We start from the raw sequence: 57,072 nt of genomic DNA, 5'->3' as shown, positions 1-57,072 counted from the left end.
ATAAAGCTGGCGAGTATGCGGATCAGGGGCGACATGTTGCAGATTCCTGGGGGAGAACAATGACCGTCAGGCTAGAGTGAATTGACTTTCTTTAAAAATGAATAATAGTGAGCTACTTGTTCTGTTTTGGAGAAGCTCGTGGAGTTCAGCCAGTTACGTATTTTCCAGGCTGTGGCCGAAGAGGGGTCTATTACCCGGGCAGCTGAGCGTTTGCACCGGGTACCCTCCAATCTGTCGACCCGGCTCAAGCAGCTGGAAGAGCAGTTGGGTGTCGAACTGTTTATGCGTGAACGTCAGCGCTTGCAGTTGTCCCCGGCAGGGCAGGTGCTGCTGGACTACAGTGCGCGCCTGTTTGCCCTGCACGATGAGGCGCTGGGCGCCGTGCAAGGTGGGGTGCCTGCGGGCAAGTTCACCCTGGGCACCATGTACAGCACAGCGGCGATCCATTTGCCGAGCCTGTTGGCCCGCTATCACCGTACTTATCCGGCAGTAAATCTGCATGTGCAATCGGCGCCCAGCGGTGAGTTGCTTGAGGGGCTGCTGACCGGGCGCCTGGACGCAGCGCTGGTGGACGGCCCGCTGGAGCTGGCAGGGCTGGACGGGGTGGAGTTTTGTGAGGAACGCCTGGTGTTGATCAGTGATCTGGATCATCCGCCGATTACCCGCGCCCAGGAGGTGCAGGGGCGTGAAGTGTTTACCTTCCGCCAGGGCTGTTCTTACCGAGCCCGGCTTGAAGCCTGGTACGTCAGTGATCGGGCGGCAATGGGGCGGGTGATGGAGATCGAATCCTATCAAGGTATGTTGGCGTGCGTGGCAGCAGGGTCGGGGGTGGCATTGATGCCGGCCTCGATGCTGGCCAGCTTGCCGGGGCGTGAAAATGTGCGCATACACCCCTTGAAACAACCTTTTGCCAGTACGACGACCTGGTTGATGTGGCGAAAAGGCATGACGGGCGCCAACCTGAATGCCTGGATAGAGCTGCAGCAGGCTCGTTCGCTGCAAAATACCGATTTATCGCTGCAACTTTCCCCAATGGCCTGAATCCGATGTATGACTGGCTTAGCCTAAAGTTCATTGACCTTAAGCAAGCATCTTGTAGGAGTTAGGACTATTATCTGTACGAAGCGACCACTGAATTCCCGTCGCCAGAGTGACCCCAAGGGGGATATATGAAAGACAAACTGCAAACTTGGCTCCATGACCTGGGCGTAGCGCTTGGTCTGATCGAGCCGCCAATGCAACCTGTGCCAATCCCTGTCGAGGATCCGCGCCGCCGCCCGCAACGTCGCCGCTAAGGGCACTTGTTCAAGGCCGCTGGCCTGGCCTGTAGCGTCCCTTGCCAGGTGCAAGGGCCTGCGGCCTGCAACACAGAAAAGGGCAGTGGCCACTGCCCCCTCTCCTAATTGGGCTTATCAGCCCATGCTGAAGCGCACGCTGTAATTTAGCGGTGCTTCGTCTGTTTTTTCCGTAACCTGGGCTTCGCACTTCACATCCTCGACACCGGTAGAGTTAGCACTGGCTGCCCGGGTTGAGTGGAGTGTTGGTGTGAATGTGCCAAATGACTGGGTAACCTTCAACGCCGTGGAAAAGGTGCATTCCCGATTGCCATTGCTATAAGCAATGACTTCGCGCAGGGTTGCCGGGGTTTTGCGCGGGTAAGCAAAGTTGGTTTTGTAGTTTGCCTCATAGGCATGCTCGCTATAGGGGGCGACATCAAAGAAGCCGGGAGCGGCCAAGGACAAGTCCCAGCCGGAACGCTTGAGCGTGAGTGGCCCCGAGGTGTTGTTGACGATTTCGAAGGTCAGTGTGGTGACATCGGCTTTAGCGGTGGTGCCGGCGCCGGCCAGGGTAATGGCCACTGCGGCAGTGGCCAGATACGTGTGGAAGTGGGTCATGGTATCAAGTCCATTTAATCAGTCAGGGTTGCATGAAGTGATGCGGCAACATCCTCTGTGGCCGCTTTTCAAGCGTAGTCGGGCTGATTAATGGGCCGGGAGCGACACGTCGCTGAGTGGGCTGGGTATTGGCGTTGCGGGTTGTATGAAAGGGGTAGGGGGAGCGGGTACAACCTGCAACGTTGTACCCGCTGAAGAAAACCCTGATCACGCCACGCTGGCTACCACCGCAGGGCGTCGATCCAGCAGGCTGACCAGCACAAAACTGACCAGCGCCACAGCCAGGCTGTAGTAGATCGGCGTGTTGGCATCCAGGCCATCCTTGATCATGAACGCCAGTGCAGTGACAAACCCCAGGCTCATGCTGGTAATGGCGCCCGCCGTGGTGGCGCGCTTCCAGAAAATCGCCCCGATCAATGGCACCAGCATGCCGCCCACCAGCAGGTTGTAAGCGAGGGTCAGGGCGCTGATTACATCAGACACCACCAGGGCAATGCCCAGCACGGCAATGCCCGTGAGCAGGGTGAACAGGCGGTTGATCCGCAGACTCGACTGCTTGCCGCCGCGCAGCCTTGGCAACAGGTCTTCGGTCAGTACCGTGGAGGCCGCGAGCAAGCCGGCACTGGCGGTGGACATCATGGCTGCCAGCGCTGCGGCAATCACCAGCCCGCGAATACCGTCAGGCAGCGACACCTTGACGATGGCGGCGAAGGCATTGTTGACGTTGTCCAGGTCCGGGATCAGCACATGGGCGGCCATGCCGATCAGGGCGCAGGTCAGGCCGTAGAGAATGCAGTAAAACCCGGCGAAGGTGCCGGCATATTTGGCCACTTTCGCGGTTTTTGCGGTGAACACCCGTTGCCAGATGTCCTGGCCGATCAGGATGCCAAAGAAGTAGATCATGAAGTAGGTGATGATCGTGTCCCAGCCGATGCTGGTGAAGCTGAAGTTCGACGCGGGCAACTTGCTCACCAGTTCGTCCCAACCACCAACGCGGTACAGGCAGATGGGCAACAGGACGAACATCAGGCCGACCGTCTTGATTACGAATTGCACGATGTCGGTCAGGGTCAGCGACCACATGCCGCCCACGGTGGAGTACACCACCACCACGCCACCGCCGAGCAATACCGAGATCCAGAAGGGCAGGCCGAACAGCACTTCCAGTACGGTGCCGATGGCCAGGATCGAGGTCACGCCGATCATCAGTGCGTAGGCCAGCATGATCACCGCGCTGGCCTGACGGGCCATCGGGTTGTAGCGCTTTTCCAGCACCTGGGTGACGGTGAAAATTTTCAGCTTGAGCAGCGGCTTGGCCAGGAACAGGTTTAGCGCAATGATCCCGCAGCCCAGGGCGGCGCACAGCCAGAAGCCGGAAATCCCGTGTACATAACCCAGGCGCACGGTGCCGACGGTGGACGCGCCGCCCAGTACCGTTGCGGCCATCGTGCCCATATACAGCGTAGGGCCCAGGTTGCGCCCGGCAACCAGATAGTCTTCGTGGGTTTTGGCCTTGCGCATGCCGTAGTAGCCGAGCACCAGCATTGCCGCTGCGTAGATAAGGACGACCAGTAGATCTAGAGCCATGATGGCGAATCTCCGATTATTTTTTTTATGGATGCGGCTAAAGCACGGTGGCTGGGTGCCATAAGCGCAGGGCTTGCTGGCACCGCAAAGATGTCCTTATCGGTGTACAACACCGGGTAATACACAGAGCATTTCGTAGAGCAGGTTGGCGCCCAGCAGCGAGGTGTTGCCGGTGGTGTCGTAGGGCGGCGAGACTTCTACCAGATCGCAGCCGACCAGGTCGAGGCCCTGGCAACCGCGGATCACTTCCATCGCCTGGATGGTGGTCAGGCCGCCGATTTCCGGGGTGCCGGTGCCGGGTGCCCAGGCCGGGTCGATACCGTCGATATCAAAGCTCAGGTACACCGGGCCGTTGCCGACTTTTTCGCGCACTTCGGCCATCAGTGGGGCCAGGGATTTGTGCCAGCACTCTTCAGCCTGCACCACGCGAAAGCCCTGCTTGCGGCTCCAGTTGAAGTCTTCGGCGGTATAGCCCTGGGCGCGCAGGCCGATTTGCACCACGCGGTCGCAGTCCAGCAGGCCTTCTTCCACGGCGCGGCGGAAGGTGGTGCCGTGGGCGATTTTTTCGCCAAACATGTGGTCGTTTACATCGGCGTGGGCATCGATATGCACCAGGCCGACCTTGCCGTGCTTTTTGTGGATGGCGCGCAGGATCGGCAGGGTGATGGTGTGGTCGCCGCCCAGGGTCATGGGGATGACGTTGTGTTCGAGGATTTCGTCGTAGGCCTCCTCGATGATGCGTACCGCGTCGAGCAGGTTGAAGGTGTTGATCGCCACATCGCCGATATCGGCCACTGACAATGAATCAAACGGCGCGGCGCCGGTGGCCATGTTGTAGGGGCGGATCATCACCGATTCGGCGCGGATCTCGCGGGGGCCGAAGCGGGTGCCGGCGCGCAGCGAAGTGCCGATGTCCAGGGGCACGCCGACAAATGCGGCGTCCAGGCCAGCGGCCGATTGCAGGTGCGGCAGGCGCATCATGGTGGCGATGCCGGCGAAGCGCGGCATTTCATTACCGCCCAGTGGTTGATGAAGAATTTTGTCCACGGGTAAGGCCTCGTCGTTTTGTAGGAGTTATGGCGCTCGATTCTGCGAAAGGTGTGAGGCGGGAAGAATCGCTGCGGGCAAATACTTAGTTCAGGTTTTTCTAAACTAATGGCGGTAGACTTTGATCCTTCATCATTGCCTGTGGAAGCGGGCTTGCTCGCGAATGCATCACCGCGCAGCAGGCCGAAACCCGGGCGCCTGTAGCGCGAGCAAGCCCGCTCCCACGGTGGAAAGTGAGTTATTGATGGCCAACGCTTTACCCGATCTGAAACTATTGCGAATCTTTGCCAGCGTGGTCAGGCATCAGGGGTTCGCCAATGCCCAGCAGGCGCTCAACCTCTCGACCTCGGCCATCAGCACCTACATGAGCCAGCTCGAAGCCAATCTGGGACTGGTGCTGTGCCATCGCGGTCGCGGCGGGTTCAGCCTGAACAGCAAGGGCGAGCTGTTCCACCAGGAAACCCTGCGCCTGCTGGGCGAACTGGAAGGTTTCGAGCAATACGCGGCAGCGCTCAAGGGCGAACTGCGCGGCACCCTGAACCTGGGCGTGATCGACTCCACGGTCAATGACAAGGCCTTGCCCTTCGCCGAGGCCATTGGCGCCTACAGCCAGGAACACCCGGCGGTGCACCTGCATTTATCGGTGATGAGCCCCTACGAATTGCAACTCGGGGTGCAGGACAACCGCCTGGACCTGGCCATCGGGGCGTTTTCCACGCGCATGAGCGGGCTGGTCTACCAGCCGTTGTACCGTGAGCAGCACTGGCTGTACTGCAGCACGCGCCACCCTCTGTTCAGCGAGCGGCGTATCCCCGGGCCGGTGATTACCCAGCAGCGGATGGTCGGGCGCGGCTACTGGAGCCAGGCCGAGCTGGCGCGCCACGGCTTCAAGCACAGCGCGGCAACGGTGGACAGCATGGAGGCGCAGCTGATCCTGGTGCTGTCCGGCGCCTATATCGGCTACTTGCCCGAGCATTACGCCGAACCCTGGGTGGAGAAGGGCGACCTGCGCGTGTTGCTGCCGGCAACATTTGGCTACCAGGCGCCGTTCTCGATGATCGTGCGCCGTGGCCGCAGCCGCGAACCCTTGATCCAGACTTTTCGCGATCTGCTCAAAGCACAGCTTCATAAACCTTGAACGAGCCTGTTTACCCTATGTCCAGAGCCCAATGCCCACGTTGCATGCGCCCACAATCCCACTGCTTGTGCGAGCTGATCCCGCAAGTTGATAGCCGCACCCGGGTGTTGCTGCTACAGCACCCCAGCGAGGTCAGCCATGCGCTCAATACTGCACGGCTGGCAGCTCTGGGGCTGACCAATGCGCAATTGGTGGTGGGCGAGGTGTTCGAAGATTTGGCGACCTTGCTCAACCCCCCGGGGTATCGGGCGCGGTTGCTGTTCCCGGGTGACGATGCGCAATTGATCGAGGCTGACACTGATGGCGATCAACAGCTGCCGATGCTGTTGGTGGTGCCTGACGGCACCTGGCGCAAGGCGCGCAAGTTGCTGCACCTTAATCCGCTGCTGGCGCAACTGCCGAGGGTGACGTTGCCCGAGGGGGCGGTGTCACGTTACCGGTTGCGCAAGGCGCCGGGGCCGGGGGCCCTGTCTACTTTGGAAGCTATTGTGCAGGCGCTGGAAATTCTGGAGCCGGCTACCTTGTTTACGCCGCTGCTGCGTCCGTTTGAGGCGTTGATCGAAGGGCAGATCGAGGCGATGGGCGCCGAGACCTATCTGAAAAATCACGGGGACAAGTCGTAACCTGTGGGAGCGGGCTTGCTCGCGATGCGGGCGGCGGGGTATGGCAGGAATACCGAGTTGATGCGATCGCGAGCGAGCCCGCTCCCACAAGGGTTCTAGGGTTTTTCGAGGGTTTTTTGCCGCAGGATGTAAATGCTCACCAGCACCGCGCTGGTCAGCATAAAGCCCCTGGCCCACGGCAGGGGCACCAGGTAGCAGGACACGCCAATGCTCAGCCACATCAGGCCAATGGCGTAGACCTTGCCCTTGAGCGGGATGCCATTACCGTCGAGATAATCCCGAATCCACGGCCCGAGCCGCGGGTGCTCGACCAGCCAGTGATAAAAGCGCGGCGAACTGCGCGCAAAGCAGGCGGCAGCCAATAGCAGAAAGGGGGTTGTAGGCAGGACAGGCAGGAAAATCCCGATCACCCCCAGCGCTACGCTCAGCCAGCCGATGGCAAACAGAACGTAGCGCAGCAACCGCGGGCGGTTGCCGAGAGAGGGCTGAACCACTAAAGGATCAGTGGTGACGCGGCTTGAGGATTGCCGGCTTCTCGTCCGGTGCCTGGCACAGCAGGTACAGGGCGGTCAACGCTTCCGGGATCTGAACGATCATGTCGTCCATCAGGTTGTGATCCTTGGCGATATCTTCGAATTCAGGCTGGTCGTCGAACAGGCCCGAACCCACCATGATGGGCAGGAGCATTTCGCTGACTTCTTCTTCTGCGGTTTCGAACCAGGCGGCTTCGCGCATGAATACGCCTTCCATAAAGCCGACACACCAGCCGCGCAGGTCGGAATCGTCCGGCTCGTCACCCAGGTCCAGATCACAGGGCAGTTCGAACTCTTCGTCCGATGCCAGCTGGCGGGCGATATGGGCCTTGAGCTGGATCAGCGTGCCTTCGATTTCGGCGCGCTGGGCGTCGTCCTTGTAATGCGGGGCTTCGGAGAAGATCGCGTCGATCCATTCGCGCTCAGGGACTTCCTCTGAGCAGATGGACAGGGCAGTCAGATAGCCGTGGGTGGCCACGTAGTCCAGCGCCTCGTCATGCAGCTCGTCGGCGTCGAGGAAGGCTTGCAGGCGGGTTAGTTGCTCAGCGAAGGACATTAAGTGTTACCTAGTAAATAAACGATAGTGAATTCTAGGCTTTCTTGAGCTTCCAAGCCAGTCGCAGGGCACATTTGCCAGCAGTTCCCGGTTATCGGTGTTGCAATTACACAGCCCGCAGCAGTGGAACCCTCGGGTATACTGCCGCGTTTTGTGATGCCCTGCGGTAAATGTAGCGCACCGTTGGCCTGTGCCCGAGCTTTTCAAAGGGCTTGTGGCCGCGGCGGATCGTGCTGGCGCAGGGGTGTTTCGGCGATTTCTGGAGTTTCTATGCTCGAACAGGCTCAACGCGTACTCAAGGACATCTTCGGCTACGACAGTTTCCGTGGCCGACAGGGTGACATTATTGAGCGCGTGGCCAGTGGTGGCGACGCCCTGGTGCTGATGCCCACTGGCGGCGGCAAGTCCCTGTGCTTCCAGGTGCCGGCATTGCTGCGCGATGGCCTGGCGGTGGTGGTATCGCCACTGATCGCCCTGATGGACGACCAAGTTGCGACCCTCGAGGAGCTCGGGGTTGCTGCCGCGGCGTTGAACTCGACCCTCAGTGCCGAGCAGCAGCGCGATCTGGCCAACCGCATCAAGCGCGGTGAAGTCAAAATGCTCTACCTGGCGCCGGAGCGTCTGGTGCAACCGCGCATGATGGCGTTTTTGCAGAGCCTGGACATCGCCCTGTTTGCCATCGACGAAGCTCACTGCGTCTCGCAGTGGGGCCATGACTTCCGCCCGGAATACCTGCAACTGGGCCAGTTGGCCGAAGTGTTTCCCAATGTGCCGCGGATTGCCCTGACGGCCACGGCCGACAAGCGCACCCGCGAAGAAATCGTCACTCGCCTGCATTTGCAGAATGCCGAGCGCTTTTTGTCGAGCTTCGACCGGCCCAACATTTTTTACCGCATCGTACCCAAGGAGCAGCCGCGCAAGCAGCTGTTGGCGTTCTTGTCGGAGCGACGCAGCGACGCAGGCATCGTGTATTGCCTGTCGCGTAAAAAAGTCGATGAAGTGGCGCAGTTCCTGTGCGACCAGGGCTTCCCGGCCTTGCCGTATCACGCCGGCCTGCCCAGCGACACCCGGGCTGCCAACCAGAAGCGCTTCCTCAACGAGGAAGGCCTGATCATGGTGGCCACCATCGCGTTCGGCATGGGCATCGACAAGTCCAACGTGCGCTTCGTTGCGCATCTGGACTTGCCCAAGTCCCTTGAGGCGTATTACCAGGAAACCGGCCGCGCAGGCCGTGATGGCCTGCCGGCGGATGCCTGGATGGCCTACGGCCTGCAAGACGTGGTGATGCTCAAGCAAATGCTGCAGAACTCCGAAGGCGACGAACGCCACAAACGTCTGGAGCACCACAAGCTCGACGCGATGTTGTCGTTATGTGAAGAAACCCGCTGCCGCCGTCAGACCTTGCTCGCCTACTTCGATGAAGAGATGCCGCAACCTTGTGGGCATTGCGACAACTGCGTGGACGGCGTGCAAACCTGGGACGCCACGGAGCCTGCGCGCCAGGCGCTGTCGGCAATTTATCGTACCGGCCAGCGTTACGGCACCGGGCACTTGATCGACGTATTGCTGGGCCGCGAAAACGAAAAGGTCCGCAGCTTTGGCCATCAGCATCTGTCCGTTTTTGGTGTGGGCAAAGCCCGCGCCGAAGGCGAGTGGCGCACCCTGTTCCGCCAATTGGTGGCGCGTGGCCTGGCTGACATCGATATCGAAGGCTACGGCGGCCTGCGCCTGAGCGACAGTTGCCGGCCGTTGCTGCGCGGCGAAGTGACCCTGGAACTGCGCCGCGAACTCAAGCCGCAAACTTCGGTCAAGAGCAGCTCCGCCAGCCCGGCCAGCCAGCTGGTGCGTGGCGAGGAGCGCGAGCAGTGGGAAGCCCTGCGGGCCCTGCGGCGCAAACTGGCCGAAGAGCATGGCGTGCCGCCTTACGTCATCTTCCCCGACTCCACCTTGCTCGAAATGCTGCGCAGCCAACCGACCTCGATGGCCGAGATGGCCCGGGTTAGCGGTGTGGGCGCTCGCAAGCTGGAGCGTTACGGCGAGGCGTTCCTCGAAGTGCTGGGCGGGCAGGCCGAAACCCCGAAAGTGGTGGCCGATATCCGTCACGAGCTGATCAGCCTGGCCCGCGCCGGCATGACCCCGTTGCAGATCAGCGGGCAATTGCAGTGCTCGGAAAAGAACGTCTACACCATGCTGGCCGAAGCCATCGGTCGCCAGGAGCTGTCACTGGAACAAGCGCTGGACTTGCCCGAAGAACTGATGGAAGAAGTACAGGATGCCTTCCTCGATGGTGAAGGCGAGCTGCCGAGCGTGGCCAGCATCGCTGAACAGTTCAAGGGCCGCGTACCTGAAGGTGTGCTGTATTGCGTGCGTGCGGCGCTGCAATCGGAGTTTGAAATCTAATTCGGTAACGAATGATTGACTTATAGGTCTTGCCTATGAGCAAGCGGCATGCTTAGCTGACTAATAATTAGTTTCCCTCTATTTTCAGTCTAATCATTGAGTTTTTTATGCCGTTAACCGATCAACACCGTTTTGGTATGCAACTGGCCCAAATGTCTCGCGGGTGGCGTGCCGAGCTGGATCGTCGTCTTGCCGGCCTGGGGTTGTCCCAGGCTCGCTGGCTGGTGCTGTTGCATCTGGCCCGTTTTGACGAGGCGCCTACGCAGCGTGAGCTGGCGCAAAGCGTTGGTGTTGAAGGGCCGACCCTGGCCCGCCTGCTCGACAGCCTTGAGGCCCAAGGCCTGGTGCAGCGTCATTCGGTGGTCGAAGATCGGCGCGCCAAAAAGATCGTGCTGAGTGATTCCGCCCGCCCCCTGATTGAACAGATCGAAGCCATTGCTACCGCGTTGCGCCAGGAGCTGTTCGTGGGCATCGACGAAGAAGAAGCGCGCATTTGCCTGCGCGTTCACAAGCGCATTCTGGATAACCTCGAAAAGAACTGAGCCTGACCTTTGTGGGAGCGGGCTTGCTCGCGATGCTGACAGCGCGGTCTTTGCCAAGATCGCAGTGATGCCATCGCGAGCAAGCCCGCTCCCACAGTCATTTGGTTTGCAGCCATCAGAACGTCTGCCCCAGGTTCAGGTACAGCGCTTTCTGGTCATCATCGTTGAAGCCATAGCTGAAGTTCAGCGGGCCCAGCGGGGTGTCGAAGCCGATAAAAATGCTCGCCGCATTGATATAGCCGCTGTCGAACTCGTTGTCGTTGTTCCATGCCCGCCCGCGTTCCAGCGAAGCGCCGGCATATAGCGGGAAGTCAAACGGCAGGTACGAGCGCGGGGTCAGGCGCCGGTAGTAAACGGCGCGCATCAGGCTGATGTTCTGCCCCGAAATCGCGTCTTCCCGGAACCCCGACAACTGTCGTGCGCCGCCCAGCAGGAAGCTCGATGTCACCACATTGGCCGTGTCCAGCGTGCGCCCGTAGCGCCCGCCCAGGATCCAGGTGTCGGGGCCCGAACTCAGGGCCTTGTCCAGTTTGAATTCCCATTGACGATAGCGCTCGTCCGAGCCCAGCCCCGGTTCGAACTGACGCACGCTCAGGGCGATGTCCTCGCCCGAGTGGGGGAAGTACACATTGTCCAGCGAGTCGAACGAGTATTTGATGTCGTAGAAGCCTTCGTTGAAGCTGGTACTTGGCAGGTTCTGATCGCCAATTCTTACATTGGCCTCACCCCAGGCTTCGCCAACGCCTACGCGAATCTCACCACTGTTACCGATTTGACGACCAAAATTGAGGCCAAAACCGTAACGTTCCAGGCGGTATTCGGCAATCGGGTCGTTATCGAGTATGGCTTCCACGTTTTGTGAGCGGGCATTGATATAAGGGGCGACGAAGTAGCGCGAGCCGGCATCCAGTGGTTGGTAAAACTCGCTGTACAGCTCTTGCTTGTCGCCCAGTTGCACCCGCGTCAACCACTCGGCGCCCAGCTGGTTGATGCCGTTGATGCGATAACTGGCGCCGATGTTGAATGCGCTGTCGCCGCGCATGTCATCCGACAGGTTGAGCCCCAGGCGCAGGTAGTCGGTGCCGCTGCGCTTGCCCCGGGCGCTGATCACCAGCGTGCGCTCCTGGCCTTTGTGTACCACGCGGTATTGCACCTGGTCGAAGTAGTCCAGGCCGTACAGGGTGCCCATGTCCCGTTGCAGGCGGCCCAGGTCCAGGGGCTCGCCGACGGGTTGGCGAATGTAGTAGCGGATCACTGAATCGCCGATTTTCGAGTCGTTTTCGATCTTGATCGCGGTAATCACCGGGGTGCGCTCTTCGGCGGTGCGGGCTTCGGCCAACTGCACATCCGTGGGCTGGCGCAGGGCGGCCAGGCGTTTTTCCAGCACTTGGGTGGCCCGGTAGCCGGCATTGATGATGTCGAGTGAGCGGCCAAAATCGGTCGCGCCATAACTGGCCAGGGCGGGCTGGATCAGGATGTCATCGGGCTTCAGGGATGCCAGCTGCACTTCGGAGTTGCTGCGGGTCATCAGGGTGATGGACTGGTTGAGGATGTCGAACACGGTATTGAGTTGTTTGCGCCCGCGCAGCGGGGTACCGATGTCCACGACAATGACCATGTCGACGCCCATTTCTCGGGCCACATCCACCGGGATATTGTCGACCATGCCACCATCCACCAGGAGCTGGCCGTTGATTTCCACCGGGGCGAATACCGCCGGGATCGACATGCTGGCGCGGATCACCTGGGGCAAATGACCCTTGCGGAACACCACTTTTTCGCCGTTGACGATATCGGTGGCCACGGCGCGGAACGGGATCGGCAGTTTGTCGAAGTCACGCACGTCGCTGCTGTGGGCCAGCAGGCTTTCGAGCAGCAAGGCCAGATTCTGGCCCTGAATCACGCCCAATGGCAGGCCCAGGCTGCCATCGTCGCGGAAACTGAGCTTTTGCTTGACCAAAAAGTCGCGGTCATCCTGCTTGCGCCGAAAGGGTACGTCTTCGCGCTCCGGGGCATCGGACAGGGCTTCTTTCCAGTCGATGCCCAGGGCGAGCTTTTCCAGCTCGTCGATCTTGTAGCCGGAGGCATACAGGCCGCCGATCACCGCGCCCATACTGGTGCCGGCGATGGCATCGATATGAATGCCTTGCTCCTCCAGGGCCTTGAGCACGCCGACGTGGGCCAGGCCACGCGCCGCGCCGCCGGACAACACCAGGCCGACCTTGGGCCGCGCCGCTTCGGCGGCAAACAGCATCAAAGGGCAAAGACACAGGAGCAAACAACTGAGCAGGCGGCGCATCATGAATCTCTGGGCAAGCGAGAAAGGCGGCTATTATAGCGGCGCCTTCCTTTCATGAGCCTTTGAAATCATGTCGCCCGATAAACCCGAAATTGTCATCACCTACTGCACCCAGTGCCAGTGGCTGCTGCGCGCTGCCTGGCTGGCGCAAGAACTGCTCAGTACCTTTGCCGACGACCTGGGCCGGGTCGCGCTGGAGCCGGGCACCGGCGGGGTGTTTCGCATCACCTGCAACGGCGTACAGATCTGGGAGCGCAAGGCTGACGGCGGCTTTCCCGAAGCCAAGGTACTCAAGCAGCGGGTGCGCGACCAGATCGACCCGCAGCGCGACCTGGGGCACAACGACCGGGTTCAGTGAGCAGCGGCGTCCAGTGCGGTTTTGCCGGGTGCCGGGCCGCTGGCCATGCGGCTCGACACCACAATGGCGACGATAATCAGCACCCCGCCCAGCAGCATGCGCAGCGAAGGGGTTTCGTGGAACAGCAGCCACGCCAGGGTGATGCCGTAGACCGGCTCCAGGGCAAACACCACCGCCGCGGTGCGCGCCTTGATCACCGCCAGGCTGGCGACAAACAGGCTGTGGGCCACCCCGGTGCAGAACACCCCGAGCAGACCGATCCAGAGCCAGTCCATCGGGCGAACCTCGCTCAGCCCCGGGCCGGCAAACGGCAGCAGGCACACTGCAACCACTGCGTTTTGCCACATGGCCGCCTGCACGGCGGGCATCCGCCCCGAGTTGGCCCGGTTGTTCAGCGACAGCAGCGAAAACAGCAGCCCCGAGCCCACCGCCCACAGCAGCCCTTCGGTGGCCTGGCTGGCCAGATCAAAACTCGGGGTGACCAGGATCAGCCCGACGCTGACCAGTACCACCAGAATGACTTCGTTGAGGCGAATGCGCTCGCGAAAAATCAGTCCCTCCAGAATCACCGTGAACGCCGGGAAACTGGCAAAGCCCAGGGTGGCGATCGCGACGCCGGCGATTTTTACCGAGACAAAAAAACTCACCCAGTGCCCGGCCAGCAGCAAGCCGCTTAACAGCAGGTTGCGGGCATCGCGCAGGGTCAGCCGGTGCCAGCCGCCGCGGTTGGCCAGCCCGGCGAAGCACAACAGGGCCAGCACCGCAAAAGCGGCGCGGCCAAATACGATGATTGAGGCTGACGCAGCGGCAAGTTTGCCGAACACGCCAGTGAGGCCAAACATCAAGGCGCCAATATGCAGGGCGCCCAGGGCAGTACGCGGAGTCATCGCAATCCTTGGGTCAATACGGGCAAGGCATGCAGTCTATGGGGTGCAAGGTACGGCTGTCTGTCGCGGGGCTGGCGCTAATTGTCGCCAGGCTCGCGGCGCAGCCGCGAAGGCGAGGCACCGAACTCGCGCAGCATGGCAGCGGCAAACGCGCTTTGCGAACTGTAGCCAACGCGGCTGGCGATTTCACCGATGGGCAAGGCGCTGTGGCGCAACAGCGTCAGGGCACTGCGAAGGCGCCGTTGGCGGATGTAGTCCATCGGCGTTTGCCCACATTCGCTGATAAACCGGCTGTGCAGGCGGGCGCAGGACAAACCGGCAATCTGCGCCAGATCCGCGACCTGCAGCGGGTAGGCAGCGTTCTGCTCGATATAGGCATCGAGGGCAGCGTAGGGCAGGCGGCGGGGTTGGGCCTGCTCAGGGTTGAGGCTATTGAGGCTGGCCAGCAGCAGGATCGCCCCTTGGCGGGCAATCAACGGATCGGTCACCGGGCTGGTCGCCAGCCAGTTGACCAGTTGGTGCTGCTGCGGGTCGAGGGGCAGATGGCCGGCGGTATCGAGCAAGCGGCGGCTGGCATCGGCGTGCGCGCCCAATGACTGCCCCAGCCAGTTGTCACCGGGTACATCCAGTACCAGGCAATGGCTGCCCCGTGGGCTGCCGCAGGTGTGGTGGGCGCCTGCGGGCACCACCATCAACTGTTGCTGGCGCAACAGGCTGGGCCGGCCCTCGACTTCGAAATCCAGCTGGCCCGACAGGCTGATCACCACCTGCGCATGTTCATGGCTATGGGCAATCAGGTCGTGGCGGTAATGGCGCAGAGACAGGATTTGGTCCATGACTCTCTCTATTTGTGTGACGGGATCAGTGCCGCCAGAATGCAGGAATGCACAGTACAAACACGGTAATGATCTCCAGCCGGCCGAGCAACATGCCCAGGGACAAAATCCATTTGGCCGCATCCGGCAGGCTGGCGAAATTGCCGGACGGCCCGATGGTCTCGCCCAGCCCCGGGCCTACGCCGGACACCGTGCTGGCCGCGCCGGTGAGGGCGGTCATCCAGTCCAGCCCCAGCAGCGACAGGGCCAGGGCGATCACACAGATGGTGATGGCGAAGAAGAACGAAAAGGTCAGGATCGAACGTACGATTTCTTCGTCGAGGCGGTGGCCGTTGTACTTTTGCTTGATCACCGCCCGGGGGTGGATTAGCTGATTAAGGTTGGCCTTGAGCAGGATATAGGCAACCTGGAAGCGGAAGATCTTGATCCCGCCTGCGGTCGAGCCCGAACAGCCGCCAATGAAACCCAGATAGAAAAACAGCATCAGTGAGAAATTGCCCCACAGGCTGTAGTCCCCCAGGGCGAAACCTGTGGTCGTTACCACCGAGGTCACGTTCAGCGCCACATGGCGAAAGGCATCCCACCACGGCATGTTGGTGGTCCACCACAGCCAGATGCTGAGTACAAACCAGGTCACCACCAGCAAACCGAGCAAGCCCTGCACCTGCTGATCCTTGATCAGGGCTTTGCGATGACCGCGCAGGGTGGCCACATACAGGGTAAACGGCAGGCTGCCCATGATCATCACGGCGATTGCCACCCAGTGCACCGCCGGTTGCGACCACTTGGCCAGCGACTGGTCGGAGGTCGAGAACCCGCCGGTGGAAATGGCCGACATCGCGTGGTTGATCGCGTCAAACACACTCATGCCCGCCCACCAGAACGCCAGGCTGCCAAGGATGGTGATGCCCACATAAGTGGCGACAATCAGGCGGGCCACCATGTGCGAGCGCGGCATGACTTTTTCGGAGCGGTCAGAAGACTCGGTCTGGAACAGGCGCATGCCGCCGATGCGCAGCAACGGCAAGATCGCCACCGCCATACCGATAAAGCCGATGCCGCCCAGCCAGTGCAGCATCGAACGCCACATCAGGATGCCGGGGGACATGGTGTCCAGCCCGCTGAGCACGGTGGAGCCGGTGGCGGTAATGCCGGACATACTTTCGAAAAAAGAGTCGGTGTAGCTGATGTGCTGGGTTAGCAGAAACGGCAGGGCGGCGAAGATGCACACCACCACCCAGCTGGACACGGTGAGCAGGTACATGTCCCGGGGGCGCAGGTGTACCTGCTCGGGGCGACCCGGGATGACCAGCGCCAGGCCGGCGACAAAGGTGATCAGGCTGGCCCACAAAAAGGACGGCAGGTCGCCCAGATGGTCGTAAATCACCAGGGTCAACATGGGCACGGCCATGCTGATCGCGAGCGTAATCAGGAAGATGCCGATGATAAAACCGATGATGCGTAAGGTCGGCAACGCCATGAAGTCAGCTCGGGGATGAAAGAGGGGCGCCATTCTACCTGTGGTCCGGGTTATGTAAACCGCCAGGTCTTCGGGAGATACCGTTAGAATAGCTGCACATTTTCTTCAGGAGGTGGCCAATGGAGGCTCTCGACGCTTTGCTCAACCGTGTTTCTGCCCCGCGCTTGCTTGATCCGGCGCCTACGGCTGAGCAACGTGAAGTACTTTTCGCCGCCGCCTTGCGTGCGCCGGACCACGGCCAGTTGCGTCCTTACCGGTTTTTGACGGTTGAAGGCGACGCGCGCAACCAGTTGGGCGAAATCCTCGCCGAGGCCGTGCAGGCCCAGGGTGGCGAAGTAACCCAGGCAGCCCTGGACAAGGCCCGGGCCATGCCTTTGCGTGCCCCGTTAGTGGTGGTGGTGATTGCCCGCTTGCAGGAGCACTTCAAAGTGCCCAAGTCCGAGCAACTGATTACGGCGGGCTGCGCGGCCCATGCCATTGAGCTGGCGGCTTATGCCCAGGGCATTGGTGCGGTGTGGCGCACCGGCGAGTTGTCATATGCGCCGCATGTGGCCAAGGGGTTGGGGCTGGGTGAGGGCGAGGAAGTGGTGGCGTTTCTGTATTTGGGCACGCCGCAGAACGAATTGCGCGTTGCAGGCAAGGTCGACAGCGCCGGGTTTGTGCAGGCGTGGTCGGTCAAGTAATCCCGGATATCGAAACCTGTGGGAGCGGGCTTGCTCGCGAGGGCATCACCGCGGTCATCCAGACAAACCGCGTCGCCTGCATCGCGAGCAAGCCCGCTCCCACAACAGCAGCGCAAACGCCGCATCAGATTTACAGGTTGCCATTGGGCTCCAGCGGCAACTCCAGGGTGGCAACAAACCCGCCCTGCGGGTGATTGCCCAGCAGCAGCCGGCCGCCGTGGCGCTCTGCCGCGCGGCGGGCAATGGCCAGTCCCAGTCCGTGCCCGGCCGCTGTCTGGCCCGGTGCGCGGAAAAACGGCTCGCCCAGTTGCGCCAGGTACTCCTCGGCAACCCCGGGGCCGTGGTCGCGGACCTTGATGGTGATGTGTTCGCCTTCGCGCACCGCGCTCAGCTCAATCGGTTCACCCGCCGGGTTGAAACGCTGCGCGTTGCGCAACAGGTTGTCTACGGCGCGCTCGATCATCGTCGGCCAACCATTGAGGCTCAACCCCGGTTCGGCTTGCAGGAGCACGGCCTGCTCGGGAGCCGCCAGCGAGGCGTCTTTTTGCACGGTGTTGAGCAACGCATTGAGATCGACCTGCTCGGCGCTGGCCTGGTCGGCATCGACCCGGGCCAGGGCCAGGATCTCGCTGATCAGCGACTCCAGCCGGTCGCACTCGCGGGTCAGGCGCGGCCACAGCTTCTCACGCTCTTCGGGGCCGGCGCGTTCAGCCAGGGCCAGGGCAATCTTGAGGCGGGCCAGGGGCGAGCGCAGTTCGTGGGACACATCGCGCAGTAACTGGCGCTGGCTGCCGATCAAGCTTTGCAGGCGCGCGCCCATGCGGTTGAAGTCGGTGGCCAGCACGCCAAATTCATCCCTTCTCGACGCCAATCGCGCCAGGCTGTTCTGCTGATAGGTGGTTTGCCCCAGGTCATGCACTGCCACCCGCAGGCGCTTGAGCGGGCGGGTGATGGACAGCGTGACCAGCAGGCTGAACAGGGTCAGCACCACCAGTGCAATCCCCAGCGCGCTCAGTGGCCAGATCAGGCTCTGGCGGTGCCAGGCCTCCAGCTCGGGGTTAGGGATGCGGTAAATCAGCAGGTAGGTTTCGGCGGTTTTCGGGCTGGTGTATTCGACCGTCAGGCGGCGCCACGGCAGGTCCTGCTGGCCGGGTTGCTGACGGGCTTCCCAGGCGGCGGCGCGGCGCGGGAAGGTGCCGCGTACCAGCGGGTCGCCACTTTCATTGAGCACTTGTACATCGATGTGATAGCGGCGCTTGCGCCGCTCAAGGAAGTCTTGCGCCGCATCGGCGCCCTGGGTTTCGTAGCGTTCGGTCCACTGTTGCGCCAGATTGGCGATGCCGGGGTGGCGGCTGAGGATCCAGGCGTCCTGATTGAGCATGTGCCCCAGCAGGATGGACAACCCTGCGACCAGGGCAATCGCCAGCCAGAAACTGGCCAGAATGCGCCAAAACAGTGATCGCACGGGAATTCCTCATCATCAATTGATTAAAACGCGCAAAGCCCAACGGCGTTAACCGTTGGGCCTGGTGGGTGCGCAGATTATTGCGCTTTTGGCGCTTGCTGTGCTTTCCACTCCTTGAACTCTTTCATCTCGGCTTGACGCTCGACGCGTTTCTTTTGCATCTCGTCGAAGCGTTTTTGCTGATCAGGCTTGAGCAAGGCGCGGATATCGCTCTGGGTTTTGTCGTGCTTGGCCTTCATCTCGTCTTTCAGCGCTTTCTGGTCGGCGGCTGGCAGTTTTTCCAGGTATTTTTCGACCAGTTGCTTGCGATCATGCATTTGCTCGCCCATCAGCTTGCCGATCTGCTGGCGCTGCTCGCGGGTGAGGTCCAGCTGGCTGTAAGGGGCGTCGCCGCGACCGTGGTGTTCACCGCCGTGACGTGGGCCCATCTGGCCGTCACCACCAGGCATGGCCATTGCGACGGTTGGCAGTGCTGCAGCAAACATCAAAGCAATAAGAGTCTTACGCATGGTGTGTCTCCTTTGAATTTGGATTCCGGTAATTCCGGATGCGCCCAGTTTAGGGAGATCAAGGTCAACCGCTGTCAACCGTGGGTAAAGCTTTGGTAAAGACGGTTTGGCCGGGGATTTACATAAGGTGACTGCCCTGGCACTCATCCCAACCCTCTCTCGGAGGGAGAGGGTGCTTTTTTCAGGCGCTGTAGAAATACCCGCGGCTGCGCAATGCCACGATGCGCGGGCTGCCATCGGGGTGGGGGCCGATTTTCTTGCGCAGGTTGCTAATGTGCATGTCCAGGCTGCGGTCGTACAGGGTCAGCTTGCGGCCCAGGGCGATCTGCGCCAGCTCCTGTTTGTCCAGCGGCTCGCCGGGCTGGCGCAGCAGGGCTTCGAGGATGCGGCTTTCGGAAACGGTCAGGGTGATGTCGCGCTGGTCGATGGTGACCACGCCGCGCATCGGGCTGAAGCACAGGTCGCCCAGCTCCATCTGGCTGGACACGGCCGCCGGGTGGCTGCGGCGCAGCACGGCGCGCAGGCGGGCGGTCAGTTCGCGGGGGTCGCAAGGCTTGGCCAGATAGTCATCGGCGCCCAGCTCCAGGCCCAGGATGCGGTCCAGCGGTTCGCCACGCGCCGACAGCATCAGCACCGGCAGGTCGGGGTGGTCGTTGCGCAGTTGCTTGAGCAGCTCAAGGCCGCTGCCATCGGGAAGCATGACATCCAGCACCACGGCATCCGGGCTGGACTCGCTCAGCGCCTTGCGGGCGCTGGAACCATCGTGGCAAGCGCGAACCTGAAAGCCTTCCTGGCTCAGCCAACTGACCAGCAGCTCACACAGCTCCTGGTCATCATCTATCAGTAACAGGTCGCTCATGGCTTACTCGATTTGACCGGTGCCGACGCTGTGTGCGCCGGCCACCGGTAAAGATACAGGTTACGGCAGGACTTGCTTGAACGGCTTGACGTTGACGTTGGCATAGACGCCGGCAGCAACGTAGGGATCGGCCTCGGCCCAGGCCTGGGCAGCGTTCAGCGACTCGAACTCGGCCACGACCAGGCTGCCACTGAAACCGGCAGCGCCCGGGTCATTGCTGTCGATGGCCGGGTGCGGCCCGGCCAGCACGATACGGCCTTCGGCTTTCAGTTGTTGCAAGCGCTCAAGGTGCGCAGGGCGGGCAGCCAGGCGGGCTTCGAGCGAATTGGCGACGTCTGTTGCAATGATGGCGTAGAGCATGTCAGTCCTTGGTCTTGGGGGAGGTATCGGTGGGGTCGGTGTCATGCAGATGGCGCGACAGGTAGATACCCTGGGCGATCAGGAACAGCACGGTCATGCCCAGGCTGCCGAACACCTTGAAGTCGACCCAGATGCTTTGGTAAGTGAACGCAACAAACAGGTTGGCCGCGCCGCAGAACAGGAAAAACCCGATCCAGGCCACGTTCAGGCGGGTCCAGATGGCATCGGGCAGGCTCAGGGCGTGGCCCATCATGCGCTTGATCAGGACCTTGTCGCCGATAAAGTGGCTGCCGGCAAACGCCAGGGCAAACAGCCAGTTCACCACCGGGGCTTTCCATTTAAGAAAGGTTTCGCTGTGGAAGGCCAGGGTCAGGCTGCCGAATACCAGGCAGGCAACCAGGGTCAGCCATTGGCTTTTTTCGAGTTTGCGTTGCTTGATGAACAGGGCGCCATACACCACCAGTGAACTGATGATCAGCATCGCCGTAGCGCTGTAAATACCGCCGACCGACAGGCTGTGCCCGCCGATTTCGACGATGCGCGGCTCGATTTTGTAAACGATGAAAAACAGTAACAGCGGGATGAAGTCGATGAATTGTTTCACAGTGGCAGCCAGAAGCAGGATGTGGCGGCATAATAACAAACATCAATGACAGCGAAAGCGTCAGCTAGAGGTTATTAAATCCCCGTGGAAATCGACTTGCATTGCCATAGCACGGCATCCGATGGCGCCCTGGCGCCCGCAGTACTGGTTGCGCGTGCGTTCGAGAAAGGTGTGCGAGTCCTGGCCCTGACCGATCACGATACACTTGAAGGCCTCGACGAAGCCCGCACGGCGGCGCAGGCGTTGGGCATGACGCTGGTCAATGGCGTGGAGTTGTCCTGCACCTGGGGCGGGGCGACGATACATGTGCTCGGCTACGGGTTTGATGTGGACGCGCCAGCGCTGGTCGAGGCCATTGCCAAATTGCACGATGGCCGCTGGCTGCGCGCCGAAGAGATCAGCCGCAAACTCGCGCTCAAGGGCATGCCCGGTGCGCTTGAAGGTGCGCGAGCTATCCAGCAGACTCTGGGCGACAGTGGCAATGCCCCGGCGCGTCCGCACTTTGCCGACTTTCTGGTCGAGGCCGGTTACGTCAAGGACCGCGCCGAAGCGTTCCGCAAGTGGCTGGGCGCCGGCAAGCTGGGCGACGTCAAGCTGCACTGGCCGACCCTTGAAGACACCGTCGCCACCCTGCGCGCAGCAGGGGCCTGGGTCAGCCTGGCGCACCCCTCGCACTACGATTTCACCCGCAGCAAGCGCCGACGGCTGATTGGCGACTATATTCAAGCTGGGGGTCACGCGATTGAAGTGGTCAACGGGTACCAGCCGGCCGATCAGGTTGGCAGCCTGGCGATCCTTGCGCGTGAGTTCGGTCTGCTGGTCAGTGCCGGCAGTGATTTTCATGGTCCGGGGGGGTGGTCCGAGATCGGCGAATATCGGCCGGTACCGGAAGACTTGCCGCCATTGTGGTGTCGATTCAAATATGACAAGCCCACTGCCAACGTCTGAACAGGTAAATACTGTGAGTCAATTTTTCCAGATTCATCCGGAAAACCCACAACCGCGCCTGATCAAGCAGGCCGTTGAAATCATCAAGAAGGGCGGGGTTGTGATTTACCCCACCGATTCGTCCTACGCCGTGGGTTGCCAGATGGGCGACAAGGGCGCGATCGAGCGGATCAAGCGCCTGCGCAACCTGGACGACAAGCACAACTTCACCCTGATGTGCTGCGACCTGTCGCAGCTGGGGCTGTTTGCCAAGGTTGATACCGGGATCTTCCGTTTGCTCAAGGCCCATACGCCGGGGCCGTACACTTTTATCCTCAACGCCACCCGCGAAGTGCCGCGCCTGCTGCTGCACCCCAAGCGCCGCACCATCGGCCTGCGCGTGCCGAGCCATCCAATTGCCCTGGCCTTGCTTGAAGAACTGGGCGAGCCGCTGATGAGCGTGACCTTGATCCTGCCGGGCGAAAGCGAACCGATGGAGGACCCGTACGAAATTCGCGATGCCCTGGAAAAACAGGTCGACCTGATCATCGATGGCGGTTTTGGCGGCAACAAGGCCTCCACCGTGATTAGCCTGGTGGACAGCGGTGACCCCGAGATTGTGCGTGTGGGTTGCGGCGATCCTCAACCCTTTATGGTCGAGGCCTGATGTCCGACGTAAACACCCCCGAGGCGCCTCAAGCCCAGGCTGGTGCCCAGCAAGAATTGTCCCTGGCCATGGTCTATGGCCAGGCGGTCATCGAGATGCCGCAAGACCTGTACATCCCCCCGGATGCACTGGAGGTGTTCCTCGATGCGTTTGAAGGCCCGCTCGACCTGCTGCTGTACCTGATCCGCAAGCAAAATATCGACATTCTCGACATCCCCGTGGCGGAGATCACCCGCCAGTACATGGGTTACGTCGAGTTGATGAAAACCGTGCGCCTGGAGCTGGCGGCCGAGTACCTGGTCATGGCGGCCATGCTGGCCGAGATCAAGTCGCGCATGCTGTTGCCGCGTTCTGCCGAAATCGAGGAAGACGAGGGCGACCCCCGCGCCGAACTGATCCGCCGCTTGCAGCAATACGAGCGTTTCAAGGCGGCCGCCGAAGGCATCGAAGGGCTGAGCCGGGTAGGGCGCGAGATTTATGTGCCCAAACTCGATGCCCCCGAGGCGCGGGCACGCAAGCTGGTGCCGGACGTGGCGCTTGAAGAGCTGCTGATGTCGATGGCCGAAGTGCTGCGCCGGACCGACATGTTTGAAAGCCACCAGGTGAGCCGTGAGGCCCTGTCGACCCGCGAACGCATGAGCGACGTGCTTGAGCGCCTCAAGGGTGGTGGCTTCGTGCCCTTTATCGAGCTGTTCACCGCCGAGGAAGGCAAGTTGGGGGTGGTCGTGACCTTTATGGCCATACTTGAACTGGTCAAGGAGTCGCTGATCGAGCTGGTGCAAAATGAACCCTTCGCGCCGATCCATGTGCGGGCAAGAGCCGAATAAAGAGCTGAAACCATGAATTTGACTGAACCCCGAGAACTGGCCCCGTTGCTGGAGGCCTTTCTGTTGGCCTCGGGAAAGCCGCAGAGCCTTGAGCGCCTGTTCGAGCTGTTTGAAGAGGGCGAGCGCCCGGAACCGCCGGTCTTTAAAAAGGCCCTGGAACTGCTGCGCAAATCCTGCGATGGGCGCGCCTTTGAGCTGAAAGAAGTAGCCTCCGGCTATCGCCTGCAAATCCGCGAAAAGTACTCGCCCTGGGTCGGACGCCTGTGGGAAGAGCGCCCGCAACGTTATTCGCGGGCCATGCTGGAAACGATGGCGCTGATTGCCTATCGCCAGCCCATTACCCGTGGCGAGATCGAAGACGTGCGTGGTGTGGCGGTCAACAGCCATATCGTCAAGACCCTGCTCGAGCGCGAGTGGATTCGCGTGGTGGGCTACCGTGACGTGCCGGGCAGGCCTGCGATGTTTGCCACCACCAAGGGTTTTCTCGATCACTTCAACCTCAAGAGCCTCGACGAATTGCCGCCGCTGGCTGAATTGCGCGAGCTTGAGCCGGATCCGATCCTCGACTTCGACGATGCGCCGGTGCCTGCGCATTTGCAGGCCCTGGCCGACGAGAGTGCCGAGCCCGAAGAGCCAAAAGATGAAACCAGCTTCCGTACCTTGCTCACGGAACTGGACTCGATGGAAGAGGGTCTTAAAACCGACTTTGATGACTTGTTGCGTGAGGTTGCACCGATTGAAGTTCCCGAGCCCGAGCCCGAGCCCGAGCCCGAGCCCGAGCCGGTGACAGAGGTGCAACCACAACCGCAGCAACCGTCTGCGGCCGAGTTGGCCCGCGAGCGGTTGCGCGCTGCGGTTGCTGCACTTGAGCAACGATCCGCCATGAGCGACGAAGAGCTCGAGGCCCAGGCGCTGGCCGAAGCCATCGAACAGGAACGCCGCGAGCTGGAAGACTGACGCGCTCCCACAAAGGGTCCTGGCCAGCCGTGGATTCTGCTGGCCATGCATCACCTGTGGGAGCTGGCTTGCCTGCGATGCAGACGGCGCGGTCTGGCAGGCACACTGCAGTGCTGCCATCGCGAGCAAGCCCGCTCCCACAAAGGGTCCCGGCAAGCCGTGGATTCAGTTGGCCATGCATCACCTGTGGGAGCTGCCTTGCCTGCGATGCAGACGGCGCGGTCTGGCAGGCACACTGCAGCGCTGCCATCGCGAGCAAGCCCGCTCCCACAGGTGGGGGCCTGGCACGCCGCGAATTCAGTTGGTCATGCATTACCTGTGGGAGCAGGCTTGCCTGCGATGCAGACGGCGCGGTCTGGCAGGCACACCGCAGCGCTGCCATCGCGAGCAAGCCCGCTCCCACAAAGGGGCCTGGCAAGCCGTGGATTCAGTTGGCCATGCATCACCTGTGGGAGCTGGCTTGCCTGCGATGCAGGCGACGCGGACTGGCAGGTACACCGCAGCGCTGCCATCGCGAGCAAGCCCGCTCCCACAAAGGGGCCTGGCAAGCTGTGGATTCTGCTGGCCATGCATCACCTGTGGGAGCTGGCTTGCCTGCGATGCGGACGGCGCGGTCTGGCAGGTACACCACGGCGATGCCATCGCGAGCAAGCCCGCTCCCACACAATCTTCGGAGGGCTGTCATGAGTTCAACCAAAGACCCCTGCATCGGTGTCTGCAAATTTACCGACGACATTTGCCTGGGCTGCGGGCGCACAAAACGTGAAATCAAGGCCTGGAAGAAACTCGACAAGGACGATAAGCGCACGGTGCTGGCCGAATCGGCCCTGCGCTTGCTGGCGCTGGAAGCCACCGGCCGGCGGAAAAGCAAGTGAGCCGGGCATTAAGTGGCTGGCCTTTGATGCGCAATGGCCAATATCCGCGTATGATTCTCGACCCTCTGGGGCTCAGCAGAGCCCCAAGGCCCATTTTTAACACTTCAGGCGCTCGCCTGAATTGACACACCGGGAGGTGCCCAGATGAAAGATCTCGACCCTAAAGACGGCCAGGAAATTGGCCCGGCAGGCGAAAAACTGCAAAAAGTCCTCGCCCGTATTGGCGTAGGCTCGCGTCGCGACGTAGAGAGCTGGATCAGCCAGGGCCGCATTAAGGTCAATGGCAAGGATGCAACCCTGGGTCTGCGTGTAGACCTGCACGACGCCATCACCATCGATGGCAAGGTGATCAAGCGTGAAGAGGCAGCCGAATCGGTTCGCCGCGTGATCATGTACAACAAACCCGACGGCGAAATCTGCACCCGTGACGACCCTGAAGGCCGTCCGACCGTGTTCGACAAACTGCCGCGTCCAAAAGAAGGCCGCTGGATCAACATCGGCCGTCTGGACATCAACACCACCGGTTTGCTGATGTTCACCACCGACGGTGAGCTGGCCAACCGCCTGATGCACCCTTCCTACGAAATGGACCGTGAATATGCGGTGCGTGTGCGTGGCGAAGTGGATGACGACATGATCGCGCGCCTCAAGGCCGGCGTTGTGCTGGAAGACGGCCCGGCGCGTTTCACCGACATCAAGCAGGCGCCGGGCGGCGAAGGCTTCAACCATTGGTACCACTGCGTAGTGATGGAAGGTCGTAACCGTGAAGTGCGTCGCCTGTGGGAATCCCAGGGCCTGGTGGTCAGCCGCCTGAAGCGCGTGCGTTTTGGTCCGGTGTTCCTCAACTCCGACCTGCCGATGGGTCGCTGGCGCGAAATGAGCCAGTTCGAAGTGGACATCCTCAGCGCTGAAGTCGGCCTCACGCCGGTTGCCATGCCTGAGATGAACGCCAAGAGCAAAGACAAGCTTGAGCGTATGCAGCGCAAATCCTCGCGCCCTGTGGCCCGTGGTGACCGTGTTGCCCGCGTGCTGCGCCCGGCTGAAGGTGCACCTGTTGCACCGCGTCCGGCCCGCCAGCCGCATATCGAAGGCGAGCGTCCAGGCCGTCCGGCGCGCGATGAGTCGGCTCGTCCGGCCCGCAAGCCGGCAGGTCGTACTGACCGTGTGCCAGCAGGCCGTGGTGCGCCAGTTGCCGAGCGTCCGAGCGAAATCAACAAGCGCCCAACCAAGCCAACCCGTAACGGGCCAAAGCTGGTTGACGATGCGCCGTCGGGCAAGCGTCGTGGCGCTCCTGCCGGTTCCGGCCAGCGCCCGGGCTTCGGTCGTCGCAAGCCGCAGTAAACGTTAAGCGCAGTACAAAAAACGCCAACCCCTGAGGGGTTGGCGTTTTTTTATGTCTGCGCAAAGCCATTACCTACCTGTAGTCGCTGAGGAGCGGAGCGAGGCTGCGATCGGCTGCGTAGCAGTCGCGAATCCGGGCAATGTGTTTTACCTGACACACCGCGTGCGCTGGTTTTACGACTGCTACGCAGCCGATCGCAGCCTCGCTCCGCTCCTCAGCGACTACAGAGAGTTGTTTGATTTTTAAGGTGGCAAATAATCGTTACACCATGTCAACAAACCTATACGAATTCAGCCACTTACCGACCCTAAACCACTGAAATCACCCTTCTGTAATGAAAATTTTCCGAGATTTACAGAATCAGGACAGTTCCTGCATAAATTGCGGCTTGTTTCGTATTGCAATCGGCTGTGTGATGGGATCTTGCCTTCGTGCGGGTGTACAATGCGCCGCGTTTTAACTGTGACTCAATTGCGTGCCCGCGCATTTTGCGCCGCTCGGTGTTACACCGAATGGCCAAAACCTCAAGGCTACCCGCCTTGATAATTCCGCAATGCCACAAGCGTTGCGGGTTCGATTCCGTCACAGATAAAAACAAACAGGTGACGCATGACTCGTGAAACAACCTTGGATTCCTGGCGCCTGCGCTGGGGTTTGATTTGTGTTGTAGACCCTTCGATCACTGCCTCTGGTGCTCAAGTTACAACGCACTGAATCACATCAAACCTTGTGTGGGACCTTTGCAATGAGTGGAAATACCTCGCATTCGGGCGAGCTTAAACGCGGCCTGAAAAATCGTCATATCCAGCTGATAGCCCTCGGTGGCGCGATTGGTACTGGCCTGTTCCTCGGTTCGGCCGGGGTACTCAAGTCGGCCGGCCCGTCGATGATCCTGGGCTATGCGATCTGCGGCTTTATCGCGTTCATGATCATGCGCCAGCTCGGTGAAATGATCGTCGAAGAACCGGTCGCCGGCTCCTTTAGCCACTTTGCCCATAAATACTGGGGCGGTTTCGCCGGCTTTATGTCGGGCTGGAACTGCTGGGTGCTGTACATCCTGGTGGGTATGTCGGAGCTGACTGCGGTCGGCAAGTACGTGCACTACTGGTGGCCGGAGATCCCGACCTGGGCCTCGGCAGCCGCCTTCTTCGTATTGATCAACGTGATCAACCTGACCAACGTCAAAGTGTTCGGCGAGGCTGAATTCTGGTTTGCGATCATCAAGGTCGTGGCGATTGTCGGCATGATCGCCCTGGGCAGCTACCTGCTGGTCAGCGGCAGCGGTGGCCCTCAGGCATCGGTGAGCAACCTGTGGGAACACGGTGGTTTCTTCCCGAACGGGACAACCGGCCTGATCATGGCGATGGCCTTTATCATGTTCTCCTTCGGCGGTCTGGAAATGCTCGGTTTCACCGCCGCAGAAGCCGACAAGCCACGCACTGTGATCCCGAAAGCGATCAACCAGGTGATCTACCGCATCCTGATTTTCTACATCGGTGCCCTGGTGGTCCTGTTGTCGTTGACCCCGTGGGACTCGTTGCTGGAAACCCTCAATGCCGGTGGCGACAGCTATAGCAGCAGCCCGTTTGTGCAAGTGTTCTCGATGCTGGGCAGCAACACGGCTGCGCATATCCTCAACTTTGTGGTCCTGACTGCAGCGTTGTCGGTGTACAACAGCGGCACCTACTGCAACAGCCGCATGTTGCTGGGCATGGCGCAGCAGGGTGATGCGCCGAAAGTGCTGGCCAAAATCGACAAGCGCGGTGTGCCGGTCAACTCGATCCTGGCCTCGGCGGCGGTGACGGTCATTGCAGTACTGCTCAACTACCTGATGCCCCATGATGCGCTCGAGCTGCTGATGTCATTGGTAGTGGCGACCCTGGTGATTAACTGGGCGATGATCAGCTACTCGCACTTCAAGTTCCGCCAGCACATGGACAAGACCGCCCAGGTCCCGCTGTTCAAGGCCCTGTGGTATCCGTACGGCAACTACATCTGCCTGGCATTTGTGGCGTTCATTCTGGTGATCATGCTGTTGATCCCGGGGATTCGCGTGTCGGTGTACGCGATTCCGGTGTGGGTGGCCTTTATGTGGCTGTGCTTCGTGATCAAGAACAAGCGCGCCGTACAGGCGCAGGCAGCGGCCTACAGCACTGCCAAGTAAGCCCTGAGGTAACCCTGCAAACCCGGCCATTGCGCCGGGTTTGTTGTTTGTGGGGTATCCTTAAGGCCCTGAACACGGACCCTTTTTGATGCTGGTGATTTCCAACAACGTGCATATCCCCGATGCCGAGATCGAACTGACGGCCATCCGCGCCCAGGGTGCGGGCGGGCAGAACGTCAATAAAGTCTCAAGCGCCATGCACCTGCGCTTTGATATCCCCAACTCGTCGTTGCCGGATTTTTACAAGGAGCGGCTGCTGGCGCTGCGTGACAGCCGCATCACCAGTGATGGCGTGTTGATCATCAAGGCCCAGCAATATCGCACCCAGGAGCAAAATCGGGCGGATGCGCTGGAGCGTCTGGCTGAGTTGATCGTCAGTGCGACCAAGGTGGAGAAAAAACGCCGCCCGACCAAGCCGACCCTGGGCTCGAAAAAGCGTCGGCTGGAATCCAAGACCAAGCGCGGCAACATCAAGGCCGGGCGGGGCAAGGTGGATTTCTAGGGGGCAGCAGCAGTCCTGTGGGGGCGGGCTTGCCCGCGATGGCATCGCCATGCTTTACCTGACACACCACTCCGTCTGCATCGCGGGCAAGCCCGCTCCCACAGGTATATCACCCTGATTGCGGGCTAGTACGCTCTTGCGTTCTGCGCCTGGCGATACAGATAAACACTCAGCAACAGTCCGGTAAGCGCCGCCAGCGCCGCAAACAAAAAGATCGACGCAAAGCCGAAACCGGCCGCCACGGCCCCCACCAGCGGCCCGGTGATACCCAGCGACAGGTCGATAAACAGCGAATACGCACCCACCGCAGCACCACGGCTGGAAGCCGGTACCAGGTTGACAGCCTCAACCCCCAGCGCCGGGAACACCAGCGAAAAGCCAAAGCCGCTCAAGGCTGCTCCTGCCAGGGCCAACTCCGGGTTGGGCGCCAGCCACAACAACAGCAGGCCCAGGGTTTCGACGCTCAAGCAGGCAATCGCCACGCGAAAACCGCCGATGCGGTTGATCAGGTTGCCGAACAGCAAGCGCGCGCTGATAAAGCTGGCGCCAAACAGGCTCAGGCACAGCGCCGCGTTTTCCCAGTGGTTGGTTGCGTAGTACAGGGTGATAAAGGTGGCGATGGTGCCAAAGCCGATCGAGCCCAGGGCCAGTCCGGTGCCGTGGGGCAGCACTCGCCCCAGCACATGCAGGAACGGCAAGCGCACGCCGCTGACGATGGGTGCCGCCAGTTTTGGCCAGGCCAGCAGTACGCCCAGTGCTCCCAGGGCCATAATGCTTGCCCCCAGGCTCCACATGCCCAAGTGGCCGACCATGACCACGCCCAGCGGCGCGCCAATGGCAATGGCGCCGTAGCTGGCGATGCCATTCCAGGAAATTACCTTGGCCGTGTTCTGTGCGCCGACCCGGCCTATGCCCCAGCCGATGGAGCCGGAGCCCACCAGGCTTTCCGCGCTGCCCAGCACCAGCCTGCCGATCAGCAGGCTGGCCAGGCTCCAGGCCGGCATGCTCGTCAGCCAGCTGGACACCAGCATAAACACGCCGCTGAGGCCGCAGCCGGCCAGGCCGATCATCACGGCGCGCTTGCTGCCCCGGGTATCGATAAAGCGGCTGGCGTATGGGCGGCTCAATAGCGTGGCCAAATATTGCACGCTGATCACCAGCCCGGCGATCACCGTGCCGTAACCGAGATGGTTATGTACGTAACCCGGCAGTACGGCCAGCGGAATACCGATGTTCAGGTAGCCGATAAAGGTGAACAGGACAATGGAAACCACTTGCAGCGTGATTGCCAGGGGGCGCTGTGTTTCAGGCATGGGGTAGGGGTCCTGCGGGGTACGGTTGGGGCAGATTACAACGGTGCAACCAATTGTGTCGCGATCAACGCAGCCAGGGCATTTTCCTGGGTGCCGAAACGCTTGAGCAGGGCAGCTTGCTTCTCGGGGCTGAGGCGCTCCCAGAGGTCGATCATTTTCTCGGCGGTGCCGATCAGGACGCTGGCCTGGGTGTCGCTGAAGGTGTCAGTCACGCTTGAGTCCGGAATAGGGGGTGGAGCAATTGTGTCAGACGGTGTGAAAAACAGGGTGCTTTTCGCACCGTCTGATGGTGAGCCGTCAGTCTTCGCTGTCGGCCTGGAGGCTTTCAGAGGCCTCGTCCAGTGCGGGGTTTTCGCCACTGGTGTGTTGCGGGGTTGGCTGCTCGGTTTCGTGCAGGCTTGGGAAGGGGAGGTTTGGGATCTCGTGCATCGTCGCGCTCCTCGTAAGGTGTGTTTTAAGTAGCTTGCTAAGGATACAGGAGGGAGTGTGACAATTTGTCTTTTTATTGCGTCTGGGGGGATTTGTATCGAACTTTTCATTTAGCAGCTGTCGCTGGCCCCGTAGCAGCTGCCGAGGAACGAGGCTGCGTCCGGCGGCGAACCCGTCGCAAAATCAGATACCCGGGAGTGTCAGCAAAACCCGACTCTCTGGTTTTACGACGACTGCGTCATCGGACGCAGCCTCGTTCCTTCGGCAGCTGCTACGGGAGCGGCGTTTAGTGCGTACACACCTGCGCTATGGCCTTGGCCAGCAGGCTCAGGCGCGTGCCGTCGACCCCGGCCATATTGGCGCGCCCCGAGCCGACCATGTATACGCTGTGTTTTTCGCGCAACAACTGGACTTGCTCTTGGGTCAGGCCGGTGTACGAAAACATCCCGCGTTGCTCATTGATATGGGCAAAGTGTTCCGCCAGACCGAATGGCGTCAACGCTTCAACCAGGCCGCTGCGCAATTGCGCGATACGGCTGCGCATGGCTTCCACTTCGTCGGTCCACAGTTTTTTCAGCTGGGCATCGCCGAGGATGGTCGCCACCACCGCTGCGCCGTGATCCGGCGGGTTGGACCACAGGTTGCGCGCAATATAGGCCAACTGGCTGCGGATATCGGTCAGCTTTTCGGCGTCATGGGCGCACACAATCAATGCACCGACCCGTTCGCGGTACAGGCCGAAGTTCTTCGAGCACGAACTGGTGATCAGCACTTCCGGCAGTTCACGGGTGAACAGGCGGGTCGACCAGGCATCTTCCTGCAGTCCGTCGCCAAAACCCTGGTAGGCAAAGTCGATCAGCGGCAGCAGTTCGCGGCGGCGTACCACATCCAGCACCTGCAACCAGTCCGCTTGGGACAGGTCGAAGCCGGTCGGGTTGTGACAGCAGGCGTGCAGCAGTACGACATCGCCTTTTGGCGCGTGCTCCAGCGCTTCGAGCATGGCCGCGACATTGAGCTTGTTGTCGCTGCCCACATAGGGGTAGTGACTGATCTTCAGCCCGGCCGCAGCAAAGATGGTTTCGTGGATCGGCCAGGTCGGGTCGCTCAGCCAGATACCGCGGCCCGGCAGGCATTGCGCGATAAAATCGGCGCTCAGGCGCAGCGCGCCAGTGCCGCCCGGGGTCTGGGTGGCGCCGGCGCGTTTGGCCGCCAGCAGGGGCGAGTCTTCGCCCAGCACCAGTTCGCTGATCAGTTGCCCGAAACGGCTGTCACCATGACCGCCGATATAGGTTTTGGTCTGTTGCTGGTCGACCAGGCGCTGCTCGGCCAACTTTACCGATTGCAGGATCGGCGTCAGGCCGTTGGCGTCTTTATACACGCCCACACCCAGGTCGAACTTGTCCGGATTGGTGTCCTGTTGATAGGCGTCCATCAAACCGAGGATCGGGTCGCCCGGCACCCGACCAATATCGGCGAAGTGCATTACTTGCGACCTTCGGCAGTTTTGGCCACTTCATCGGTGCGTGCGGCCATGATGAAGTCGTTGCGGTGCAGGCCCTTGATCGAGTGGCTCCACCAGGTCACGGTGACCGAACCCCATTCGGTCAGCAGGCCCGGGTGATGGCCTTCGGCTTCGGCGATTTCACCCACGGCATTGGTAAAGGCCAGGGCGAATTTGAAGTTCTTGAACAGAAAGACCTTTTCCAGCTGCATGATGCCGTCGCGAACTTCGATGTTCCAGTCCGGGATCTGTTTGATCAGGATCGGCAACTCTTCGTCGCTGACCTGTGGAGCATCGGCGCGGCAGGCTTCGCAGTGGGCTTGGTTCAGTGCGTTCATGGTGTATTCCTGAATTCGTTTTTTATTGATGTGTGTAGGTAAAAAAGGCTTAGGCCGCTTTCGGTTTTGGCGCGAACTTGGGCGCATGCAGGCCCAGGGTCATGCCTTTTTCGACCATGCCCATGATGTCTTCGTGGGCCAGGTCGAACAGCCGCTTCAAGTCCGGCAGGACAAAATACAGCGGCTGCAAAATATCGATGCGATATGGCGTGCGCATGGCTTCCAGCGGGTCGAAAACCTGATGTTCCGGTTCTGAAGACAGGCTGTAAACCGTTTCTTTGGGCGACGACAGAATCCCGCCACCGTAAATGCGCTTGCCTTCAGGGGTGTCGACCAGGCCGAACTCGATGGTCATCCAGTACAGGCGCGCCAGATATACCCGTTGTTCTTTGCTCGCCTGCAGGCCGAGCTTGCCGTAGGTGTGGGTGAATTCGGCAAACCACGGGTTGGTCAGCAGCGGGCAGTGGCCGAAAATCTCGTGAAAAATATCCGGCTCTTGCAGGTAATCCAGCTCTTCGGGTGTGCGAATAAAGGTCGCCACCGGAAACTGCTTGTTGGCCAGCAATTCGAAAAAGGTCTGGAAGGGGATCAGTGCGGGCACCCGGGCAACTTGCCAGCCAGTGGTAGCACCCAGTACCTGATTGATCTCGTCGAGTTGCGGGATGCGGTCGTGGGGCAGGCCCAGCTTTTCGATGCCCTCCATGTACTCGGGGCAGGCCCGGCCTTCCAGCAGTTTCAGCTGGCGGGTAATCAGCGTGTTCCACACCCCGTGCTCGGCAGGTGTGTAGTCGATAAAGCCATTGGCATCAGGCTCACGGGCGACGTATTTCGTTTGCTTCATGGGGCTCTCCGCAAGGAAATCGTTTTTATTATTCGGTGTTGTTGCGATGCCTTAGTGATACCCCAAGTGATTGCCGTGTGCAGCTAGCCTTAAGCCAGTAATGCTGGGATGATGGCGCTTATTCGTAAAGTATTCGTTACGACGTGAAGGGCGAGCTGTCCTTATTGAGGGGTCGACAGCACAACTGTCACAAAATCGTGACGATGAAATGCCTTTGTGGGCAAAAACAATTCCTTTGTGGGAGCGGGCTTGCTCGCGATGGTATCGCTGCGGTGTAGCAGGCAAATCGCAGCGCCTGCATCGCGAGCAAGCCCGCTCCCACATTTGATCTTCAATTTCTGCCATTTCCGAGCAATTGCCATGCGTATCAAAGTCCACTGCCAAAACCGGATTGGCATTCTTCGCGACATTCTCAACCTGCTGGTGGCCTACGGCATCAACGTCAAGCGCGGGGAGGTCGGCGGCGATCAGGGCAATGCGATTTACCTGTACTGCCCCAATCTGATCAACCTGCAGTTCCAGGCCTTGCGTCCGAAGTTTGAAACCATATCCGGGGTGTTTGGCGTCAAGCGTGTAGGTTTGATGCCCAGCGAACGCAGGCATATGGAGCTCAACGCCTTGCTCGGGGCGCTGGAGTTTCCGGTGCTGTCCATCGACATGGGTGGATGCATCGTTGCGGCCAACCGGGCTGCGGCGCAATTGCTCGGGGTGCGGGTCGATGAGGTGCCGGGCATTTCCCTGTCCCGTTATGCCGAAGATTTTGACCTGCCCGAGCTGGTGCGGGCCAATAAGTCGCGCATCAATGGCCTGCGGGTCAAGATCAAGGGCCTGGTGTACCTGGCCGATATCGCACCGCTGCAACTGGAGCACGATGAAAGCGAGGCAATGGCCGGGGCCGTGCTGACCCTGCACCGTGCCGACCGCGTGGGCGAGCAAATCTACAATGTGCGCAAGCAGGAACTGCGCGGTTTCGACAGTATTTTCCAAAGCTCGAAGGTTATGGCTGCCGTGGTGCGCGAAGCCCGGCGCATGGCGCCGCTGGATGCGCCGCTATTAATAGAAGGCGAAACCGGTACCGGCAAGGAACTGCTAGCCCGAGCCTGCCATCTGGCCAGCCCTCGTGGCCAGTCGCCATTGATGGCGCTGAACTGCGCAGGCCTGCCCGAATCGATGGCTGAAACCGAGTTGTTCGGCTACGGCCCTGGTGCGTTTGAAGGGGCGCGGGCCGAAGGCAAGCTGGGCCTGCTGGAGCTGACGGCCGGGGGTACGCTGTTTCTTGATGGCGTGGGTGAAATGAGCCCGCGCTTGCAGGTCAAGTTGCTGCGCTTCTTGCAGGACGGCTGCTTTCGCCGTGTCGGCAGTGATGAAGAGGTCTATCTCGATGTGCGGGTGATGTGTGCCACCCAGGTCGATTTGTCGGAGCTGTGTGCCCGTGGCGAATTCCGTCAGGACCTCTATCACCGCCTCAACGTGCTGTCGCTGCATATCCCGCCGCTGCGCGATTGCCTGGATGGCCTGGAGCCGCTGGTCGAGCATTTTCTCGATCAGGCCAGCCGCCAGATTGGTTGTTCGCTACCGCGCCTGGCGCCGGCAGCGATGGAGCGCTTGCGCCACTACCACTGGCCGGGCAACGTGCGCCAGCTGGAAAACGTGCTGTTCCAGGCGGTGTCGCTGTGCGATGGCGGGGTGGTCAAAGCCGAGCATATTCGCCTGCCGGACTACGGCGTGCGCCAGCCGTTGGGCGAGTTCTCGCTGGAAGGCGGCCTGGAGCAGATTGTCGGGCGGTTCGAAAAGGCGGTGCTGGAGCAACTGTATTCCGAGCACCCCAGCAGCCGATTGTTGGGCAAGCGATTGGGGGTTTCCCACACCACCATCGCCAATAAACTGCGCGAGCACGACATTATCAAGCCGGGCAAGGACGCTTAAGCCTGTAAGTGCTGGTCTGTGGGAGCGGGCTTGCTCGCGATGATATCGCTGCGGTGTGCCAGACATATCGCGCCGCCAGAATCGCGAGCAAGCCCGTTCCCACAAGATTGACGTGACTCGGCAGGCCACCCCTTGCCGCAACCGGCAGAACCCCGCCGTTCCCCCGCCCCGAATCTCCCCCCACTCCTGCGCAAACCCGCGCCGCAGCGCGTCAAAATAAAGTTGGTGCGCAAATTGCAATGACCTCTGCAGTACAGCGGTGGGCGGCAAGCGTCCGTCAGACAGAGGAAAGACTGTGGACAAGTACCTTTATGTGGCAATGACCGGCGCCAGTCAGAACGCACTGGCGCAGAAGGCGCATGCCAACAATCTGGCGAACATCTCGACCAACGGTTTTCAGCGTGACCTGGAACAGGCCCGCTCGATGCCGGTGTTTGGTGACAGCTTTCCGGCGCGTGCCTTTGCCCTGACCGAGCGCCCGGCCACCGACTTCAGCCCCGGTGCGCTGGTCGAGACCGGGCGCGACCTCGATGTGGCCGTGTCTGGTGACGGCTGGCTGGCGGTACAGGCTCCCGACGGTAGTGAGGCCTATGTGCGCACCGCCAGCATGAACGTGGATGCCCTGGGCATCCTGCGGGCGGGTAACGGCATGCCGATCATGGGCAATGGCGGGCCGATCGCGGTGCCGCCCCAGCAGCAGATCGAAGTCGGCGAAGACGGCACCATCAGCATCCGCGCCCAGGGCGAAGGCCCCCGGGTGATGGCGCAAGTGGACCGGATCAAGCTGGTCCAGCCAGACCTGAAAACCATGAGCAAAGGCCTCGACGGCCTGATCCACACCAACGACGGGCAGCCGGCCCCGGCCGATGCCAATGTGCGGGTGACCTCGGGCTTTCTGGAGGCGAGCAACGTCAATGCCGTGGATGAGATGACTTCGGTGCTGGCCCTGTCCAAGCAGTTCGAATTGCACATCAAAATGATGAACACCGCCAAAGAAGACGATCAGGCCATGACTCGCGTCCTGTCCATCAGCTAATTACTTGAACGAGCGCCGAAAAACCGGCGCGCGAGGAGAGCACCATGCTTCCGGCACTGTGGGTTGCAAAAACGGGTTTGGCTGCACAAGACACCAACCTGACCACCATTTCCAACAACCTGGCCAACGTTTCGACCACCGGCTTCAAGCGTGATCGCGCCGAGTTCCAGGACTTGCTCTACCAGATCAAGCGCCAGCCGGGTGCCCAGTCCACCCAGGACAGCGAGCTGCCTTCGGGGCTGCAAGTGGGTACCGGGGTGCGCATCGTCGGCACGCAAAAGAACTTCTCCGCCGGTAGCCTGCAAACCACCGAGCAGCCGCTGGACATGGCGATCAATGGCCGTGGATTTTTCCAGATCATGCAGCCCGACGGCACAACGGCCTACACACGTGACGGTACTTTTCACCTGGACTCCAACGGCCAGATCGTCACCGCCAGCGGCTTTGCCCTGGAGCCGGCGATTGTGGTACCGGCCGATGCCCAGACCTTCACTGTCGGTCAGGACGGCACCGTGTCGGTGACCATTTCCGGCAACCCGGCGGCGCAAGTGATCGGCAACGTGCAGACCGCCGACTTTATCAACCCGGCGGGCTTGCAGTCCCAGGGTGGCAACCTGTTTCTGGAAACCGCTTCCAGCGGCGCGCCGCAGATCGGCACCCCGGGCCTGAACGGTTTCGGTTTGACCATGCAAAGCATGCTCGAGACCTCGAACGTCAGCACCGTGGAAGAAATGGTCAACATGATTACCACCCAGCGTGCCTACGAGATGAACTCCAAAGTCATCTCCACCGCTGACCAGATGTTGTCGTTCGTTACGCAAAACCTGTAACTACGTGAAATAGCGGGAGAGCTCATGAAGCGCTTGTTTTCTGTTCTGGCACTGGGCGCCATTACCCTTGTGGCCGGTTGCGTCAGCCCGCCACCGCGGGCCAATGATCCGTACTACGCGCCTGTGCTGCCGCGTACGCCGCTGCCGGCTGCGGCCAACAACGGCTCGATCTACCAGGCCGGTTTCGAGCAGAACCTGTACAGCGATCGCAAGGCGTACCGCATCGGCGACATCATCACCATCACCTTGAACGAGAAGACCCAGGCGAGCAAAAACGCCAACTCGGCCATCGGTAAAAACAGCAATACCAGCATCGGCCTGACCTCGTTGTTCGGCAGCGGCCTGACCACCAACAACCCGCTGGGCGGGGGAGACCTGAGCCTCAATGCCGGTTACAGCGGCAGCCGTGCCACCAAGGGCGACAGCAAGGCCGGGCAGGGCAACAGCCTGACCGGTTCGATCACCGTGACCGTGGCCGACGTGTTGCCCAACGGCATCATCGCCGTGCGCGGCGAAAAGTGGATGACCCTCAACACCGGCGATGAACTGGTGCGCATTGCCGGCCTGGTGCGTGCCGATGACATTGCCACCGATAACACCGTGTCTTCGACCCGCGTGGCCGATGCGCGCATCACCTACTCGGGCACTGGCTCGTTTGCCGATGCGAGCCAGCCGGGCTGGTTTGACCGTTTCTTCCTTAGCCCGCTGTTTCCCTTTTAGTGATGAACTTCACCATGCCTAACCTCAAGCATCTGCTGGCCGCCGTGTTGCTGTTGACGACCGCCCTGGGCGCCCACGCCGAGCGGTTGAAAGACATCGCCAGCATTTCCGGCGTGCGCTCCAACCAATTGATTGGTTATGGCCTGGTGGTGGGCTTGAACGGTACGGGCGACCAGACCACGCAAACCCCGTTTACCCTGCAAACCTTCAACAACATGCTGTCCCAGTTCGGCATCAAGGTGCCGCCAGGGTCGGGCAATGTGCAGCTGAAAAACGTTGCGGCGGTGTCCATCAGCGCCGATTTGCCAGCATTCGCCAAGCCGGGGCAGGTGATCGATATCACGGTTTCCTCCATCGGCAACTCCAAAAGCCTGCGCGGCGGTACGCTGCTGCTCACACCGCTTAAAGGCATCGATGGCAATGTGTATGCGGTAGCCCAAGGCAACCTGGTGGTCGGCGGTTTTGATGCCGAAGGCCGCGACGGCTCGAAAATCACCGTCAACGTGCCGTCGGCCGGGCGCATTCCGGGCGGCGCATCGGTGGAGCGGGCCGTGCCCAGCGGTTTCAACCAGGGCAACAGCCTGACCCTGAACCTCAACCGTTCGGACTTCACCACCGCCAAGCGCATCGTCGACAAGATCAACGACCTGCTCGGCCCTGGCGTGGCCCAGGCCATCGATGGCGGCTCGGTGCGAGTGACGGCACCACTGGACCCGAGCCAGCGTGTTGATTACCTGTCGATCCTGGAAAACCTCGAAGTCGATCCGGGGCAGGCGGTGGCCAAGGTCATCATCAACTCGCGTACCGGCACCATCGTGATTGGCCAGAACGTCAAGGTTTCGCCCGCCGCAGTGACCCACGGCAGCCTGACCGTGACCATCACCGAAGACCCGATTGTCAGCCAGCCCGGCCCGCTGTCCAACGGCGAGACCGCCGTGGTGCCGCGTTCGCGGCTTAATGCCCAGCAGGAAGCCAAGCCAATGTTCAAGTTCGGCCCGGGCACCACCCTCGACGAGATCGTGCGGGCGGTAAACCAGGTCGGCGCAGCGCCAGGGGACTTGATGGCGATTCTCGAAGCACTGAAACAGGCCGGCGCCCTGCAAGCCGACCTGATCGTGATCTGAGGCTGACAGCATGGACATGTCCAAGAGCGGAGTAGTGGCGAACAGCGATTCGGGGGCGTTTACCGACCTGAATCGGCTGAATAAGCTGAAAGTCGGCGACCGCGAAAGCGACGGCAATATGCGCAAGGTGGCGCAGGAATTCGAGTCGCTGTTCCTTAACGAAATGCTCAAGTCGATGCGCTCGGCCAATGAAGTGCTGGGCAAGGACAACCCGCTCAACACCCCGGCGGCCAAGCAGTATCAGGAAATGTACGACCAGCAGCTGTCGGTGACCCTGTCCCGCCAGGGTGGTGGCATTGGCCTGGCCGATGTGCTGATGCGCCAGATGTCGAAAAACAAGGCTGCGGTGCCGGGGGAGGCTGCGGCTACCACGGCGCTGACCGCCGAAGTCAAAGCGCCGGCGGCCACCACCGTCGACAGCCCTTTTGTGCGCTCCAGCGGTCAGCGTCCATTGTGGGCTTCGCGGGTTACCACTACGCCGGCAGCCGCAGCCGACGGTCATAAAAATGATATGGCCATGCTCAATCAGCGCCGCCTGGCGTTGCCGAGCAAGCTCACTGACCGTTTGCTGGCTGGCATCGTGCCATCGGCGGACCCGGCGCGCACCGCGCTCAATACCGCCACCGTACCTGGGCGCACATCGCCGGGGCTGGATGCGGTGCTCAAGGGCAGCCGCCAGCCGATGCTCAGCGCCAGCGGCGCGCAAGGGCGCATGCAGATTTACGGTCGTGCCGTGGCGCAGCCGCCATTGGCCCCGGCCAAACAGGCCTTCGAGTCGCCGGATGCGTTTGTCGCCACCATGCTGCCGATGGCGCAACAGGCCGCCGACCGCATCGGCGTCGACCCGCTGTACCTGGTGGCGCAAGCCGCACTGGAAACCGGCTGGGGCAAATCGGTGATGCGCCAGCAAGATGGCAGCAGCAGCCACAACCTGTTCGGCATCAAGGCCACCGGCAGCTGGCAGGGCGCCCAGGCGCGGGCCATCACCAGCGAGTTCAAGGGCGGGCAGATGGTCAAGGAGACGGCAGACTTCCGTTCCTACGATTCCTACCAGGACAGCTTCCATGATCTGGTGACGCTGTTGCAGAGCAACAATCGTTATAAAGATGTGCTCAATGCGGCCGATAAACCGGAGCAGTTTGTACGCGAGTTGCAGAAGGCCGGTTACGCAACCGACCCTGAGTACGCGAGCAAGATTTCGCAGATAGCCAAGCAAATGAAAACCTACCAGAGCTACGCCTCGACGGGTTCTCTCACGAATTTATAAGGTTTGAACCATGGCGAGTTTGATCAACATCGGGATGTCGGGGCTCAACGCCAGTCAGGGCGCATTGGCGACAGTCGGCAACAACATTGCCAACGCCAATACCTCGGGCTATTCGCGTCAGCAGATCGTCCAGGGCAGCGGCGCGTCGCAACAGGTGGGCGGGGTGTTTATCGGCACCGGCACCACCCTGGCCGACGTGCGCCGCGTGTACAACTCCTACCTCGACGCCCAGTTGCAAACCACCACCTCGCTCAACGGCGATGCCCAGGCTTATCTCGACCAGATCGGCACGGTCGACAAACTGCTGTCGGATAAAAACACCGGCGTGTCGGCAGCCCTGAGCAGCTTTTTCAGCTCCCTGCAAACCGCCGCCGCAGCTCCCGGTGATGTGTCGGCACGCCAGCTGCTGCTGACCAGCGCGCAGACCCTGAGCAACCGGTTCAACTCGATTTCGTCCCAGCTCAACCAGCAGAACGAAGGGATCAACAGCCAGCTTGATACCCTGACCTCGATGGTCAACCAGCACACGGCCACCATTGCCTCGCTGAACAAGCAGATCGCCCAGGCCACCACGGCGGGTAATACGCCGAACAACCTGCTGGATGCGCGCAACGAAGCCGTGCGTACCCTCAACGAGCTGGTCGGGGTGACGGTCCAGGAGCACGACAACGTCTACGACATCACCCTGGGCACCGGTCAGGCGCTGGTGCAGGGTTCGACCTCCAATACCCTCTCGGCGGTACCGGGCAAGGTCGACAAAAGCCAGTACAGCATCCAGATCAATTACCAGCAATCGAGCTCCGACGTGACCTCCGTGCTCAGCGGCGGCAAGATCGGCGGCCTGTTGCGCTATCGCGATGATGTGCTGGCCCCGGCCATGAATGATCTGGGGCGTACAGCCATTGTGGTCGCCGATGCGATCAACCAGCAGTTGGGCCAGGGCCTGGATGCCAATGGCGAGTTCGGCTCGTCGATGTTCAACAGCATCAACAGTGACAAGGCCATCAGCCAGCGCAGCCAGGCGGCGACCGGCAATATTGGCGCGGGCAACTTCAATGTCAGCATCGCCGACAGCGGCGCGCTGACCGCCTACGACTATCAGGTCACGTTTACCAGCGCCACCGAGTACTCGGTCAAACGCTCCGACGGCACCGATATGGGCGCGTTCGCCACCACGGACAATCCGGCCAAGGTGATCGACGGCTTCACTCTGGACCTCAAGGGTGGCCCGATGACCGCTGGTGATGCGTTCAAGGTCAGCCCCACCCGCAGTGGCGCCAGCAATATCGGCGTGCAAATGAGCGATGCCAATAAGTTGGCATTTGCCGGGCCGCTGGTTGCCGGCCCGGGCAGCTCCAACACCGGTACGGGTGCTGTGGGCAGCCTCAATCTGTCGTCAGCGCTGGATATTTATGGCGGCGTCAGTCTGGGCAAGTCGCAAAGCGACATTGAAGGCGCGATGCCGGTGCGTATCGCCTTTGATGAGGCCGCTGCCGACGGGACCCAAAGCTACCGGGTGCTGAACGAGGCGGGCAAGGAAATCGGCAAGGGCAGCATCGTGCCCGGCCAGGACAACAAGGTCACGATCAATGTGCCCGTCACCAACGCCGATGGCACGACCACCAGCGTGGGGTTCGACACTGTCATCAGCGGCTCACCGGGCAAGGGCGACAGCTTCGATATCAAGTTCAACAAGGACGGCAAGGCTGACAACCGCAACGCCAACGAGCTGCTGGGCCTGCAAACCAAGGCCACAGTGGGTGTAGGCAAGGACGGCACCGGCGGCGTCAGTATGGCTACTTCCTACAGCCAGTTGGTATCCAAGGTGGGCGGCAAAGCCAGCCAGGCCGCGGTCGACGGCACCGCTAACGGCGCGGCCCTCGCGTACGCCAAGGAAGTGCGCAACTCGGTGTCCCAGGTCAACCTGGACGAAGAAGCCTCCAACCTGGTCAAGTTCCAGCAGTACTACACCGCCTCGTCGCAGATCATCAAAGCGGCGCAAGCCACCTTCAGCACGCTGATCAACAGTCTTTAAGGGAGCCCGCGACGATGCGTATTTCAACTTCGCAGTTTTTTGAATCGACCAGCGCCACCTACCAGAACAACTTCTCGTCGGTGATCAAGACCCAGGGCCAGATCGACTCCGGCGTGCGCATCCAGACCGCCGCCGATGACCCGGTCGGCGCGGCGCGCCTGCTGCAACTGCAACAGCAAAAAGACATGCTGGGCCAGTACAGCACCAATATGAACAGCATCAAATCGTCCCTGGGCGCCCAGGAAGCGGTGCTCGACAGCATCAACAACTCATTGCAAAAGGCCAGTGAGCTGGCCCTGGGCGCAGGCAGCGGTAAAAGCGATGCCGACCGCCTGGCCATTGCCAACGAACTGGGCAGTATTGAAGAGCAGGTGTTCAGCCTGCTCAACAGCAAGGACGCTGCGGGCAACTACATGTTCTCCGGCTCCAAAACCGACACACCGCCTTACACTCGCAACAATGACGGCACCTACAGCTATCAGGGTGACGATACCCAGCTTAACCTGAAGGTTTCCGACACCCTGACCCTGGCCAGCAGCGATACGGCCAGAAGCATCATGGAAGGCGCGACCAATACCGGGCGTACCCAGGCGACTTTTGTGCCCGGCGTGGATGCCAATGGCGAGCCGACCGTCAATGACGGCAAGCTCTCGGTGTCTGCTGGCCTGGTCACGTCAAGCGCGGTGTTCAACAAGAGCTTCGCCGAAGGCCAGCCCTATACGCTGAAATTCAGCAGCAGCACCCAGTACACCCTGACTGACCGCGACGGCAACGACCTGACCTCGCAGGTGGCGGGTAATGGCGTGTTCGACCCGACCAAGGACGGTTCGCAGAGCATCAGCCTGCGCGGCGTTTCGTTCGACATTACCCCTAACCTCAAGGACATCCCGGCGGCGGATCGCGATGCGGCAGTGGCGGGGCGTACCTTCACCCTGGAGGCCAAGGCCGACACCATCAATACCTCGCGCACGCCGAGCAACGGCTCGACGGCGCAGATTACCAATTCCACGGTGACCGACGCCCAGGCCTATGGCGACAGCTTTCCGAGCAATGGCGCGGTGATCAAATTTACCAGCGCCACCGAGTACGAGGTGTATGCCCAGCCGCTGAGCGCCGACAGCAAGTCGATTGCCCAGGGCACTGTTGACGGCGGTGCGCTCGGGATCAAGTTCGACTTCGCTGGAGCACCGCAGGCGGGCGACCAGTTTGTCGTCAACCGCAACAACCACCAGAGCCAGAACGCGCTGGACACCATCAGCCAGCTGCGCAAGGCGCTGGAGATCCCTAGCGACAAAGACCCGCTGGCCCAGCAAACGCAAAAGGACGCGATCAACGCCGCGATCGGCAACCTGAAAAACGCCAGTGCCGGCGTCGACAGCGCCCGGGGCTCGATTGGTGCGCGTTTGAAGGCGGTGGATATCCAGGCCGATGAAAATATCAGCCTGGGCCTGGCCAACGACTCCACCACGGCGGCGATTGGCAACACCGACATGGCGGGGGCGTCCATTGAACTGGCGTTCCAGAAAGCCATGCTTGAGGCCTCGCAACTGGCGTTCGTGAAAATCTCCCAGCTGAGCCTGTTCAACCAGCTCTAAACAGCGGTGCAGGGGGGTAATGTGGGAGCGGGCTTGCCCGCGATGCAGGCGACACGGTATGCCGGTAATACCGTGTTGCTGCCATCGCGGGCAAGCCCGCTCCCACAAAATCGCCTTTCTGGCTGTAATGTTTTGTATAAAACCGCACAAAATAGCGTGACCTATGAGTCATAACGCGCATCTTCACTGTATCGTGTGAAACGTACGGGCGGGTGCCGGGCCTTTTTCAGGCTGTTTTGTTTATTGTTATGCACCCATATTCGTCGCATTCCTGCGCGATAAAGCCCTTTTATTGTCAGCGCCCCTCGGTTGTGCGAGCGGGTGATCTCCAGCTATTTAGTATTGGGAAGCCACAATGATTGGCATTAAAAGCATCGCCAGTTACGTGCCAGCAAGCGGTGTAGACAACTACGCGCAAGGCGCGAAGTTCTCCAAAGACGAAGAATTCATCCTGGGCAAGATCGGCTCGGCCTTTCTGCCGCGCAAAGATGCTGACCAGGAAACCTCGGACCTGTGTGTTGAAGCCGTCAACGCACTGTTTAGCAACAATCCGCAGCTTAAACGCGAATCCATCGACGCGTTGATCGTTGTCACCCAGAACGGCGACGCCGAAGGCCTGCCGCACACGGCGGCCATCGTCCAAGACAAGCTCGGCCTGCCGACCCACGTTGCCGCCTTTGATATCTCCCTGGGCTGTTCGGGTTATGTCTACGGCATCTACGCGATGAAAGGCTTTATGGAAGCCGCGGGCCTGAAAAACGGCTTGCTGGTGACGGCCGATCCGTACTCGAAAATCGTCGACCCGGAAGACCGCAACACCACCATGCTCTTTGGTGACGCGGCCACGGCCACCTGGATGGGCGAAGACGCGCCCTGGCAGCTGGGCAAGGCCAAGTTCGGCACTGACGGTTCCGGTGCCCCGCATCTGAAAGTCAGTGATGGCGTGTTCTTTATGAACGGCCGCCAGGTGTTCAACTTTGCCCTGCTTAAAGTGCCTGCGCACTTGAACGAGCTGCTGGAAGAGTCCGAACTGACCTCCAAGGACATCGACGCGTTCTGCATCCACCAAGGCAGTGCGGCCATCGTTGATGCCGTGGCCCGTCGCTTTGAAGGCGAGCCGGAGAAATTTATCAAGGATATGGTCGAGACCGGCAATACCGTGTCGTCGAGCATTCCGCTGCTGCTGGAAAAGCATGTGATGGACGCCACCTGGAAGCGCGTGGCGCTGAGCGGTTTTGGTGTGGGCCTGTCGTGGGGCTCGGCGATTATCTATCGTCCATAAGCTTCACGTTGAAACACAAAACGCCCGTGGTCGCAAAGCCATGGGCGTTTTGCTTTCTGGCAGGGCTGGTTGAATCTGTGGGAGCGGGCTTGCTCGCGATGGCATTACCCTGGTTTGCCTGAAGCACCGCGCCGCCCGAATCGCGAGCAAGCCCGCTCCCACACTGGGGGGGCGCCCGGCGGCTTATCCTCCCGCTAACCCCCTGAATTACAAGGCATGCCTCCCTTGGCTGCAAAAAAAATCAAAAAAACCCTCAAGCAACCGACATTCACGACGATAACTATTACGAAGGTTCTCTAGGCCACACCCGGCGGTTGCCAGGGCCGGAAGCCGCAGTATTCATCCAATGAGGATTTCGTCATGGCTTTATCAGTAAACACTAACGTCACGTCCCAGACCGTTCAGAAGAACCTGAACAAAGCCGGCGACTCGTTGAGCACCTCGATGACCCGTCTGTCTTCCGGCCTGAAAATCAACAGCGCCAAAGACGACGCTGCCGGCATGCAGATCGCCAACCGTCTGACTTCCCAAGTCAAAGGCATGACCGTTGCCATCGCCAACGCCAACAACGGCTCTTCGATTGCACAGACTGCTGAAGGCGCGATGCAAGAGTCGACCAACATTCTGCAACGTTTGCGTGAACTGGCTCTGCAGTCCGCGAACGGTGATAAAAGCGCTGATGACCGTGCTTCCCTGCAACAAGAATTCACAGCGAAAGTCGGTGAACTGACCCGTATTTCGTCTACTACTACTTTCGGTGGTCGTAACCTGCTGGACGGCTCGTTCCAGAACCAGTCGTTCCAAGTGGGCGCTGATGCCAACCAGACCATTTCGTTCGGTATGAGCGATATCAGTGCTACTGGTTTGAAGGGGTCTTATGGTGAGGCGAGTGCAGCAGGTGGCGTGAGCACGCTGTCTGCAAACGTTGTTGGTGGTGCGAACGATGCTGCTACGTTCAAAGCTGCAGGCGCTGCATTTGCAGCTCCGACCGCTGATGAAACGCTGACCATTAATGGAACAGATATTACACTGGCTAAAGATTCTACAATCGATGATGCGCTTGCTGAAATCAATAAACAGTCTTCCAAAACTGGTGTTACTGCGTCACTTGACCCAACAAGCAAAATTTTGAATCTGTCTTCGGATACGAAGTTTACAGCAGTAGGATCTACAGCTTCTAAAGCTGGTTTCGTAACTGCGGCTGCGCCAGTAAATAATGCTTTGGATGCTGGTGAAATCAAAGTCAATGGCGTTACAGTGACAATTGCAGCTGGCACGCTTGAAAAGGCAGCGACGGATATAACAGCAGCGAGCGCTACAGCTAAAACAGGTGTAAGTGCGTCGGTTAAAGATGGTCGCTTGGTGCTGACTTCTGATAGCGGCCAAGCAATTAGTCTGACTGACGGTGCGGGCGCTACTGGTCCAGGTTCGTTGTCCAAGCTGGGTCTGTCCACTGGCACCACCCAAGCCAAACTTACCGCGGACACTTCCGTTTCGTTCAACGGCGTAGAAGTGAAATTCAAGAAAGGCGACTCGATGGATACCATCGTTTCCTCGATCAACAGTGCAAGCACTGGCGTGACTGCCAGCAAAAATGCCGATAACACGCTGAAGCTGTTCTCCACCAAGGACATCACCATTGCTGATGGTAGTGCAGGTACTGGTCTTGCCTCCCTGGGCCTGACGGATACAGCTAAAACCACCACCGCAAGCACCGTCGAAACCTCCGTCTCCGACCTGAGCGTGTTGACTGCTGAAGGCGCTCAACAAACCATCCAGGCCTTGACCGGCGCCATCCAGCAGATCGACACTCAGCGTTCCGCTCTGGGTGCTGTACAAAACCGTTTCGACAGCACCGTTTCCAACCTGCAAAGCATCTCCGAGAACTCGACTGCTGCACGTGGTCGCGTTCAGGACACTGACTTCGCATCGGAAGCTGCCGAGCTGACCAAGCAACAAACCCTGCAACAGGCTGCTACCGCGATCCTGTCCCAGGCTAACCAGCTGCCATCCGCTGTGATGAAATTGCTGCAGTAATTTCAGCGCTTGGTTAATAACGGAAGGGCGCGTTTACGTGCCCTTTCGTTTTTTCAGTGTTGAGGTGACGAAATGGACATAAGCATCAAGCTGAATTCCGTTTACCCGAGCGCCGCCGGATTAGCCAGTCCCGCGCCAGCGCCGGTTGCAACAACGCAAGCAGTAGCGGCCCCGGAACCGTTGGCAGGCATGCCGCCTGAGCGCGCGGAACTGGAAAAGGCCGTCAGTGACATTCAAGAATTCGCACAATCCAACCAACGCAAGCTGGACTTTTCAATTGATGACACCACCGGTGTGATGGTGGTCAAGGTGATCGCCGCCGACAGCGGAGAGGTCATTCGCCAGCTACCTTCAGAGGTGGCCTTGAAACTGGCGCAAAATCTGGCTGACCCCCACAGCCTGCTTTTTCAGGGCAAAGCCTGAACGTGGCATGAATTGTGATGCTGTCTGCTTCCTCGGCCTTGCTCGTCAAAAAAGCGTAAGCCCATAAAGCGGCAGCCCGGATAAGGAGAATACAGATGGCCAGTTCAACGATTACCGGTGTTGGTTCAGGTTTTGACACCATCGGGATTGTGAAAGCCTTGGTTGATGCTGAAAAAGCACCCAAGCAAAGCCAGATTACCGCGCAACAAAAAGACACCACCATTCAGTTGTCCGCCGTGGGCACGGTAAAAGCGTCGCTCGAAACCTATCGTGCAGCCATTGCCAAGCTCAACAGCGTTTCCAGTTTCAACGGTCTGGCCGCTACGTCGTCAGACGAAAAAATTTCCAAAGTCACCATTGATGACAAAGCCTCCACCGGCACCTATGCGCTGGACGTGAGCAAGTTGGCGACCTCGTCAAAAATCACCAGTAAGGTGTTTGAGGGTGGTACTTCCTCGGTCGTAAACTCGGGCACTGAACCTACGACCCTGACCATCTCGCAGTCGGGCTCTGACTACAATGTCTCTATCCCCGCAGGCGCAACCCTTCAGCAGACACGTGAAGCGATCAACACGCAGTTGCAGTCCAAGGGCATAAGCGCCAACGTTTTGACCGACGCCAATGGTTCGCGTCTGGTAATTGGCTCGCAGACCACGGGTAAGGGTACCGATATCACCATCAGCGGTGATTCAGAGCTGTCGACTGGCTACGACGCCGGTAAAGCGCCGGTGAATGCGGAATACACCATCGATGGCATTGCCATGGAGTCGTCGAGCAACAAGGTCACTTCCGCCATCAGTGGTGTGACCCTGGAGCTGATTGATACCAAAGCGTCCACCATCACCGTGGCTTCTAATACGGCAACGCTGAAAACCTCGGTGCAGTCGTTTGTCAGTGCCTACAACGCGCTGTTGACCAGTATCAACACGCAAACCAAGGTCACGGCCACCGGTGACTCGGCAACCACCACCTCGGGCGCCCTGACCGGCGACGCGTCGATGCGTCAACTGGTCAGCGGTATTCGTAACGAGCTGCTGCAAAACTCTGGCTCGTCGAGTATGGGCAACTTGTCCCAGATGGGTATCAGTACCGATCAAAAAACCGGGTTGCTGACGCTGGATGACAAGCAGTGGGATGCAGCAGTTGCCAAGCCCAATGGCGCAACTGAAATTGCCAAGGCATTCACTGGTGATACCGGGTTGGTGGCGCGTATGACCAAGGCGACCGATAGCTACGTCGGCACTACGGGTCTGCTGGCCAGTCGCGTGACTGACTTGAACACCAAGCTGACCGACCTTACGACGCAGCAAGCGGATCTGGATCGACGGATGGAAAGTATGAAAACTTCGCTGACCTCCAAGTACACCGCCATGGACACCCTGATCGCCAAAATCAACGCCAGCAGCTCCAGCATCATGACCACGCTCAACTCGCTGAATAACCCTAAAACCAGCTGATGTCGGCCCTTTGCGCGGCTAAAGCTTGCGCCGCGCCGGTCGATATAAGCATCAAGAACCAGTCATTTTTGCCTGACACCGTTATGAGGTAGAAACATGAACCCGATGCGCGCCCTTCGTCAGTATCAGAAGGTTAATTCCCACGCTCAAATTTCCGAAGCCAGCCCCCATCGTCTGATACAGATGCTGATGGAAGGCGGTCTGGACCGCATGGCCCAGGCCAAGGGCGCGATGAGCCGTGGCGATATCCCGCAGAAGGCCATGTTGATCACCAAGGCCATCGATATCATCACCGGCTTGCGTCAGGGCCTGGATGAAGAAAAGACCGACGACAAGGCGGCGCTGGAGCAACTGGACAGCCTGTACGAGTACATGGCCGTGCGTCTGACCCTGGCCAATGCCAAGAACGACCCGGAAATCATCGATGAAGTGGCGCGCCTGCTGATCACTGTAAAAAGTGGTTGGGATGCCATCGCCCCGCAATAAGCCAGAGGAGTGCGTCATGAGCCAACTGCAACGTATTCAGGAAACCCGCGAAGCGCTGATTGATGCCCTGGCCGAGCGCAACTGGGATGCCATCGGCGAGCTGGACTCAGCCTGCCGCGTGTGTGTCGAGAATGTGCTGGACGAAGCACCGCTGGATGAGGCGGTGTTGCGCGAAAATCTGGAGGGGTTGCTGGTGGTGTATCGCATGCTGCTGGAGGCGGCGACCAACGAGCGGCAGTCGGTCGTTGAGCAGATGGGGCAGATCAACCAAGCAAAAAATGCGTCAAAGGTTTACCATCTATTCGGTTAAGGCCTAAAGAATATGTGGTTAATTGCGTTTTAAACCGCCATAAATTTGACTCGGCACAGTTTTTTGACTTAACTAGCACGTTATTCTGTATTCAGTCGTCTTAGATATCCAACAGGGTTAGGACGTCTACATATGTCCTGCCATCCGGGGCATTGAGTTGACTAGGGAAGTTGCTATTGCATGTGGCGTGAAACCAAAATTCTGCTGATCGATGACGATAGCGTCCGCCGCCGTGATCTGGCGGTAATCCTGAATTTTCTTGGCGAAGAAAATTTGACCAGCCCTAGTCACGAGTGGGAGCAGGCTGTCAGCGCCTTGCCGTCCAGTCGTGAGGTGCTCTGTGTGCTGGTAGGCACGGTGAGCACTGCGGGTGGCCTTTCAGGACTGCTTAAGACACTGGCCGCGTGGGATGAGTTCCTGCCGATCATGCTTTTAGGTGAAGTTTCTGCCCTCGACCTGCCTGAAGACCAGCGCCGCCGGGTGTTGTCCAGCCTCGAAATGCCCCCCAGCTACAGCAAACTGCTTGATTCCCTGCACCGTGCCCAGGTCTATCGCGAGATGTACGACCAGGCCCGCGAGCGCGGCCGTCATCGTGAACCCAACCTGTTTCGCAGCCTGGTCGGTACCAGTCGGGCGATCCAGCATGTGCGCCAGATGATGCAGCAAGTGGCCGATACCGATGCCAGTGTGCTGATCCTCGGCGAGTCCGGCACCGGCAAGGAAGTGGTGGCGCGCAATCTGCACTACCACTCCAAGCGCCGCGACGCGCCGTTTGTGCCGGTCAACTGCGGGGCAATTCCTGCCGAGCTGCTCGAAAGCGAGCTGTTTGGTCATGAGAAAGGCGCCTTTACCGGGGCTATCACCAGCCGCGCCGGGCGTTTTGAGCTGGCCAATGGCGGTACGCTGTTCCTCGATGAAATCGGCGATATGCCGCTGCCGATGCAGGTCAAACTGCTGCGTGTATTGCAGGAGCGGACCTTTGAGCGTGTGGGCAGCAACAAGACCCAGTGCGCCGATGTGCGGATCATTGCCGCGACCCACAAAAACCTCGAAAGCATGATTGAAGTCGGCGCCTTCCGCGAAGACTTGTACTACCGCCTCAACGTGTTCCCGATTGAAATGGCGCCACTGCGTGAGCGGGTCGAAGATATTCCGTTGCTGATGAACGAGCTGATTTCGCGCATGGAGCACGAAAAACGCGGTTCGATCCGCTTCAACTCGGCTGCCATCATGTCGTTGTGCCGTCATGCATGGCCGGGCAACGTCCGCGAGCTGGCCAACCTGGTGGAGCGCATGGCGATCATGCATCCGTACGGGGTGATTGGCGTGGTTGAGCTGCCGAAAAAATTTCGCTATGTCGACGACGAAGACGAGCAACTGGTCGACAGCCTGCGCAGCGACATGGAAGAGCGCGTGGCCATCAATAGCGCCACTACCGACTTCGTGGCCAGCGCCAACGCGATGCTGCCGCCAGAAGGCCTGGACCTCAAGGACTACCTGGGCGGGCTGGAGCAGGGTTTGATCCAGCAGGCACTGGACGACGCCAATGGCATCGTTGCGCGTGCGGCGGAGCGCCTGCGGATTCGTCGTACCACCCTGGTCGAGAAAATGCGCAAGTACGGCATGAGCCGCCGTGAAGGTGAAGATCAGGCGGATGATTGACGCGTGACTGTGTGGGAGCGGGCTTGCTCGCGATAGCATCGCCGCGATCTGCCTGACAGACCGCGTCGCTTCTATCGCAGGCAAGCCAGCTCCCACAACCCTGCGGTGCTGGTCGAGAAAATGCGCAAGTACGGCATGAGCCGCCGCGAAGGTGAAGATCAGGCGGATGATTGACGCGTGCCTGTGTGGGAGCGGGCTTGCTCGCGATAGCATCGCCGCGATCTGCCTGACAGACCGCGTCGCTTCTATCGCAGGCAAGCCAGCTCCCACAACCGTACGGTGCTGGTCGAGAAAATGCGCAAGTACGGCATGAGCCGCCGCGAAGGTGAAGATCAGGCGGATGATTGACGCGTGCCTGTGTGGGAGCGGGCTTGCTCGCGATAGCATCGCCGCGATCTGCCTGACAGACCGCGTCGCTTCTATCGCAGGCAAGCCAGCTCCCACAACCGTACGGTGCTGGTCGAGAAAATGCGCAAGTACGGCATGAGCCGCCGCGAAGGTGAAGATCAGGCGGATGATTGACGCGTGACTGTGTGGGAGCGGGCTTGCTCGCGATAGCATCGCCGCGATCTGCCTGACAGACCACGTCGCTTCTATCGCAGGCAAGCCAGCTCCCACAACCCTACGGTGCTGGTCGAGAAAATGCGCAAGTACGGCATGAGCCGCCGTGAAGGTGAAGATCAGGCGGATGATTGACGCGTGACTGTGTGGGAGCGGGCTTGCTCGCGATAGCATCGCCGCGATCTGCCTGACAGGCCGCGTCGCTTCTATCGCAGGCAAGCCAGCTCCCACAAACGTACGGCGCTCACGCTGTCCAGGTTTCACCCGCGCATCCTTGCGGGGCTGGCAGTGTTGTCTATTCAGGCACGGGTATTGCTTCGCTTGGTTTAACGGACTGTTTTATGACGGTCAGCCAAGCGAGTACGCCCCATGCCTCAAGCCGCCGTCCAGTTGTCCTCGGCCCCCGATCCCTACAGCCTGCTGCAAGCCCGTGTCTCGGAGTTGACCGGCGAGCTGGCGGTGGTCAGTGCGCAGCGCATGGCCGAGCTTGCCGAGAAAGAACGGCTGGCCAATCGCCTGCAACACCTGCTGGATCTGCTGCCTGGCGGGATTATCGTGATTGATGATCGTGGCCGCGTGCGTGAGGCCAACCCTGCAGCCTGCGAGCTGCTGGGCCTGCCCCTGGAGGGCGAGTTGTGGCGTCATGTGATCGCCCGCTGCTTTGCCCCGCGCGAAGATGATGGCCATGAAGTGTCTCTCAAGGACGGCCGGCGCCTGTCGATTGCCACCCGCTCGCTGGACGCCGAACCCGGGCAACTGGTGTCGCTCAATGACCTGACAGAAACCCGGCGCCTGCAAGACCAGCTAGCCCGCCATGAGCGTCTGTCGTCCCTGGGGCGTATGGTCGCCTCCCTGGCTCACCAGATTCGTACACCGTTGTCAGCCGCGCTGATCTACGCCAGCCATTTGACCGAGCAAGCCCTGCCGGTGGAAACCCAGCAGCGTTTTGCCGGGCGCCTCAAGGAGCGCCTGCACGAGCTGGAGCATCAAGTGCGCGACATGCTGGTGTTTGCCCGTGGCGAACTGCCGCTGGGCGACCGGGTCACCCCCAAAGTACTGATGCAAGCCCTGCAAGCCGCCGCGCAAACCCATGTGCAAGGTGTGTCGATCCGCTGGCAGTGTGATGCCTACGCGGGGCAGTTGCTGTGCAATCGCGACACCCTGGTCGGCGCGCTGCTCAATTTGATCGAAAACGCCCTGCAGGCCGGCACGCCGCAGGTGCGGCTCAAGGTGCACCTGTATCGCCGCGATAACCGCCTGAGGTTGTGTATCAGCGACAACGGCAGTGGCATTGCGCCGCAAGTGCTGGCGCGTCTGGGCGAGCCGTTTTTCACCACCAAGGCCACCGGTACCGGTCTGGGCCTGGCGGTGGTCAATGCCGTGGTGCATGCGCACCAGGGGCAATTGCAATTACGTTCGCGGCTGGGGCGTGGCACCTGTGCCTTGCTCAGCTTGCCGCTGATTCCCGTTGTCGCGGAGGCAAACTGATGGTGATGCGAATTAACGTGCTGTTGGTCGAGGACGACCATGCGTTGCGCGAGGCTCTGGCAGACACGCTGCTGCTGGCCGGTCACGGTTTTCGCGCCGTCAGCTCGGGGGAGGAAGCCCTGGTCGCGGTCAGCGCCGAGCCGTTTAGCCTGGTGATCAGTGATGTCAATATGCCGGGTATCGATGGTCATCAACTGCTCGCCCGCCTGCGCGCCAGCCAGCCGCAATTGCCGGTGTTGCTGATGACGGCCCACGGCGCCGTGGAGCGTGCGGTGGATGCCATGCGTGAAGGGGCGGTGGATTATCTGGTCAAGCCGTTCGAGCCCAAGGCCCTGCTTGATCTGGTGGCCCGCCATGCTCTGGGCAGTCTCGGCGTGGCCGACAGTGAAGGTCCGGTGGCGGTCGAGCCGGCCAGTGCGCAGTTGCTGGAGCTGGCCGCGCGGGTGGCGCGCAGTGATGCCACGGTGCTGATCTCGGGCGAGTCGGGCACCGGCAAAGAGGTGCTGGCCCGTTATATCCACCAGCACTCCCATCGTGTTGACCAGCCGTTTGTGGCGATCAACTGCGCAGCGATCCCTGACAATATGCTCGAAGCCACCCTGTTCGGTCATGAAAAGGGCGCCTTTACCGGTGCCATTGCCGCCCAGGCTGGCAAGTTCGAACAGGCCGATGGCGGCACCTTGCTGCTGGATGAAATTTCCGAAATGCCCTTGGGTTTGCAGGCCAAGCTGCTGCGCGTACTGCAAGAGCGCGAAGTGGAGCGGGTGGGCGGGCGCAAGCCGGTAGCTCTGGATATTCGCGTGGTCGCCACCACCAACCGTGATCTGGCCGGGGAAGTGGCGGCGGGGCGTTTTCGCGAAGACCTGTACTACCGCCTTTCGGTATTCCCCCTGGCCTGGCGCCCGCTGCGCGAGCGCACCGCCGACATCCTGCCGCTGGCAGAGCGGTTGCTGGCCAAATACATCAGCAAAATGAAGCACACTGCGGTAGGGTTCTCGCCCGACGCAAAGGCGTGCCTGAGTGCTTACCCGTGGCCGGGCAATGTGCGTGAACTGGACAATGCGATTCAGCGGGCGTTGATTTTGCAACAGCGCGGGCTGATCGAAGCGGCAGATTTTTGCCTGGCCGGGCCTGTGGCTTGCGCGCCTTTGCCGCCGTTGACGCGCTCAGAGCCGTTGGTGGTGGAGGTTGTGGAGTCGGCCGGGGCTTTGGGCGATGATCTGCGCCGGCGTGAATTCCAGATGATTATCGACACCTTGCGTGCCGAGCGTGGGCGGCGAAAAGAGGCTTCCGAGCGTCTGGGCATCAGCCCGCGTACCTTGCGCTACAAGCTGGCGCAGATGCGCGATGCGGGGATGGATGTCGAGGCTTATTTGTTTGCTGCAACCTGAAAGCGCCTAACCCCCCCCTTGTGGGAGCGGGCTTGCCCGCGATGGCATCACCGCGCAGCGCCTGATTCACTGCGTCGATTAAATCGCGGGCAAGCCCGCTCCCACAAGGGCAGGTGTTATCCTTGTCTGCGACGTTTTGTAACGTTAATTGTTATAAAACGGCCGGGAGCTGGCACCCTTGTTGCTACACCTCAATATGCGCTGTGAAAGTGTCAAAAAAATGCGGGTCGTCGGAGGCACTGGTCCATGAGCCAAGGTATTGAATTTAATCGATTGATGTTGGACATGCGGGCCATGCAGATGGACGCGATGGCACAACCGAAATCGGCTGTGCAGGCCGCTCCCGAAGCAGGTGCCAGCAGTTTCTCCGACATGCTCGGCAATGCGATCAACAAGGTCAGCGAAACCCAGCAGGCCTCGAGCCAGCTGTCCAACGCGTTCGAGATCGGCAAAAGCGGGGTCGACCTGACCGACGTGATGATCGCCTCGCAGAAGGCCAGCGTTTCTTTTCAGGCCTTGACCCAGGTACGTAACAAGCTGGTTCAGGCTTACCAAGACATCATGCAGATGCCGGTTTAAGGGCGATATCAAGTCATGGCAGATGCACTCCCGGATAACGTTCCGGCCAAGGCAGGCGGCGGTAAACCGCTGTTTGGCCTGACCTTCCTCGACAACCTGGGCGATATGACCATGCTGCGTCAGGTCGGCCTGATGGTCGGCCTGGCGGCGAGCGTGGCGATCGGCTTTGCCGTGGTGCTGTGGTCCCAGCAACCCGATTACCGGCCGCTGTACGGCAGCCTGGCCGGTATGGATGCCAAACAGGTCATGGAAACCCTGGCCGCCGCCGACATTGCCTACACCGTCGAGCCCAACTCCGGCGCCTTGCTGGTCAAGGCCGATGATGTCTCCCGTGCGCGCCTCAAGCTGGCTGCTGCTGGCGTAACCCCTACCGACGGCAATATCGGTTTCGAGATTCTCGACAAGGACCAGGGCCTGGGGACCAGCCAGTTCATGGAGGCCACACGCTATCGTCGTGGCCTTGAAGGCGAGCTGGCGCGCACCATTTCCAGCCTCAACAACGTCAAGGGTGCCCGGGTTCACCTGGCCATCCCGAAAAGCTCGGTATTCGTGCGCGATGAACGCAAGCCCAGCGCTTCGGTACTGGTCGAGCTGTACGCGGGGCGTTCGCTGGAGCCGGGGCAGGTGCTGGCCATCGTCAACCTGGTGGCCACCAGCGTACCTGAGCTGAGCAAATCCCAGATCACCGTGGTCGACCAAAAAGGCAATCTGCTGTCGGACCAGGGTGAAAACTCCGAGCTGACCATGGCCGGTAAACAGTTCGACTACAGCCGCCGCATGGAAGGCATGCTCACCCAGCGGGTGCACAATATCCTGCAGCCGGTGCTGGGCAATGACCGCTACAAGGCCGAAGTGTCGGCCGATGTGGATTTCAGTGCGGTCGAGTCCACCTCCGAGCAGTTCAACCCCGATCAACCGGCGCTGCGCAGCGAGCAATCGACCAGCGAGCAGCGCACCGCCAGCAACGGCCCGCAGGGTGTGCCCGGGGCCTTGAGCAATCAGCCGCCGAGCCCGGCCAGTGCGCCGCAGCAAACCGGTCAGGGTGCTGCGGGCGGCGCGGGCATGATCCAGCCGGGCCAGCCGTTGCTCGATGCCAATGGCCAGCAAATCATGGACCCGGGCACCGGCCAGCCGATGCTGGCGCCGTACCCGGCCGACAAGCGTTCGCAATCGACCCGCAACTTTGAGCTGGACCGCTCCATCAGCCACACCAAGCAGCAGCAGGGCAGGGTCAACCGCCTGTCGGTGGCGGTGGTGATCGACGACAAGATCAACGTCAACCCGGCCAACGGTGAAATCACCCAGGTGCCGTGGACCACCGATCAACTGGCGCGCTTTACCCGTCTGGTGCAGGACGCCGTGGGCTTCGATGCCAGCCGTGGCGACAGTGTCAGCGTGATCAACGTGCCGTTCTCCACCGAGCGCGGTGAAGTGATCGCCGATATCCCGTTCTATTCCCAGCCCTGGTTCTGGGATGTGGTCAAGCAAGTGCTCGGCGTGCTGTTTATTCTGGTGCTGG

The 57,072-nt window shown here is 60.5% G+C and carries 56 protein-coding genes (2 of these 56 cut by a window edge); 35 read left to right on the top strand and 21 right to left on the bottom strand.

Annotation, left to right across the window (positions count from 1 at the left end; translation table 11 throughout):
• On the bottom strand, positions 1-35 hold the 5' end (the start) of the coding sequence (locus BFC21_RS09565; protein WP_088377760.1) for an MFS transporter. 1,147 nt of this gene lie to the left of the window's left edge; the window shows 35 of its 1,182 coding nt (coding positions 1-35); the start codon lies at positions 33-35; its stop codon lies beyond the left edge, outside the window.
• A gap of 103 nt (positions 36-138) precedes the next feature.
• On the opposite strand from BFC21_RS09565, the gene BFC21_RS09560 reads away from it, so the two are divergent.
• Together BFC21_RS09560 and BFC21_RS27705 are read left to right on the top strand one after the other, a co-directional pair.
• A complete protein-coding gene (locus tag BFC21_RS09560) occupies positions 139-1,041 on the top strand; it encodes a LysR family transcriptional regulator (RefSeq protein WP_120266011.1) in 903 nt (300 codons plus the stop codon).
• 128 nt (positions 1,042-1,169) lie between these two features.
• The gene (locus BFC21_RS27705; protein WP_254924894.1) at positions 1,170-1,295 is read left to right on the top strand and encodes a PA1414 family protein; all 126 of its coding nucleotides are present in this window, start codon (positions 1,170-1,172) and stop codon (positions 1,293-1,295) included.
• Between the two features lie 117 nt (positions 1,296-1,412).
• On the opposite strand, the gene BFC21_RS09555 is transcribed toward BFC21_RS27705, so the two are convergent.
• From BFC21_RS09555 to speB, 3 genes are all read right to left on the bottom strand, one after another.
• Positions 1,413-1,895, bottom strand: a complete 483-nt coding sequence (locus BFC21_RS09555; protein ID WP_088377758.1) for a hypothetical protein — start codon at positions 1,893-1,895, stop codon at positions 1,413-1,415.
• Positions 1,896-2,102: 207 nt separating this feature from the next.
• Positions 2,103-3,482, bottom strand: coding sequence for a sodium:solute symporter (locus BFC21_RS09550; RefSeq protein ID WP_088377757.1), 1,380 nt, complete (start codon positions 3,480-3,482; stop codon positions 2,103-2,105).
• A gap of 96 nt (positions 3,483-3,578) precedes the next feature.
• Positions 3,579-4,529: an agmatinase gene (speB, locus tag BFC21_RS09545; protein WP_029611503.1), complete on the bottom strand. Its 951-nt coding sequence runs from the start codon at positions 4,527-4,529 to the stop codon at positions 3,579-3,581.
• Between the two features lie 244 nt (positions 4,530-4,773).
• On the opposite strand from speB, the gene BFC21_RS09540 reads away from it, so the two are divergent.
• On the top strand, positions 4,774-5,667 hold the full coding sequence (locus tag BFC21_RS09540; protein WP_088377756.1) for a LysR family transcriptional regulator: 894 nt from the start codon (positions 4,774-4,776) through the stop codon (positions 5,665-5,667).
• Positions 5,668-5,684: 17 nt separating this feature from the next.
• The gene (locus BFC21_RS09535) at positions 5,685-6,290 is read left to right on the top strand and encodes a tRNA-uridine aminocarboxypropyltransferase (RefSeq protein WP_120266010.1); all 606 of its coding nucleotides are present in this window, start codon (positions 5,685-5,687) and stop codon (positions 6,288-6,290) included.
• A gap of 95 nt (positions 6,291-6,385) precedes the next feature.
• Here the strand turns inward: BFC21_RS09535 and BFC21_RS09525 are convergent, their stop codons facing one another.
• Positions 6,386-6,784: a YbaN family protein gene (locus tag BFC21_RS09525; RefSeq protein ID WP_177342582.1), complete on the bottom strand. Its 399-nt coding sequence runs from the start codon at positions 6,782-6,784 to the stop codon at positions 6,386-6,388.
• A 7-nt stretch (positions 6,785-6,791) separates the two neighbouring features.
• On the bottom strand, positions 6,792-7,379 hold the full coding sequence (locus BFC21_RS09520; RefSeq protein ID WP_016781620.1) for a YecA family protein: 588 nt from the start codon (positions 7,377-7,379) through the stop codon (positions 6,792-6,794).
• A 270-nt stretch (positions 7,380-7,649) separates the two neighbouring features.
• Here BFC21_RS09520 and recQ point away from each other — a divergent pair, with 270 nt between their 5' ends.
• Together recQ and BFC21_RS09510 are read left to right on the top strand one after the other, a co-directional pair.
• The gene (gene recQ / locus BFC21_RS09515; protein ID WP_016781619.1) at positions 7,650-9,779 is read left to right on the top strand and encodes a DNA helicase RecQ; all 2,130 of its coding nucleotides are present in this window, start codon (positions 7,650-7,652) and stop codon (positions 9,777-9,779) included.
• A gap of 107 nt (positions 9,780-9,886) precedes the next feature.
• Entirely contained in the window at positions 9,887-10,321 is a 435-nt protein-coding gene (locus tag BFC21_RS09510) for a MarR family transcriptional regulator (RefSeq protein WP_016781618.1), read from the top strand.
• Between the two features lie 115 nt (positions 10,322-10,436).
• Here the strand turns inward: BFC21_RS09510 and BFC21_RS09505 are convergent, their stop codons facing one another.
• Positions 10,437-12,620 carry a patatin-like phospholipase family protein gene (locus tag BFC21_RS09505; protein ID WP_088377753.1) on the bottom strand — a complete coding sequence of 728 codons (2,184 nt, stop codon included), beginning with the start codon at positions 12,618-12,620 and terminating at the stop codon, positions 10,437-10,439.
• Positions 12,621-12,690: 70 nt separating this feature from the next.
• Between BFC21_RS09505 and BFC21_RS09500 the strand changes: the two genes are divergently transcribed.
• Positions 12,691-12,978: a SelT/SelW/SelH family protein gene (locus BFC21_RS09500; RefSeq protein WP_016781616.1), complete on the top strand. Its 288-nt coding sequence runs from the start codon at positions 12,691-12,693 to the stop codon at positions 12,976-12,978.
• Here BFC21_RS09500 and BFC21_RS09495 read toward each other — a convergent pair.
• The 3 genes from BFC21_RS09495 to BFC21_RS09485 all read right to left on the bottom strand — a co-directional run bounded on the left by BFC21_RS09495 (position 12,972) and on the right by BFC21_RS09485 (position 16,181).
• The gene (locus BFC21_RS09495; protein ID WP_088377752.1) at positions 12,972-13,865 is read right to left on the bottom strand and encodes a DMT family transporter; all 894 of its coding nucleotides are present in this window, start codon (positions 13,863-13,865) and stop codon (positions 12,972-12,974) included. The two genes, BFC21_RS09500 and BFC21_RS09495, sit on opposite strands and share 7 nt — an antisense overlap.
• A 77-nt stretch (positions 13,866-13,942) precedes the next feature.
• Positions 13,943-14,701 carry an AraC family transcriptional regulator gene (locus BFC21_RS09490; RefSeq protein WP_120266009.1) on the bottom strand — a complete coding sequence of 253 codons (759 nt, stop codon included), beginning with the start codon at positions 14,699-14,701 and terminating at the stop codon, positions 13,943-13,945.
• Positions 14,702-14,726: 25 nt separating this feature from the next.
• Positions 14,727-16,181: a TrkH family potassium uptake protein gene (locus BFC21_RS09485; RefSeq protein ID WP_016781613.1), complete on the bottom strand. Its 1,455-nt coding sequence runs from the start codon at positions 16,179-16,181 to the stop codon at positions 14,727-14,729.
• 119 nt (positions 16,182-16,300) lie between these two features.
• On the opposite strand from BFC21_RS09485, the gene BFC21_RS09480 reads away from it, so the two are divergent.
• Positions 16,301-16,864, top strand: coding sequence for an NAD(P)H nitroreductase (locus BFC21_RS09480; RefSeq protein ID WP_120266008.1), 564 nt, complete (start codon positions 16,301-16,303; stop codon positions 16,862-16,864).
• Positions 16,865-16,994: 130 nt separating this feature from the next.
• On the opposite strand, the gene BFC21_RS09475 is transcribed toward BFC21_RS09480, so the two are convergent.
• From BFC21_RS09475 to BFC21_RS09455, 5 genes are all read right to left on the bottom strand, one after another.
• On the bottom strand, positions 16,995-18,329 hold the full coding sequence (locus BFC21_RS09475) for a HAMP domain-containing sensor histidine kinase (protein WP_088377750.1): 1,335 nt from the start codon (positions 18,327-18,329) through the stop codon (positions 16,995-16,997).
• Positions 18,330-18,406: 77 nt separating this feature from the next.
• A complete protein-coding gene (locus tag BFC21_RS09470; protein ID WP_088377749.1) occupies positions 18,407-18,838 on the bottom strand; it encodes a Spy/CpxP family protein refolding chaperone in 432 nt (143 codons plus the stop codon).
• Between the two features lie 181 nt (positions 18,839-19,019).
• Entirely contained in the window at positions 19,020-19,697 is a 678-nt protein-coding gene (locus tag BFC21_RS09465) for a response regulator transcription factor (RefSeq protein WP_016781609.1), read from the bottom strand.
• Positions 19,698-19,757: 60 nt separating this feature from the next.
• Complete coding sequence (locus BFC21_RS09460) at positions 19,758-20,057, bottom strand: YciI family protein (protein WP_016781608.1); 300 nt, start codon at positions 20,055-20,057, stop codon at positions 19,758-19,760.
• Position 20,058: 1 nt separating this feature from the next.
• Positions 20,059-20,661 carry a septation protein A gene (locus tag BFC21_RS09455; RefSeq protein ID WP_016781607.1) on the bottom strand — a complete coding sequence of 201 codons (603 nt, stop codon included), beginning with the start codon at positions 20,659-20,661 and terminating at the stop codon, positions 20,059-20,061.
• Between the two features lie 84 nt (positions 20,662-20,745).
• On the opposite strand from BFC21_RS09455, the gene BFC21_RS09450 reads away from it, so the two are divergent.
• The 8 genes from BFC21_RS09450 to arfB all read left to right on the top strand — a co-directional run bounded on the left by BFC21_RS09450 (position 20,746) and on the right by arfB (position 28,922).
• On the top strand, positions 20,746-21,609 hold the full coding sequence (locus BFC21_RS09450; protein ID WP_088377748.1) for a PHP domain-containing protein: 864 nt from the start codon (positions 20,746-20,748) through the stop codon (positions 21,607-21,609).
• 13 nt (positions 21,610-21,622) lie between these two features.
• Positions 21,623-22,255, top strand: coding sequence for an L-threonylcarbamoyladenylate synthase (locus BFC21_RS09445; RefSeq protein ID WP_088377747.1), 633 nt, complete (start codon positions 21,623-21,625; stop codon positions 22,253-22,255).
• Positions 22,256-22,383: 128 nt separating this feature from the next.
• Complete coding sequence (locus BFC21_RS09440; RefSeq protein ID WP_162939390.1) at positions 22,384-23,082, top strand: ScpA family protein; 699 nt, start codon at positions 22,384-22,386, stop codon at positions 23,080-23,082.
• A 12-nt stretch (positions 23,083-23,094) separates the two neighbouring features.
• Complete coding sequence (gene scpB, locus BFC21_RS09435; RefSeq protein ID WP_120266007.1) at positions 23,095-24,039, top strand: SMC-Scp complex subunit ScpB; 945 nt, start codon at positions 23,095-23,097, stop codon at positions 24,037-24,039.
• A 683-nt stretch (positions 24,040-24,722) separates the two neighbouring features.
• Positions 24,723-24,914 carry a DUF1289 domain-containing protein gene (locus BFC21_RS09425; protein ID WP_088377745.1) on the top strand — a complete coding sequence of 64 codons (192 nt, stop codon included), beginning with the start codon at positions 24,723-24,725 and terminating at the stop codon, positions 24,912-24,914.
• Between the two features lie 144 nt (positions 24,915-25,058).
• The gene (rluB, locus tag BFC21_RS09420; RefSeq protein ID WP_088377744.1) at positions 25,059-26,255 is read left to right on the top strand and encodes a 23S rRNA pseudouridine(2605) synthase RluB; all 1,197 of its coding nucleotides are present in this window, start codon (positions 25,059-25,061) and stop codon (positions 26,253-26,255) included.
• Positions 26,256-27,001: 746 nt separating this feature from the next.
• Positions 27,002-28,420 carry an amino acid permease gene (locus BFC21_RS09410; protein ID WP_088377743.1) on the top strand — a complete coding sequence of 473 codons (1,419 nt, stop codon included), beginning with the start codon at positions 27,002-27,004 and terminating at the stop codon, positions 28,418-28,420.
• An 88-nt stretch (positions 28,421-28,508) separates the two neighbouring features.
• Positions 28,509-28,922, top strand: a complete 414-nt coding sequence (gene arfB, locus BFC21_RS09405) for an alternative ribosome rescue aminoacyl-tRNA hydrolase ArfB (RefSeq protein ID WP_088377742.1) — start codon at positions 28,509-28,511, stop codon at positions 28,920-28,922.
• 125 nt (positions 28,923-29,047) lie between these two features.
• Here arfB and BFC21_RS09400 read toward each other — a convergent pair whose 3' ends face one another.
• From BFC21_RS09400 to phhA, 6 genes are all read right to left on the bottom strand, one after another.
• The gene (locus BFC21_RS09400) at positions 29,048-30,235 is read right to left on the bottom strand and encodes an MFS transporter (RefSeq protein ID WP_016781599.1); all 1,188 of its coding nucleotides are present in this window, start codon (positions 30,233-30,235) and stop codon (positions 29,048-29,050) included.
• 35 nt (positions 30,236-30,270) lie between these two features.
• Positions 30,271-30,447, bottom strand: a complete 177-nt coding sequence (locus tag BFC21_RS27175; RefSeq protein WP_095003424.1) for a hypothetical protein — start codon at positions 30,445-30,447, stop codon at positions 30,271-30,273.
• A gap of 85 nt (positions 30,448-30,532) precedes the next feature.
• The gene (locus tag BFC21_RS27555; RefSeq protein WP_016781597.1) at positions 30,533-30,664 is read right to left on the bottom strand and encodes a hypothetical protein; all 132 of its coding nucleotides are present in this window, start codon (positions 30,662-30,664) and stop codon (positions 30,533-30,535) included.
• A gap of 286 nt (positions 30,665-30,950) precedes the next feature.
• The gene (locus BFC21_RS09395; RefSeq protein WP_088377741.1) at positions 30,951-32,147 is read right to left on the bottom strand and encodes an amino acid aminotransferase; all 1,197 of its coding nucleotides are present in this window, start codon (positions 32,145-32,147) and stop codon (positions 30,951-30,953) included.
• Positions 32,147-32,503, bottom strand: coding sequence for a 4a-hydroxytetrahydrobiopterin dehydratase (locus tag BFC21_RS09390; RefSeq protein WP_016781595.1), 357 nt, complete (start codon positions 32,501-32,503; stop codon positions 32,147-32,149). Before BFC21_RS09390 ends, BFC21_RS09395 begins: the two co-directional genes overlap by 1 nt.
• A gap of 49 nt (positions 32,504-32,552) precedes the next feature.
• Positions 32,553-33,344 (bottom strand): phenylalanine 4-monooxygenase, encoded by a 792-nt coding sequence (gene phhA, locus BFC21_RS09385; RefSeq protein ID WP_088377740.1) that lies wholly within the window; start codon positions 33,342-33,344, stop codon positions 32,553-32,555.
• Between the two features lie 360 nt (positions 33,345-33,704).
• Here phhA and BFC21_RS09380 point away from each other — a divergent pair, with 360 nt between their 5' ends.
• From BFC21_RS09380 to fliF, 19 genes are all read left to right on the top strand, one after another.
• Complete coding sequence (locus BFC21_RS09380) at positions 33,705-35,270, top strand: sigma-54-dependent phenylalanine hydroxylase transcriptional regulator PhhR (RefSeq protein WP_016781593.1); 1,566 nt, start codon at positions 33,705-33,707, stop codon at positions 35,268-35,270.
• A 295-nt stretch (positions 35,271-35,565) separates the two neighbouring features.
• Entirely contained in the window at positions 35,566-36,306 is a 741-nt protein-coding gene (locus BFC21_RS09375) for a flagellar basal body rod protein FlgF (protein WP_016781592.1), read from the top strand.
• A gap of 44 nt (positions 36,307-36,350) precedes the next feature.
• On the top strand, positions 36,351-37,136 hold the full coding sequence (gene flgG, locus BFC21_RS09370) for a flagellar basal-body rod protein FlgG (protein ID WP_016781591.1): 786 nt from the start codon (positions 36,351-36,353) through the stop codon (positions 37,134-37,136).
• A gap of 24 nt (positions 37,137-37,160) precedes the next feature.
• On the top strand, positions 37,161-37,856 hold the full coding sequence (gene flgH / locus BFC21_RS09365) for a flagellar basal body L-ring protein FlgH (RefSeq protein ID WP_016781590.1): 696 nt from the start codon (positions 37,161-37,163) through the stop codon (positions 37,854-37,856).
• A 14-nt stretch (positions 37,857-37,870) separates the two neighbouring features.
• Entirely contained in the window at positions 37,871-38,980 is a 1,110-nt protein-coding gene (locus tag BFC21_RS09360) for a flagellar basal body P-ring protein FlgI (RefSeq protein ID WP_088377739.1), read from the top strand.
• A 10-nt stretch (positions 38,981-38,990) separates the two neighbouring features.
• Positions 38,991-40,247, top strand: a complete 1,257-nt coding sequence (gene flgJ / locus BFC21_RS09355) for a flagellar assembly peptidoglycan hydrolase FlgJ (RefSeq protein ID WP_088377738.1) — start codon at positions 38,991-38,993, stop codon at positions 40,245-40,247.
• A gap of 10 nt (positions 40,248-40,257) precedes the next feature.
• Complete coding sequence (gene flgK / locus BFC21_RS09350; RefSeq protein WP_016781587.1) at positions 40,258-42,282, top strand: flagellar hook-associated protein FlgK; 2,025 nt, start codon at positions 40,258-40,260, stop codon at positions 42,280-42,282.
• Between the two features lie 14 nt (positions 42,283-42,296).
• Positions 42,297-43,877: a flagellar hook-associated protein 3 gene (locus BFC21_RS09345; protein ID WP_086797915.1), complete on the top strand. Its 1,581-nt coding sequence runs from the start codon at positions 42,297-42,299 to the stop codon at positions 43,875-43,877.
• A 355-nt stretch (positions 43,878-44,232) separates the two neighbouring features.
• A complete protein-coding gene (locus BFC21_RS09340) occupies positions 44,233-45,159 on the top strand; it encodes a ketoacyl-ACP synthase III (RefSeq protein ID WP_086797913.1) in 927 nt (308 codons plus the stop codon).
• 360 nt (positions 45,160-45,519) lie between these two features.
• The gene (locus BFC21_RS09335) at positions 45,520-47,196 is read left to right on the top strand and encodes a flagellin (protein ID WP_120266004.1); all 1,677 of its coding nucleotides are present in this window, start codon (positions 45,520-45,522) and stop codon (positions 47,194-47,196) included.
• Between the two features lie 72 nt (positions 47,197-47,268).
• Positions 47,269-47,619 carry a flagellar protein FlaG gene (locus BFC21_RS09330; RefSeq protein ID WP_088377737.1) on the top strand — a complete coding sequence of 117 codons (351 nt, stop codon included), beginning with the start codon at positions 47,269-47,271 and terminating at the stop codon, positions 47,617-47,619.
• Positions 47,620-47,714: 95 nt separating this feature from the next.
• Complete coding sequence (gene fliD, locus BFC21_RS09325; protein WP_088377736.1) at positions 47,715-49,076, top strand: flagellar filament capping protein FliD; 1,362 nt, start codon at positions 47,715-47,717, stop codon at positions 49,074-49,076.
• A 96-nt stretch (positions 49,077-49,172) separates the two neighbouring features.
• Positions 49,173-49,562: a flagellar export chaperone FliS gene (fliS, locus tag BFC21_RS09320; RefSeq protein WP_016781581.1), complete on the top strand. Its 390-nt coding sequence runs from the start codon at positions 49,173-49,175 to the stop codon at positions 49,560-49,562.
• 16 nt (positions 49,563-49,578) lie between these two features.
• The gene (locus BFC21_RS09315; RefSeq protein WP_016781580.1) at positions 49,579-49,872 is read left to right on the top strand and encodes a hypothetical protein; all 294 of its coding nucleotides are present in this window, start codon (positions 49,579-49,581) and stop codon (positions 49,870-49,872) included.
• A gap of 180 nt (positions 49,873-50,052) precedes the next feature.
• Entirely contained in the window at positions 50,053-51,534 is a 1,482-nt protein-coding gene (locus BFC21_RS09310) for a sigma-54 dependent transcriptional regulator (RefSeq protein ID WP_016781579.1), read from the top strand.
• A 930-nt stretch (positions 51,535-52,464) separates the two neighbouring features.
• The gene (locus BFC21_RS09305; RefSeq protein WP_088377735.1) at positions 52,465-53,583 is read left to right on the top strand and encodes a PAS domain-containing sensor histidine kinase; all 1,119 of its coding nucleotides are present in this window, start codon (positions 52,465-52,467) and stop codon (positions 53,581-53,583) included.
• 5 nt (positions 53,584-53,588) lie between these two features.
• On the top strand, positions 53,589-54,974 hold the full coding sequence (locus tag BFC21_RS09300) for a sigma-54 dependent transcriptional regulator (RefSeq protein WP_088379500.1): 1,386 nt from the start codon (positions 53,589-53,591) through the stop codon (positions 54,972-54,974).
• Between the two features lie 246 nt (positions 54,975-55,220).
• Complete coding sequence (gene fliE, locus BFC21_RS09295) at positions 55,221-55,553, top strand: flagellar hook-basal body complex protein FliE (RefSeq protein WP_016781577.1); 333 nt, start codon at positions 55,221-55,223, stop codon at positions 55,551-55,553.
• Positions 55,554-55,568: 15 nt separating this feature from the next.
• On the top strand, positions 55,569-57,072 hold the 5' portion of the coding sequence (gene fliF / locus BFC21_RS09290) for a flagellar basal-body MS-ring/collar protein FliF (protein ID WP_083369565.1). It continues 278 nt past the right edge of the window; the window shows 1,504 of its 1,782 coding nt (coding positions 1-1,504); it begins with the start codon at positions 55,569-55,571; its stop codon lies off the right edge, out of view.

It is taken from the genome of Pseudomonas sp. TMW 2.1634 (genome assembly GCF_001703595.1).
GTDB classification, from domain to species: Bacteria; Pseudomonadota; Gammaproteobacteria; order Pseudomonadales; family Pseudomonadaceae; genus Aquipseudomonas; species Aquipseudomonas fragi.
This window is presented reverse-complemented; position numbering and strand designations above follow the sequence as displayed.

Coding starts and splice junctions, on each gene's coding strand:
- BFC21_RS27705 (WP_254924894.1), top strand. CDS start 1,170: ATGAAAGACAAACTGCAAACTTGGCTCCATGACCTGGGCGTAGCGCTT.
- BFC21_RS09555 (WP_088377758.1), bottom strand. CDS start 1,895: ATGACCCACTTCCACACGTATCTGGCCACTGCCGCAGTGGCCATTACC.
- BFC21_RS09550 (WP_088377757.1), bottom strand. CDS start 3,482: ATGGCTCTAGATCTACTGGTCGTCCTTATCTACGCAGCGGCAATGCTG.
- BFC21_RS09540 (WP_088377756.1), top strand. CDS start 4,774: ATGGCCAACGCTTTACCCGATCTGAAACTATTGCGAATCTTTGCCAGC.
- BFC21_RS09535 (WP_120266010.1), top strand. CDS start 5,685: ATGTCCAGAGCCCAATGCCCACGTTGCATGCGCCCACAATCCCACTGC.
- BFC21_RS09520 (WP_016781620.1), bottom strand. CDS start 7,379: ATGTCCTTCGCTGAGCAACTAACCCGCCTGCAAGCCTTCCTCGACGCC.
- recQ (WP_016781619.1), top strand. CDS start 7,650: ATGCTCGAACAGGCTCAACGCGTACTCAAGGACATCTTCGGCTACGAC.
- BFC21_RS09510 (WP_016781618.1), top strand. CDS start 9,887: ATGCCGTTAACCGATCAACACCGTTTTGGTATGCAACTGGCCCAAATG.
- BFC21_RS09505 (WP_088377753.1), bottom strand. CDS start 12,620: ATGCGCCGCCTGCTCAGTTGTTTGCTCCTGTGTCTTTGCCCTTTGATG.
- BFC21_RS09500 (WP_016781616.1), top strand. CDS start 12,691: ATGTCGCCCGATAAACCCGAAATTGTCATCACCTACTGCACCCAGTGC.
- BFC21_RS09495 (WP_088377752.1), bottom strand. CDS start 13,865: ATGACTCCGCGTACTGCCCTGGGCGCCCTGCATATTGGCGCCTTGATG.
- BFC21_RS09490 (WP_120266009.1), bottom strand. CDS start 14,701: ATGGACCAAATCCTGTCTCTGCGCCATTACCGCCACGACCTGATTGCC.
- BFC21_RS09485 (WP_016781613.1), bottom strand. CDS start 16,181: ATGGCGTTGCCGACCTTACGCATCATCGGTTTTATCATCGGCATCTTC.
- BFC21_RS09480 (WP_120266008.1), top strand. CDS start 16,301: ATGGAGGCTCTCGACGCTTTGCTCAACCGTGTTTCTGCCCCGCGCTTG.
- BFC21_RS09470 (WP_088377749.1), bottom strand. CDS start 18,838: ATGCGTAAGACTCTTATTGCTTTGATGTTTGCTGCAGCACTGCCAACC.
- BFC21_RS09465 (WP_016781609.1), bottom strand. CDS start 19,697: ATGAGCGACCTGTTACTGATAGATGATGACCAGGAGCTGTGTGAGCTG.
- BFC21_RS09460 (WP_016781608.1), bottom strand. CDS start 20,057: ATGCTCTACGCCATCATTGCAACAGACGTCGCCAATTCGCTCGAAGCC.
- scpB (WP_120266007.1), top strand. CDS start 23,095: ATGAATTTGACTGAACCCCGAGAACTGGCCCCGTTGCTGGAGGCCTTT.
- BFC21_RS09425 (WP_088377745.1), top strand. CDS start 24,723: ATGAGTTCAACCAAAGACCCCTGCATCGGTGTCTGCAAATTTACCGAC.
- rluB (WP_088377744.1), top strand. CDS start 25,059: ATGAAAGATCTCGACCCTAAAGACGGCCAGGAAATTGGCCCGGCAGGC.
- BFC21_RS09410 (WP_088377743.1), top strand. CDS start 27,002: ATGAGTGGAAATACCTCGCATTCGGGCGAGCTTAAACGCGGCCTGAAA.
- arfB (WP_088377742.1), top strand. CDS start 28,509: ATGCTGGTGATTTCCAACAACGTGCATATCCCCGATGCCGAGATCGAA.
- BFC21_RS09400 (WP_016781599.1), bottom strand. CDS start 30,235: ATGCCTGAAACACAGCGCCCCCTGGCAATCACGCTGCAAGTGGTTTCC.
- BFC21_RS27555 (WP_016781597.1), bottom strand. CDS start 30,664: ATGCACGAGATCCCAAACCTCCCCTTCCCAAGCCTGCACGAAACCGAG.
- BFC21_RS09395 (WP_088377741.1), bottom strand. CDS start 32,147: ATGCACTTCGCCGATATTGGTCGGGTGCCGGGCGACCCGATCCTCGGT.
- BFC21_RS09390 (WP_016781595.1), bottom strand. CDS start 32,503: ATGAACGCACTGAACCAAGCCCACTGCGAAGCCTGCCGCGCCGATGCT.
- phhA (WP_088377740.1), bottom strand. CDS start 33,344: ATGAAGCAAACGAAATACGTCGCCCGTGAGCCTGATGCCAATGGCTTT.
- BFC21_RS09380 (WP_016781593.1), top strand. CDS start 33,705: ATGCGTATCAAAGTCCACTGCCAAAACCGGATTGGCATTCTTCGCGAC.
- flgG (WP_016781591.1), top strand. CDS start 36,351: ATGCTTCCGGCACTGTGGGTTGCAAAAACGGGTTTGGCTGCACAAGAC.
- flgH (WP_016781590.1), top strand. CDS start 37,161: ATGAAGCGCTTGTTTTCTGTTCTGGCACTGGGCGCCATTACCCTTGTG.
- BFC21_RS09360 (WP_088377739.1), top strand. CDS start 37,871: ATGCCTAACCTCAAGCATCTGCTGGCCGCCGTGTTGCTGTTGACGACC.
- flgJ (WP_088377738.1), top strand. CDS start 38,991: ATGGACATGTCCAAGAGCGGAGTAGTGGCGAACAGCGATTCGGGGGCG.
- flgK (WP_016781587.1), top strand. CDS start 40,258: ATGGCGAGTTTGATCAACATCGGGATGTCGGGGCTCAACGCCAGTCAG.
- BFC21_RS09345 (WP_086797915.1), top strand. CDS start 42,297: ATGCGTATTTCAACTTCGCAGTTTTTTGAATCGACCAGCGCCACCTAC.
- BFC21_RS09340 (WP_086797913.1), top strand. CDS start 44,233: ATGATTGGCATTAAAAGCATCGCCAGTTACGTGCCAGCAAGCGGTGTA.
- BFC21_RS09335 (WP_120266004.1), top strand. CDS start 45,520: ATGGCTTTATCAGTAAACACTAACGTCACGTCCCAGACCGTTCAGAAG.
- BFC21_RS09330 (WP_088377737.1), top strand. CDS start 47,269: ATGGACATAAGCATCAAGCTGAATTCCGTTTACCCGAGCGCCGCCGGA.
- fliD (WP_088377736.1), top strand. CDS start 47,715: ATGGCCAGTTCAACGATTACCGGTGTTGGTTCAGGTTTTGACACCATC.
- fliS (WP_016781581.1), top strand. CDS start 49,173: ATGAACCCGATGCGCGCCCTTCGTCAGTATCAGAAGGTTAATTCCCAC.
- BFC21_RS09315 (WP_016781580.1), top strand. CDS start 49,579: ATGAGCCAACTGCAACGTATTCAGGAAACCCGCGAAGCGCTGATTGAT.
- BFC21_RS09310 (WP_016781579.1), top strand. CDS start 50,053: ATGTGGCGTGAAACCAAAATTCTGCTGATCGATGACGATAGCGTCCGC.
- BFC21_RS09305 (WP_088377735.1), top strand. CDS start 52,465: ATGCCTCAAGCCGCCGTCCAGTTGTCCTCGGCCCCCGATCCCTACAGC.
- BFC21_RS09300 (WP_088379500.1), top strand. CDS start 53,589: ATGCGAATTAACGTGCTGTTGGTCGAGGACGACCATGCGTTGCGCGAG.
- fliE (WP_016781577.1), top strand. CDS start 55,221: ATGAGCCAAGGTATTGAATTTAATCGATTGATGTTGGACATGCGGGCC.